The sequence below is a fragment of the Rhizobium beringeri genome, from assembly GCF_004306515.1.
In the GTDB taxonomy this organism is placed as follows: Bacteria; Pseudomonadota; Alphaproteobacteria; order Rhizobiales; family Rhizobiaceae; genus Rhizobium; species Rhizobium beringeri.
Genome location: NZ_SILG01000001.1, coordinates 2,670,066 through 2,725,011 on the forward strand (window position 1 = coordinate 2,670,066; position 54,946 = coordinate 2,725,011).

Consider the following 54,946-nt stretch of genomic DNA (forward strand, 5'->3'; position numbering starts at 1 on the left):
TTCGCGCGCAGCAAGTCAAAAAACGCAGCTTTTGGAGACACTTAGTCACAAAGTGTTTCCGATTCTTACATTAACCACGCGCCGGGCACCCCCTTGTGAACACAATTCTTCGTCGAATTTCCCGCAACCTGCTACCGATTTCGTCATTGTCCGAGGTGGCAGTCACGTCAATGTCCCCTTGTGTTTTTCGGCGCGGGCTCGATATGTTTCCCTGATTGGTCCGAAGACCGCGCCGTTTTTCATCCCACGAAACGGCCGGCTGTTTCGCCAGTTGGTCACCACAGGAGAATTTCATGGTCGACGCGATCAACCCCATCTCCGCCACCGCCCCGTCCGAACCCACTAAGGTCGGCACCAGCACCTCGATCGGCTCCGAACCGGACAATGCCTGGGTCGCCGCACGCCAGTCGCAGATCACGGCCGATCAGCTGGCAGCGAAGAGGGCCGTGGAGAAGGAAGCCGCAAACGATCTCATCCCGCATGCGGATCTGATCGTCGACGACGAGAAGCATCCGCAAAAGCGGCACGGGCATGCGGCAGCGGAAGAAGGGGAAGAGGCCGGCGAACAGGCGGAACTGCCGGTCTTATCAGGCGAAAGCGATCGGATCGGCACCCGCAATTTCGACGACGACACACCCTTCGGCGAGCGCGTCGCCATCATCTGATCAAGAGCGCACCGAAATCGCGCCTTCACATCACATTGATGGCATTCATCTTCAACTTGGCCCCGAGCAGACGATCAGCAACAGCGCTGCCGGATGCTATGAATGCAAGCGCTGCAGCGCTTCACGTGCCAACTCGTCGACCCCTTCCGACTGGTCCGCCTTGCTCGGTTGATCCGCCAGCTTCCGGAGGTCGCCCTCAAGCGCTTCAACAACCTCCATCGACAGCTTTTCGACGATCAGTTGAAAGCAGAAATATTTTTGAGGGGAGTCATCTCCTTGGAGAACGCGCGACACCGGATCAACAATTGGCATTCCGAGTGTGACGAGAAAACGAGCCAGAGGTGGAGCAATAGGCCAGTTGCCGTCCGCGGTCCACGCCAGCAAGTCATCCAGGATCGGAGCGATCGCAGGATAACCAGCGCTCTCGATACTAGAAAGAGCGGCAACGTCGTGCTTGTCACGAGGGACAAGGCTCCTTGCATCGAACACGCCAATCACTCCATCTTGTTGGGCCTCTGCCCACCTCGAAGCTGGGCTTCGATTGCCATTTTGTCGATCACCGACCAGACCTCAACGATCTTGCCGCCGCGAAATTCGTAGATCACGTTCTCGGTGAAGGAAAGGCGCCTGCCGTTCACATCGAGGTCGAGGAATTTTGCCTTCGGCCTGCAATCGAAGTCGAGCCGGCAGGCTATGTATGGCGGATCGCAAAGGAGCATCAGCACCTTGAAATAGAGATCGGGAATCTCATCGAAATCCCGCTCGAGCATGGCGACGTAACCCGACAGCCCGAGCCGCCGGCCGTTATGAACTGCATCGTCGCCGACGAACTGCCCGAGATTGGGCCAGTCCTGCCTGTTCAGGCAGGCGATGTAGCCGCGATATATCTCCGCGAGTTCGGTTTTCGTCACGCGATCGTCCCTGGCTTGAGTTCTGTGACAAAGATAGCGCCGGGATCTGCACTTGCCAGCGGCGAGCGCGCCGCCTCGAGACTTTCAGTTCAGGAGAACTCGCCTGCACGGGGACCAGCAAGCGTCACGCGCCAGCCCGTTCGCGATTGGAAATCCTGAGTGGCCAGAAACGTATAGCCCGTCGTGCGCCAGAGCCGCACGGCGCTGGTCAGATTGTCGAGCACATAATCGCCGCCGTCCGTCCGGGCAATGAGAACGACATGGTTTTGATCATGCGGTCCAATCACCACGGAAAGCGCCAGCCTGTTCGATGGAAAACCGGCTTCGATCAGGTCCTTCATCTTCTGGAGAGCGTAGTCCTCACAGTCGCCACGGCCGGCAACCGGCAGAGACCAAACATCCTTATTTCGGGAAGACGAGCGATCCTCCGCGGGAATGATACGTCCATTTACGGCACGATTGACCTTTTGAAGAAGCGCTGTTCCTGCCTGATCATTCAGCTGTTGCGCCGCCATCCTGCCGCACAGCCATTTGTACTTGGCGCAGGCTGCGGCGAATCCCACGGGGGCGCCGATGCTTCGCGTCACAGGAAGCGATGATCCCGCAACAGCTTGAAAATGCAGAAGAATGAATAAAAAGGCAGCGAGCGAAAATAGGCGCTTCATAGCCGATTCCTTTTATTTGTTGCGAGACGATAACATAGGCAGAATAAAAATTTAGTAAAATTTTATACTTGCGAATTTAACTGTATTAGATGAATGAGACAGATTAACCATCATCTATTCTTCGTGTTAATTGATTGTTAGTGTAGTAGTCCTCCCCATTAACATTTAGTTAACCCTGGGAGATGGATTGAAATGATCAGCAGAGCAGCGAAATTCAGCATCGCCGTTGCTTCCCTTCTGGCAAGCAGCAGCTTGGCAACGGCAGCCCCGGCAGTCGTTAATTGCAAGGCCGCAGTTCGCGGTACACTCGAATACAGGCTGTGCATGCCGACCAGAGCAATTCAGTCCGATAGCAGGTTCAATCCGAACGATAGCGATCGCGGCAGCCAAAACATTGGCGGCGGCAAGAAGACATCCAGCACCGGCTCCGTCGCCAGCAATGGGAATGATGGTAATGGTAACGGCACCGGCAATGGTAACGGCACCGGCAATGGTAACGGCACCGGCAATGGCAATGGCACCGGCAATGGCAATGGCAATGGCGACGGCAGCGGCAGCGGCAATGGCAATGGCGACGGCAACGGCAACGGCGACAATGGCGGAAAGGACGATCACGGCGGCAAGGGCCATGATCATCACGGCGGCGGCAAGGGCGGGAAAGATCACGGGCACGGCAAGGACGGTCCGGGCCACGGTGGAAAAGACAATCACGGCGGCAAGGACCGCGATCATCACGGCCACGACAAGGGCGGAAAAGATCACGATCACGGCAAGAGTGGCAATGAAGGCCCCGGCAAGGGCGGTAATGACGGTCACGGCAAGGGCGGCAATGACGGCCCAGGCAAGGGTGGTAACGACGGCCCAGGCAAGGGTGGTAACGACGGTCCAGGCAAGGGTGGTAACGACGGTCCAGGCAAGGGCGGTAACGACGGTCCAGGCAAGGGCGGTAACGACGGTCCAGGCAAGGGCGGCAATGACGGCCCCGGTAACGGCGGCAACGACGGTCCCGGCAAGGGCGGCAATGACGGCCCCGGTAACGGCGGCAACGACGGTCCCGGCAAGGGCGGCAATGACGGCCCCGGTAACGGCGGCAACGACGGTCCCGGCAAGGGCGGCAATGACGGCCCGGGTAAGGGCGGAAACGACGGCCCAGGCAACGGCGGCAACGATGGTCCCGGCAACGGCGGCAACGACGGCCCGGGTAAGGGCGGAAACGACGGCCCAGGCAACGGCGGCAACGATGGTCCCGGCAACGGCGGCAACGACGGTCCCGGCAACGGCGGTAACGACGGTCCCGGCAAGGGCGGCAATGACGGCCCAGGCAAGGGCGGCAACGACGGTGCCGGCAAGGGCGGCAAGGGCGGTTCTGAATCTAAGCCAGACTAACCCGATCGGTGAGAGGCGAGGCCGGGTTACCGGCCTCACCTTTTTGATCGCCGCTTTGTGCATCAATCGGCGTCTAATACCGTCGGGACCCGGCGGGCTCGGCCATCGCAATAGCTCGTCAGGCGGATAACATCGCTTTGCCAGCGAGCTCCTCGGCAGATCATGCCAGTCCGATCACAGTTTTCCGTTCCACCATCGGAGCCCAACAAGGTCGGCACCAGCACCTCAATCGCGTCGAATCCGACAATGCCTGGGTCGCAGCCCGCCAATCGCACATCACCGCTGACCAGGCTGGCACCCCAAAAGACCGCAGAGCAGCAAAAGGCGGAACAACCAAATCGGCACCCGCGACTTTTATGACGACACGCCTTTCGGTGAGCGCGAGGCGATCGTCTGGCGAATGCGAGCGAAGCTTACGCCGCACAGGCCTCGCACAACCCACGGATCTCGATCGTCGTCTTCTCGGGCTTGAACTTCTGCCCGCGCACCCACTCCATCAGCCGGTGGTCGACCTCGTGGTCGTGGAACTCCATCACCTGGCCGCAGCTTTCGCAGATGGCGAAGGCGACGATGCCGTGGCTGTGGCAGTCGTCGCCCGGATGAGCGCAGGCGACGAAGGAGTTGATGCTTTCGAGCCGGTGCACGACGCCGTATTCAAGCAGCTTCTCCAGTGCACGGTAGACCTGCAGGGGCGCACGAAAGCCGTGGTCACGCAGCTTGTCGAGGATGGTGTAGGCGCTGAGCGGCCCTTCGGCCTTTTCGAGCACGTCGAAGACCAGCGACTGGTTCTTGGTCAATTGCGGTGTCGTCATGAGCCTTGTCCTTGCATGACAGCGCGGTGGCGCCTGACCGGAAGCAGGCTGAGCATGAAGAGGATCAGCGCCGCGACCACGATCGAGGGGCCGGAGGGCGTGTCGTAGGTGAGCGAGCCGAACAGCCCGCCGACGACGGCGACCGCCCCGATCAGCGAGGCGAGCACCGCCATGATCTCCGGCGTCGGCGAGAAGCGCCGCGCCGCAGCCGCCGGAATGATCAGCAACGAGGTGATCAGCATGATGCCGACGATCTTCATGGCAATGGCGATGACCACGGCCATCAGCAGCATGAAGAACAGCCGCGCCCGCTCCGGTTTCAGCCCCTCGGCCTCGGCGAGCTCGGCATTGACGGTCGCAGCCAAGAGCGGCCGCCACAGCCAGACCATTGCCAGAAGCACGAAGAGCCCCCCGCCCCAGATCAGCGCGATGTCGGCCGTGGAAACGGCAAGGATATCGCCGAACAGGAAGGCGATGAGATCGATCCGCACCCAGCTCATGAAGGCGACCATGACGAGACCGATCGCCAGTGTGGCATGCGAGAGAATGCCGAGCAGCGCATCGGCCGACAGCGCCTGGCGCTTCTGCAGGAAGAGCAGCAGCACTGACACGAGGGCGGCGACGGCAAAGACCGCCAGTGTCAGGTTGAGTTCGAAGAGCAGCGACAGTGCGACGCCGAGCAGCGCCGAATGGGCGATCGTATCGCCGAAATAGGCCATGCGCCGCCAGATGATAAAGCAGCCGAGCGGCCCCGTCGTCAGCGCCAGGCCGACGCCGGCAAGGATGGCGCGCACGAAGAAATCGTCAAGCATGGCGCTCTCCCGCTGCATGCGCGTGCGGATGGGCATGGTCGGCATGATCGTGACCATGTTCATGACCGTCATGCCCATGGTCATGCGCATGATGGCCGTCATCGGGGTGGCAATGATCGGTCACCGTGCCGTCGGCATGTTGCACGCGGCCGTCCGGCAGGTGCGTATGATCGTGGTGATGGCTATAGACGGCAAGCGTCTGCGCCGCCCGGCTGCCGAACAGCTGCACATATTCCGGGCTGCGGCTGACGGCTTCGGGCGTGCCGCGGCAGCAGACATGGCCGTTGAGGCAGATGACCGTGTCGGTCTCGGCCATGACCACGTGGAGATCGTGCGAGATCAGCAGGATGCCGCAGCCAGTCGCATTGCGGATCGACTTGATGAGGTCGTAGAGGGCGATCTCCCCGGAAAAGTCGACCCCCTGCACCGGCTCGTCAAGCACCAGCAGATCGGGCTTGCGGGCTATCGCCCGGGCCATCAGCGCCCGCTGGAACTCCCCGCCGGAAAGGTGCTGGACCTCGGCATCGAGCATATGGGCGATGCCGGCGGATTCGAGCGCCGAAAGCATATCGCGCTCCGGCAGTGGTCCTGTCAGCGTCATCAGCCGGCGCACCGAAAGCGGCAGCGTCCAGTCGATCGACAGCTTCTGCGGGACATAGCCGACCTTGAGGCCGGCCTTGCGCTCCACCCTGCCCTCATCAGGCTTCAACACACCGATCGCCGCCTTGGCGCTGGTCGATTTGCCCGAGCCGTTCGGCCCGATCAGCGTGACGATCTCGCCGCGCGCGACGGAAAAATCGACACCCCGCACCAGCCAGCGGCCATTGCGCAGAATGCCGACATCTTCAAGCGAAACCAGCGGTTCGGCCCTGATACCAGCGGGGGTCTTTGCGGGAGAAAGCATCAAATTTTCCGAAAGTGCTGTTGCGTCCTGCTATTGCACACGTTATAGCATAACGCAATTGATGTAATAACATAACAATTGTAATTCAAGTGGAGCATATTGATGAAACGTGCCTTGGGGCCTGCCCTTAAAATCCTGGCCCTCAGAATGCCGACCCTCGCAATCCCGGCCCTGGCGATCCCCGCTCTGCTCTTTGCCAGCACCATGCAGGCAGCCGATGCGCCTGTCGTCGTCACCTCGATCAAACCGATCCATTCGCTGGTCTCGGCGATCATGCAGGGTGTCGGCGAACCCGAGTTGATCGTCGATGGCGCCGCCTCCCCGCATACCTACAATCTGAAGCCATCGAATGCCCGCGCCCTGCAGGAAGCCAAGGTGATCTTCTGGGTCGGCCCCGGCCTTGAGGCCTTCCTGGAAAAGCCGCTGCAGGCGCTGGGCCGGGATGCCAGCATCGCGGCCCTCGACGACGCGCCCGGCCTTGTCAAGCTGCCCTTCCGCGAAGGCGGCGCCTTCGAGCCGCATGATGACGCCCCGGAGCACGAAAGTGCTTCCGGTCAGCATCAGGCTGACGCCGCACATAATGCTGATCCCGGGCACGACAGTGACCACGACCACGGCACATTCGACACGCATCTCTGGCTCGACCCGATGAACGCCAAGGCCATGGCGGCCATGATCACCACCACTTTGGTCGCCGCCGATCCTGCCAATGCACTGACCTATCAGGGCAACGCCAAGGCACTGGACGACAGGCTGGATGCGCTCGATGCCGAGATCAAGGGTGTCGTCGCTCCCGTCAAGGGCAAGCCCTTTATCGTCTTCCACGACGCCTACCAGTACTTCGAGCACCGCTACGGCATCCGCGTCGCCGGCTCGATCACCGTCAGCCCGGAAACCATTCCCGGCGCCGAGCGTGTTTCGGAAATCCACCGCAAGGTCGGTGAACTCGGCGCCACCTGCGTCTTTGCCGAACCGCAGTTCGAGCCGCGCCTCGTCAATGTGGTCATCGAAGGCACGCGCGCCAAGTCAGGCGTGCTCGATCCCGAAGCGGCAACACTGAAGGCCGGCCCCGATCTCTACTTCACCCTCATGCGCGGCATCGCCAACAGTATGAAGGACTGCCTCTCCAGCGCATGACCCTCATGCGCCGCTCCGCGCGTCCTGCCGGACACGCGACGCTCCGGAGAGCTGAGGCGAAAAGAGGCGGACAACCCCGTTCCGCCTTTTTTCGGCATATCAAATGTAATGATATAACATTAAGAGTGATCTTTTGAGGTTCCCATGGACAACAGACTTCCCGTCACGGTGCTTTCAGGCTTCCTCGGCGCCGGCAAGACGACACTGCTCAACCATGTGCTGACCAATCGCGAAGGCTTACGCGTCGCGGTTATCGTCAACGACATGAGCGAGGTGAATATCGATGCCGCCCTGGTGCGTGACGGCGGCGCCAACCTCTCCCGCACCGAGGAGCAGTTGGTCGAGATGACCAATGGCTGCATTTGCTGCACGCTGCGCGACGATCTGCTGAAGGAGGTGCGCCAGCTCGCCGATCAGGGCCGCTTCGATTACCTCTTGATCGAATCGACCGGCATCGCCGAGCCCCTGCCCGTCGCCACCACCTTCGAATTTCGCGACGAGAATGGCCAAAGCCTTTCCGACGTCGCAAGGCTCGACACTATGGTGACGGTCGTCGACGCCGCCAATCTGCTTGCCGATTATGCCTCGACCGATTTCCTCGCCGACCGCGGTGAAACGGCAGGCGACGGCGACAACAGAACCATCGTCGACCTGCTGGTCGAGCAGATCGAATTCGCCGATGTCGTGGTGCTGAACAAGATCGGCACGGCAGCCAAGGAGGAGCGCGACGCCGCGCGCAAGATCGTCACCGGCCTCAACCCGGATGCACGGCTGATCGAGGTGGATTTCGGCAAGGTCGCCCTGAAAGACGTGCTCGGCACCGGCCGCTTCGATATCGACAAGGCCGAGAATCATCCGCTCTGGTACAAGGAACTGCACGGCTTCCGCGACCACGTGCCGGAGACCGAGGAATACGGCATCCGCTCCTTCGTCTATCGCGAGAAGCGGCCCTTCCATCCGGCAAAGCTGCAGGCCTTCCTCGATCGGACATGGCCAGGCGTGGTGCGCGCCAAGGGCTTCTTCTGGCTGGCGACACGCCCGCACCATGTCGGCGAGATCAGCCAGGCGGGCGCGATCGTGCGCACCGGCAAGATGGGCCTCTGGTGGGCGGCAGTACCGCGCGAACAATGGCCCGAGGAACCGGCCTTCATGCGCGCCATCGGCCCCTATCTCGACCCTGTCTGGGGCGACCGCCGCCAGGAAATCGTCTTCATCGGCGCCGATCCGATGGACGAAGCTTGGATCAGAAAGGAACTCGACGCCTGTCTTGTCAGCACGGATGCCTTCGCGCCCGAGCGCTGGCGCGACCTGCCGGACCCCTTCGCCAGCTGGAACAGGCAGGTGGCATGAAGGCGATAGCCATCCGACCCTACCGCTGCGTCTGTACGGAATGCGACCCCCTGCCGCCGATCGAAGGGCTTCATCCCGAAACCGTCGAGGCAACAGGCGAACGGCGCGATCGGCAACGGCGATCCGACAGCCCTTTCCGGAGGCTTGCCGAACGCATTATTCCCGTCAGGAAGCCCTCCTGACGAGAGATTCGCTTGCCGGAAAACGAAAAGGGCGGACGAAGCCGCCCCTCTCCCGTCTATCTGCCTATCAACGGCCGGCAATAATGCTGGAGATGACGCCGCTGGTGACGCCGATCAGCAGGTAGTCATTATCGGCCCGCACCCAGCGATAACCGCGGGGCGGAGGCGCCAGCCGGTAGCGGCGGTAGTCGTTGACATCGGAGAACCGGCGACGTTCGCTGGCGTTGACGCGGTATCCCTTCTTCCAATGCGACCGGACGACCACTTTCTTCTGCACGACGACGTGGGGACGGCGATGATCGTCGGCGCTGGCCTGGGAAACAACCATCGGGGAAAGAAGGAAGGAGGCGGAAAGAAGAGCTGCAAAAATCTTTTTCATGTGGGGTTCCTCGTGTTGGGCACGTGACCAAACTAGGGCCGAAAAGATGAACCGAAACTGAAATAAAAATTAAACTTTTGTAATGGAATCCAATAGCTACGGGTCGAAGCTTATATTTTAGATTAAACTTATACACGGTGATCGAGGTTTTGGCTTCCTGCTGCTGGCGGCAGGCGGCATGCTCTCGGTTCGATCTAGTCTCGCCCAGAGGTGCTCAGCGATTTGGCATAACGAGATACATAAAAAAACTTGAAACGGGCGCATAATCGAGTTTCGAAGCGACACATCTTGGGAACAGGAGAGTTCAGGATGCCCCCGCGAGGGGACGATCAGATCAACACAACGAAGACCACAATGGAGGAAAACATGCCCGGTATCAGCATGCGCTACATCGTCGACGACGTCGATGCCGCGGTGGAATTCTACACAAGACATCTCGGCTTCTCCGTCGCGCTTCGTCCCGCACCGAGTTTCGCCATCCTGACCAGGGACGGTTTTCGTCTGTTCGTCAGCGGCATGACGGGACCGGGCGGAGCATCTCAAGCAATGCCCGACGGGCGAAAGCCGGAGCCTGGCGGATGGAATCGTATCCAGATCGAGGTCGGAGACCTGGAGGCAAAAGTCACCGCACTGCGCCAAGCCGGTGCGCGCTTCCGCAACGAGATCGTGCAGGGCATTGGCGGCAAGCAGATCCTGCTTGATGATCCGGCTGGGAACCCGATCGAACTCTTCGAAGCGCCCAAGAGGTGAATGGGGCGACGTCGGTCATGCGGTTCACCAAGCGTTTTACGCTTCGCATCGGTGAACCGCACGCATGATCCCGGTCATGCGGTTTGCCACGCATTTTGCGGCCAGCATCGCAAACCGACGCAGTATTTCGATTGCGGCAGCCCGGCTTCGGCATCTCTCGCCCCAGGACTAGCCGGAACGCCTTGCCACCGGTGTGCGAGCGTGTAGTTTCGGATTCCCATCAATTCGAAGGCAGGGAAAACATGTCCGATTCCGCCGGCGGGCTCTCCGACTATGTTGGGATACTTGCCGTGTTTCTTCTCGTCGCCGCCAATGGCTTCTTCGTTGCCGCCGAATTCGCCCTGGTGTCGGTCAGGCGTAGCCGCGTCGCCGAACTCGCTGCGGCAGGCCGCATGAACGCCTCGGCACTTCAGCGCGCCGTCGACAATCTCGACTCCAACCTTGCAGCCACCCAGCTCGGCATCACCATCTCGTCGCTCGCCCTCGGCTGGGTCGGCGAACCGGCACTTGCCCACCTTATCGAGCCGCTGCTGTCCTGGCTGCCCGGGCAATGGGCGACAACAGGCGCACATACCGTCGCCATCGTCATTGCCTTCGTCATCATCACGGCGCTGCACATCGTGCTCGGCGAGCTCGCGCCGAAAAGCCTGGCGCTTCAGCGCAGCGAAGCCACCTCGCTTGCCGTGGTGCGTCCGCTCGGGTTCTTCCTTGTGCTGTTCAAGCCGGCGATCTTTGCCCTGAACGGCATGGGCAACCTGGTGCTGCGGGGTGTGGGTCTTCGCGCCGGAACCGGCGAATCGTCGTTCCATTCGCCGCAGGAGCTCAAGCTGCTGGTCGCCGAGAGCCAGGAGGCCGGCCTTCTCAACCAGGTGCAGCAGCAGCTCGTCGAGCGGGTGTTCAACATCGGCGACAGGCCGATCTCCGACATCATGACCCCGCGTCTCGATATCGAATGGTTTGATGCCGACGACAGCGAGGCCGAGATCCTGAAGACCATCCGCGAATGCAGCCACGAACAATTGCTGGTCGCCCGCGGCTCGATCGACGAGCCGATCGGCATGGTGTTGAAGAAGGACCTTCTCGACCAGGTTCTCGACGGCGGCAAGGTCCGTCCGATGGAGGTGATCAAGCAGCCGCTGGTGCTGCATGAGGGCACCTCGGTCGTCCGCGTGCTCGACAGTTTCAAGGCCTCACCCGTTCGCCTCGCCATCGTCATCGACGAATATGGCAGCCTCGAAGGCATCGTTACCCAGACCGACCTGCTCGAAGCCATCGCCGGCGACCTGCCGGGATCCAATGAAGAGCCCGACATCGTCGTCAGGGAAGACGGGTCGCTCCTGATCGATGCGATGATGCCGGCCTTCGACGCCTTCGAACGGCTGGGCCTGCGCGATCGTCCGGATGCCGATTTCCATACGCTGGCGGGCTTCGCGCTGCATCAGCTCCAGCACATCCCCGAAGCCGGCGAAACCTTCGTCTTCGACAACTGGCGCTTCGAAGTGCTCGACATGGACGGCATGCGCATCGACAAGATGCTCGCGACGCGCATTCCCGCGGATGGGTCGGAGGCCTAGCCGACTGCCAGCGTCCAGATCATCCCTGCGGCTGCGCAGGCTAGCAGCGTCGCGATCACGGAGGCCTTGAAGCGGAAGATCGCGACGGCAGCAGCGGCAGACAACGCCATTGCCGCCGGCACAGCCGATTGCAGCACGGGGATATCGAGCCGCAAGCCTCCAAGGCGGACGGTCGCAACCTCGGCAAACAGCGTGTGCAGGGCAAACCAGATAGCGAGGTTGAGGATGACCCCGACCACCGCCGCCGTTATGGCCGACATCGCGCCCGCGAGCGCGATGTTGCCGCGCAATTTTTCGATGAACGGCGCGCCGAGGAAGATCCAGAGGAAACAGGGCACGAAGGTCACCCAGCTCGTCAGGATCGCTGCAAGGGTTGCAGCAAGCATCGGGTTCAGCGCTTCCGGATCGCGGTAGGCGCCCATGAAGCCGACGAACTGGACGACCATGATCAGCGGCCCCGGCGTCGTCTCGGCCATGCCGAGACCATCCAGCATCTCGCCGGGTTTCAGCCAGCCGAAATGCTGCACGGCCTCTTGCGCGACATAGGCAAGCACGGCATAGGCCCCGCCGAAGGTGACGACCGCCATCTTGCTGAAGAACAGGCCGATCTCGGTAAAGACATTGTCAGCGCCGAAGGTTGCGTAGAGCGCCGCGAGTGGAGCGAGCCAAAGGGCGATCAGCACGGCCGAGATACGCAGCGACCAGGCGAGATTCGGGCGCGCATGCGCCGGTATGCCCTCGCCGAGCGCCGACTCGGCATCCGACAGCACCGCGCCGCTTCCGGCCTTGTGGCCGCCGCCAGTCTGGAAGGCGGCAAGCCCGAACCTGCCGCCGAGGAAGCCCGCAATGCCGGCGGCGAGCACGATCAGCGGGAACGGGACATGGAGAAAGAAGATGGCGATGAAGGCCGCGGCAGCGATACCGATCATGACGCGATTCTTGAGCGCGCGGCCGCCGATGCGGATGACGGCCTGCACGACGACGGCGAGCACAGCTGCCTTCAGCCCGAAGAACAGGCCGGCGACGATGCCGACGTTGCCATAGGCGGCGTAGATATAGCTGAGACCGAGGATTGACAGGAAACCCGGCAAGACGAACAGCAGGCCGGCGACGAGACCGCCCACTGTGCGGTGCATCAGCCAGCCGATATAGATGGCGAGCTGTTGCGCCTCGGGTCCGGGAAGTAGCATGCAATAGTTCAGCGCATGCAGGAAACGGTGTTCACCGATCCAACGTTTCTCATCGACGATGATCCGGTGCATGACGGCGATCTGGCCGGCGGGGCCGCCGAAACTCAGGGCGGCAACGCGCAGCCACACCCTGAAGGCCTCGCCAAACGAGACACCGTGATGATGTCCCTCTCCCGCATCTTCCTCCGCCATTTTGCCGCCACGCGCATTATCCGTCATCTCGACCATCTCATGCCCTCTTTTTTGGCGCGGGCCAATTGTGGGTTTGCTCGGTCGCATCGCGGCACCAGCGGAAAAAAGCGTCGTAGAGAAGCATCCCGGCCTCGAGCTGCTCCAGATCGTCGGAATACATCCTGGAGAGGCCGAGCGATGCCGCAAGCAGGCCCGCCGCCTCAGGCGCGAGATCGAGCCTTGCGGTATCTGCCGCTCTGACAATCAGCGCCAGGCGCAGAAGCGGTTCCGATGCCAATCCGAACTCTTCGATCATGACATCGAAAGTGCAGAATTCGCCGCGATGGCTCCAGAACACATCTTCGATATCGAAGGGCGTCGCCGCGAAGCGCTCGCCGACGGCCAAGACCTCGGGCGCCGGCACGAACAGGAACACGGCGTTCGGATCGACAAAGCGCCGGATAAGCCAGGGACAGGCGATGCGATCGATCTTCGGCCGCGCCCGCGTCACCCAGACCGTGCGTCCCTCCATGTCGCGACGCGGCAGCTTTTCCTCGGGCACGGTCGGTCCGCCTGCGATCCAGGCTTCAAAGCCACCTTCGAGGCTTTCCGCGCCGATCCCGGCATGGCGGAGATAGGCGGCAACACCATGACTGAGCTTGCCGCCTCTCTGGCAGACCACGACGACGGCTTCGGCATCGACACTGCCAACCCAGGACGCGACGTCGGCATGGTCGCGCCGGATCGAGCCCGGCACCAAGCGCGGATCGAGCGCGAAGTCCTCCTCAGTGCGAACGTCGATAGTGCAAGGCGCACCGGGGGTTCCGATGAGGCGGCTGAGCTTGTCGGGAGAAATTTCGAGAAATGACGGCATGACGCGTCCCTCCGTTGATCGGTTTTACTGGACGCGATTCTTCAGCATGACGCCTCGTGGGGTGATCGCGACCCCATGCAGAAATCATGCGCAAACAGACCCCGTCGTGTCAAGCGCGCGCTTGCATCGAACGGGCACGCACAATGTTGATGTCGAGACGGAATTTACTTCCGTGGGAGGCCCTTCGCCTCGGGAAGCCGAGCGGCATTGGTTGCCGATTCTGGCCGGCGGCAGCCGCAAATCCCTGATAACAACCGCTTCCCTGCACCCATATGGAACAAAAAGCCCGCTTCGCCATTATTGTTTCACCGAAAGAGGAGAAAGTACCATGACGTACGACCCCAATAATGCCAACGACCCGAACCGCCCGCTGAACCCAAATCTGGATCTGCGCACCACGCCGAGTGCGCGCAGCAATAATACGTGGGTTGTCTGGGTTGCTGCATTGGCCGTGATCGCTGTCGCTGCATTCGCCTATTCGCAGTGGAGCACCCCCGGCACATCGCCGGACACGACAGCCTCCACGACCCAATCCGAGCCGGCGCCGGCCAAGCCGATCGCTCCGACCGACAACAGCGCAACGCCCGCACCGGCACCAGCACCGGCCACTCCGCCGGCTGCCCCTGCCCAGCAGTAACGCCTGCTCGGCCAAAAGAAGCCGGCCCGGTACCGGCTTCCTTTCTGCTGCGAGCTCTTGAAGATGTTTAAGTAAACCCTATTTAAGGGATGTTGAATCTGTCTCTGACGGCTGACCACGGAGGTACTGGCAGCCGTTATCGAGACCGGTCGAGGAAGGTCGGTGCGAATTTCGCCCGGCCTTTTTTCTTGACATCGTCATCCATGCCGAACAGCCGTATTGGCAACGCCTGGATCGGGATATTATTTGGGAATCCTGTTATAGAAGGACTGCGGATCGTAGACGCACTCGTAGTCGAGTAGGCAAAGCTTGCCATTGGCATCCCTCACCCGTGCGGTGTCGTACTTGTCGCCGAGATTGCACCTGGCCGGCGGATAACGGAAGCTGCGGCCGCCAAAGCCCATCCGCACAAAAACCGCCTTGTCCTTGCGGATGATTTGCGCAAGCTCTTCGCAACTGTGATCCCTGGCATTGACCTCCACCGCCTCGACGGCAAGCGCTGCGGACGGAAACAGCAGTGCGACGGCCAGAACAACGCTTTTCATGGAAACTCCTGAATGTGAGAGAGCGAAGTTAGGGCATCGCACCCGATGCCGCCAGTCCGGAAACCCTCCGAACTGTACGCCTGAGCACAGCCGCATGCACTTCCCGCTCGCTGCCTGTCTCAACCGGAAGCGCCGAGAGCGCCGTGCGTCCTTTCGGACACAAAGCACGATGCGCTAGGGAAAATTATAAGGCGACGCGGGGTCAAAGACGCAGGCATAATCAAGGATGCACTGCTTTCCACCTCCATCGCGCAAACTGGTTGTGGTGCGCTTATCGCCCATGCTGCATTGGGCGGGCGGATAACGGAAGCTGCGACCGCCGAAACCGACGCGGACAAAGACCTTTTTGTTCTGGCGGATGATCTGCGTAAGCTCGCTGCAGCTATGCTCGCTCGCTTTGACGTTCATGACGCCTGCGCCAAAGGCCGGTAACGGCAGAGACAAGGCAACGATTAGAATGACGCCTCTCATGGGACCCTCCCAGTGTGTGTGAGGGAAACTAGAGCGCGCAGATCACTGAGGCCAGCCCTTTGGGCAAGGCTAGCGATGCCGCCTGCTTCCAGCTGGCCGGAAAATCCGGCCTGAATTCGAATACATCAATCTTTTCAAGAGATTTGGTGGGTGATGTAGGGCTCGAACCTACGACCCGCTGATTAAGAGTCAGCTGCTCTACCAACTGAGCTAATCACCCGTTCGCGCTTGGCTGCGCGGTGTGACGGGGCGTATAAACAGGATCGGCAGGCTTGTCCAGCGCATAGGCGAAATTTCTTTGGTTAATCGCGAAGATTTTTCGGCATGGCTGAAATGCAGCGCATAACCCCGAAAATCGGAATCGATTTTCGGAAAGGATTATGCGCCGATTCAAAGTGATAGAGCGTCCTTAGCGCGGCCTATCCGACGCGCGGCGGTCTGGTGAAATCAAAGGTCGAGCGTGCCGCTGGCCAGCCGCACTGCCTGGCCACCGATCCGCGCGTTGGAGATCGCTCCGCCGTCGACATCGATATGCAGATGGATGAAGGACGGCCGGCCCATCTCGACGCCCTGCTCGATCATGATCGGGTGATGCCCGTCCGTCAGCCGGTCGAAATGGTGGATCGCGCCGGAGAGTGCCGCCGCCGCCGAGCCGGTGGCCGGATCTTCGACGATGCCCATGCCGCTTGCGAACATGCGCGCATGGAACTTTGCCACGTGGTTGACGCCGCCGCGGCAGTACACATAAGCCGAGGCAAGCGCGCCATCGACGAAGGGCACGATCTTTTCCCAGAGCTGCGGATCGAATTCCACCCGCTGCGTGGCTCCGACATCGTGTACCGGAATGAGCAGAAAGGGAACGCCGGCGCTCCAGATCGACGGGACGTGATTTTCGAAGCCGATCTCGGTCACCTTCAGCGATAGCGCATCGGCGATGCCGAGCTTGTCGAGCGGCATGATGGCCGGCTGCGATTTGCGCGGCAGGTCGAATTCGGCAAAGCTCGCCTCGCCCTCCCTCAGCCGCACCGCGCAACGCACCGGCCCGACATTTTCCTCGAGCACCGTGACGAGATCGCGCGTCGCAGCACCGTGCGCCCGTTCGGCCAGCGCCACCGCCGTGCCGACCGTGGGATGGCCGGCAAACGGCAGCTCGCGCCCAGGCGTGAATATCCTCAGACGCGCCGCATAGGCCGGGTTGGTTGAAGGCTGCACGAAGACCGTCTCCGAGAGATTGATCTCCCGGGTGATCGCCTGCATTGCCTCGTCGCTGAGATTGTCTCCGTCGAAGATCACCGCCAGCGGGTTGCCCGCAAGCTTTCGATCGGTGAACACGTCATAGACGCTGTAGCTTCGCGCCACATCGGCCTCCCTGAATCGTCATCGCGCCGCCAACCTGCCCGACCGGACGAGCGAGTGCAAGGCGCTAAAACGCGTCACGTCAACCGGGTTCACATGTCGCGCTTTCGATCTTTACGTCATGCATGTCGTTATCCCAAAACGCTACATGGCTTTGGGCGGCATAGATCAACGCCGCTCGGCCTTGCCGAAATACCAGTCGATCACGGGCAGCATGGCGATATTATAGGGGTGCGCCGAGTGATCGGCCGAGCGGATCGCCGCCGCACCCGCGATCTCCTTGTCCTCGGCGACGAGCATGTGGCTCTCGATCCGTTCGACCATCTCGTCCGCCGTCATATCGAAGCGGAAAAGCCGCAACAGCGTCACCGTTCGGTTGGCATGACTGGCAAAGAGCCCTTGCCCCGCCACCGAACGGCCAAGATCCAACCCGGTTTCTTCATGGACCTCTCGGCGCATGTTCGCCTCGATGTCGCAACGCCCGTTGACGATATCCTCCGGTTCCAGCGAGCCGGCGGCGAAATAGACTTGGCCGGGATTGGCGGTATGGGCGCCCATACGGATAGCCACCAGCGCGCCGTCTGAGGTTTCGAGCACCGGATAGGCGAAGATGTGAACGCCGCCCTGACGCTGCGGCTGTCGGCGCCACCACATGAAGGCGGAAAAGGGAATGACGTGGCCCTCGCCCGCAATCCCGTTTTCACTGAGCGAGAGCCGTTGCTGAAACACCATGCCCCCGTCGAACAGCGCCGGATTGGCGGCGGTCTCCCGCGCCCAGTTCTCGCGGATCGCTACTTCCTCGGCGGCGACCAAAGGATGGGGACCGGGCAGGATGCGCAGATCCACGCCGGCAATGGGGAAGACCGTGGCCTCCGGCGGCCAGCCGGCGAAATCATCGGAAAAATTGCGGTTGGTGAAATTTGCGTTCAAATTCGCATTCATGGGAGATCCAGTGTCATGACGACGGGGCAGTGATCGGACGCCTTCGGCCTGTCCCAGCCGGTGCGCGGATAACGCTCCACCTCCTGCCCCGGCGGGAAGATGGTGCGGTAAGGCTGGCCACTGCGGATGATTTCCGGCAGGCGGCCGACATTGTGGGCGGCGAGTGCTGGCGAGAGCCAGAGATAATCGAGTTGGCACAGCCATTGCTCCTGCGGCCCGCGCGCGTGATAGAGCGTCCAGCGGTCGAGGGCCGTGCGGCGGCGCACCACATTTTCGGCAAAGCCATCGCGGCTGAAAACGTCGAGTGCGCTTTCGGCCTCATCCTGATGCTCGAAACGATAGCCGGCGCCTCGGCGGCCGATGACATCGACGCGCTCCTGATAATCGTTCATGTCGCCACAGATAGCGTAGCTCTTCGTGCCGGCCTGATCCGCCCCGAAGCGATCCTCGATGATGCGGCGAACGGCGCGCGCCTCGGCGCGGCGGATCGGCATGGTCGATTGCCGCCCGTCCAGTCCGTCGCGCGGATTACCCATGGACTTGAAATGCACGACGTAGAGCGAAAAAGGCCGGCCGCCGATCAGAAGATCGAGCTCCAGGCAATCGCGCTTGAAGATCTTGTCGTCGATGCGGTTGGTGAGCGCCAGCTCCTCGTCGAAAAGATCGAGATCGCGATAGGTCGTCATCGCATGGCTTTTGATGTCCCTGAGCTCGATTTTCTGGCCGTCGCGCGTTTCCTCGCGCATCAGGACGGCAACATCGATGCCGCGGCTGTCATTGCCTTCGACAAGGTATTTCTGCCGGTAACCATTTCCGACCATCCGGAAGAGATAGCCGTATTCGAAGGCCTGAAGGGCAGCCATGTTGTCGATTTCCTGCAGGCAGAGGATATCGGCATCCGCGTCGGCAATCGCAAGCGCCGTCATCTGCCTGGTGTCGTCGGTCGCCGCGATCACGCGGGCCTGCTCGAGTTGCTGATAGACGCCCTCGCTCGACACCTGGAAAAGCTTGATGACGCGGTCCTGGCGCAGCTGGTTGCGGAAGCCGGTGAAATCGAAACGGGTCAGGAGATTTTCGACATTGAAGGTGGCGAGGCGAAGCGACATGGGAAGGATCCGGTTGCGGGAAGTACCTTAACCAGCAGAAGCCGCAGGAAAAGATGGCGGGGCCAAGAAATATGCGGACAACCATCCCTCTTGCAGCCCCGGAAGCGATTGCCTGTGACTTAGGCCGCTGACATTCTCCCGCAAGCCCCGAATAATTCGTCCCGGACGACATTCACCAGTTCCGGCGCGGGGGCATTTCATGAAGCGGATTTCTGCATCGCTTGCGATTGTGACTGTCCTCGCCGGCGCCGGCCCGGCACTTGCTGACAGCTATGGTGCCATCGCCTATTCGCCATCAAAAGGCGCTCTCGGCTGGTCCTATGCCTATGACAATCGCGGCGACGCCGAAACCGTTGCCCGGCGCAATTGCGACAGCAGCGCCAATGACTGCCGGATCGCCATCTGGTTCCGCAATGGCTGCGGCGCGGTGGCCGTCGGCCATCGCGGCGGCTGGGGCTCCGGCTGGGGTTACGACAACCGTGAGGCCCAGCGCCAGGCAATCCGCAGCTGCAGAAAACAAACCGGCAGCTGCCGCGCCATCCGCTGGCAGTGTTCGGAGAACGAATGATTCTGGCTGAGTGCGGCGCCTCAAAGCCGCCACGCCGCGCGCACCGATAGTCTGAGGCTGTCACCCGTTCGGACGGGAAAGCGGGAATGGGCCCGCAGCACCTGACTATCGGTGAGGATCAGCTTCAGCGCGTAACGCTCGCCCTCGAAGAGAACGGACTCGACCGTCGCCGCGATCCCCTCGCCGGCGACGATATTCTCGCCGGAGACCAAGACATCCTCCGGCCGGACGAGGACATCCACCCTGTCGCCGCTGGCTGCCCCGGCAGCAGCACCGGCAAACATCGGCTCCAGCGCAAGCCAGTCGAGCGCCCTGCCATCGCCGAAGGGACGCGGCAGCGTCACGATCGCGCCTCGCCCGATCAGCCCGCCAACGATGCGGCCTTCCGGCCGGGCATAGATTTCAGCGGGCGGGGCCACCTGCAGCAGCCGACCCTCCGACATGACCGCGACGTCGGTCGCAAGCGCCATCGCCTCACTCTGGTCGTGGGTGACGTAGATCATCGTCGCGCCCGAACGCTGGTGGAATTCGCGGAAGGTTTCCTCCATCTCCTGTTTCAGATGTCGGTCGAGATTGGCAAGCGGCTCGTCGAGCAGCACCACGTCGGGCGATGTCACTAGGCAGCGGGCGAGCGCCACGCGCTGGCGCTGACCGCCGGAGAGATCGGCCGGCCGCCGCTCGGCATAATCGGCAAGCCGCACGGTGGAAAGCGCGTCGCGCACCTGCGCCCGGTAGGCTTCGCCCGAAATGCCACGCACCTTGAGGGGATAGCCGACATTGTCGGCAACGCTCATATGCGGCCACAGCGCGTAGGACTGAAAGACCATCGCCATGTTGCGCTTCTCCGGCGGCAACGACTGCGCGGCATCGGCAAGCAGCCGCTCGCCGAGATGGATCGAGCCGTCGCTCGGCGTCTCGAAGCCGGCGATCATGCGCAGCACCGTCGTCTTGCCGCAGCCGGAAGGCCCGAGCAGGGCCAGGAAGCCACCCTCGCGCACATCGAGCGAAAAGCCGCTGACAGCGGCCCGCCCGCTGCCAAAATCCTTGCCGAGCTGGTTGAGGATCAGCCTCGCCACGGGACCACTCCTTTCGGCAGTCGTTTGGCCAGAAGCTCGAGCAGCAGCATCAGCACGACGACCATCAGAACGACGAGCACCGAGAGCGCCGACGCAAGGTCGGAACTGCCGCTGTCGTCGAGATTGTAGATGGCGACGCCGAGCGTCTGGGTGCCAGCCGACCAGAGCAGTGCGGAGATCGTCAGCTCGTTGCAGGCGATCAGGAAGACCAGGATGACCGAGGCGCCGGCTGCCGGCGCAATCAGCGGCACGATGATATCGGCAAGCCGGCGGAAAAAGCCGGCGCCGGAAAGCCGCGCCGCCTCCTCGAGCGCCGGATCGAGCTGATGGAAGGCGCTGACCACCGGCTTCAGGCTGACGGCGAAGAACGAGGAGAAATAGGCGATCAGGATGATCCAGATCGTGCCGTAAAGCGAGACGTGCAGGATCGGGATGGGTGCAGCGAACACCAGGATGAAGGAAACGGCCATGACGATGCCGGGCAGCGAATAGGGTACTTCGATCAGGCTGGAAACGATGCGGGAAACCACATCCTTGCGCCGCGTCAGCGCATAGGCCGCAAGCACTGTCACCACAAGGAGACAAAGCGCAGTGGCACCGGCAAGCGACAGCGAATTGATAAAGGCCGTGCGCGTCACCGCCTGCCGGAACAGGATCTTCTCAAAGGCATGCAGCGACATCGTCTTGAAGGTGAGCGGCACGCCATAGGCCGGCACCAGCGCACCGGCAAGGAGCGCGAAGAACGGCGCGGCCAGCATGAAGAACAGGATCGCCCAGACGAGCGGCGTGAAGGCAAACCGCCAGGCGCCGAGTTCGAAGGCGGCACTTGCCCCGGATAATCCGATGACGCGGTAGTCCCGACCGCGCAGCGCCCGGTCCTGGATCATCAGGCCTACGACCGAGATGACGGCGATGATCGCCGAGAGCACGGCGACGTCGCCGAAGGTCCGGCTGGTGAAGGCGGAAAACTTGGTGAAGATCAACGTCGGCAGCGTGAAGATCGAGGCCGGAATGCCGAGAATGGCGGGAATGCCGAAATTGCCGGTGCAGGAGACGAAGGAGATCGCTGCTCCCGCGATGACACCGGGCAGCGACAGCGGCAGGATGATGTCGCGAAACACCCGCAGGCTGGAGGCGCCGGAAAGCCGTGCTGCCTCGACGCCGTCGCGTGGCAGCGTCATCAGCCCGGCCCGAAGCGCCAGGTAGACCAGCGGCGCATGCTGCACGCCATAAAGCAGCGCGATGCCGCCCACCGAATAGAGCGGCTGCGGCGAGCCGAGCGGCGGGGCGATATGCAGCGCCTTCAACAGCGGGCTGGAGGGGCCGGACATCTGCACCCAGGCCAATGCCGTCACCTGCGGTGGGATCATCATCGGCAGCACGAAGAAGAAGCTGAGCGGCCCCTTGGCGCGGATATCGGTCAGCGTCAGCAGGAAGGCGAAGAGGCAGCCGATGACAAGCGAGATCACCGTGCCCAGAATGGCGGTGATGACGGTGTAATAGGTCGCCGACCACAGCGAGGCTTCGCCGAGAACCGTCATCACGCCGCCATTGGCAAAGGCCGCTATCCCGACCATGGCGAGGCGGGCGAGCGGCAGCACGCTGAGGATCAGGACGACGATGACGACAAAAGGAAACAGCCAGGCGGGCTGGCTGTTTCCGGTTTTGATGTATCCGTGCATGAAAGGATCAGTTCGAGCCGTAGATGCCCGAGAAGGTCTTGAGATCCTGGTCGGTATTCTTCAGAGCGTCGGCGGCCTTGATCGGCAGAACCTTGATGGTGTCGCGCGCGGGGAAACCTTCCGGCAGCTTCATGCCGTTGCGGGCCGGGATGTAGCCGAGCTTCAGGAAGCCTTCCTGGCCCTTTTCGGAGAGCACGTAATCGACGAACTTCTTGGCGGCATCGGCATTCTTCGTGCTGGCGAGGATGCCGACCGGCTCGGTGACGGCCGAAACGCCTTCGCTCGGGAACACGAATTCGACGGGCGCGCCCTTGGCCTTCTCGCGGATCGGCAGGTAGTCAACGACCATGCCATAGGCCTTTTCGCCCGAGGCGACCGACTTCAGCACGGCGCCGTTGCCGCCGGCAGCGATCGCGCCGTTTTCGGCAAGCGACTTGTAGAAGTCCCAGCCGAGGCCGGGAACGGCGGCGAGCGTCTGGGCGTGGATGAGGGCCGCACCCGAGGCAAGCGGGCTCGGCATCGTGACGAGGCCCTTGGCTTCCGGCTTGGTCAGGTCCTTCCAGCTCGCAGGCTTCATCGCGGCCGAGGTGTTATACATGATGCCGGTGGTGATCAGCTTGGTCGAGTAGTAATAGCCGTCGGCGTCATAGAGGGCGGCGTCGTACTCAGCAGCTTCCGGCGACTTGTAGGCCAAGAGCTTGCCGTCTTCCTTGAGGCGCTCCAGCGTCACCACGTCGGCGATGAGGAGAACGTCGGCGACCGGGTTGCCGGCCTGGATCTCGGCCTGGAGTTTCGCCATGATCTTCGGTGTTCCGTCGCGCACCCAGTCGACCTTGATATCGGGATTGGCGGCCATGAAGCCGTCGACCGTCGCCTGTGCGTCTTCGTTCGGCTGGCTGGTGTAGAGAACGAGGTTTGCGGCCGAAGCCGGAATGGCAAACAGGCTCGCAGCGACAAGTGCTGCGGCGGAAACGATCGTTTTCATGGGAAGGATCCTCGATTTCGATACCCCTCCCTTATTAGGGGTCCTTTACAGAGATGTGACAGCGCACCGCAGCCCACCAGGCCCCGGTTTCACAACCTTCCCTGATGTCCACCGCCTTTGCCGACAATCGGGCCGATCGCCCTTTCCCCCAATCTCGCCGGCGTTGTCGTCAACCCTGTGAAAGAGCCGATCATCTGGTATCCTCGCGCGCAAGCGATCTCACACAGGCGTGAACACCCGGCGATTTGCCATCGCCTGGCTTTGCGCTACGTCACTCACGTTTCGATGAAGGAGGAATTTCAATGGAATATCGTCTGCTCGGCCGTTCAGGCCTGAAGATTTCGACTTTGACCATGGGCACGATGACCTTCGGTGGCGTCGGCTGGGCAAAGACAGTCGGCGATCTCGGCGTTTCCGAGGCCCGCAAGATGATCGATATGTGCATCGATGCCGGCATCAACCTGATCGACACCGCCAATGCCTATTCCGACGGCGAATGCGAAAACATCATCGGCGATGTACTCTCCGGCAAGCGGCCGCAGGGTGTGCTGCTCGCCACCAAGGCCCGCTTTCGCATGGGCGACGGCCCGAACGACCAGGGCCTGTCGCGCTACCACCTCATCCGCGAATGCGAGGCGAGCCTCAAGCGCCTGAAGACCGATGTCATCGACCTTTACCAGGTGCATGAATGGGACGGCCAGACGCCGCTGGAAGAGACGATGGAAGCACTCGACAGCCTGATCAGGCAGGGCAAGGTGCGTTACGTCGGCTGCTCGAACTATTCCGGCTGGCACATCATGAAGGCGCTCGGCATCGCCAACGAGCATAGGTACCAGCGCTTCGTCAGCCAGCAGATCCACTATACGCTGGAAGCCCGCGACGCCGAATACGAGTTGCTGCCGATCTCGATCGACCAGGGCCTCGGCGTGCTGGTCTGGAGCCCGCTGGCCGGTGGCCTGCTGTCCGGCAAGCATCGTCGCAACCAGGCAGCCCCCGAAGGCACACGCCAGTTCGCCGGCTGGACCGAGCCGCCGATCCGCGATGAGAACCGCCTTTGGAACATCGTCGAGACATTGGTCGCGATCGGCGAAGAGCGCGGCGTCTCGGCGGCACAGGTGGCGCTCGCCTGGCTGATCGGCCGCAAGGCGGTGACCTCGGTCATCATCGGCGGCCGCACCGAAGCCCAGTTCCGCGACAACATCGCCGCCGCCGAGCTGAAACTCACGGCCGAGGAGCGCAAGCGCCTCGACGCGGTCAGCCTGCCGCCGGTGATCTATCCCTATTGGCACCAGTTGAACACGGTTAGCGACAGGCTTGGTGAAGCCGATCTCGAGCTTTTCGGTCCGCATCTCCAGCAATAGGCGATAATGGATCAAGCATTGCACGGCGAAAGACAGGCGTCATAAAAGATGCACTTTCGCCGTGTTATCGTCAAACCCCGCCACCGCCGCGAGGTTCTCCATGCTGAAGAATTACAAGGTCCTGAAGGGTACGGCGAGCGCCCTTGCCCTCGACGACGACAACGATCCCCATATCGAAATCCGCATCGAGGCGAACGGCGTCAGCTACCGCATCGCGCTCAACGTCCGCTCCAAGGAATCGCCGCACGACCTGCTCTACGCCAATGTCGTCGATTTCAAGCATCCGGCGCTGACGGAGGCGCTCGAAGCTCTGCCGATGGGCCTGACCGACATCCGCAAGGACCGTCCGGAGCTCGCAATCGATTATGTCCGCGGCGGGTTGATCGAGCGCGAGGACATGAATGTCGCGCCCTTCCAGCTCTCCGGGCCGAAGAACGACCTGCGTGACTTCATCGAGCCGATCGTCCAGGAAGGCATTGTCGATTCCGACGTGCATTTCTACGCCTTCGGCGAGGCCTGGGGGCCTGAGAACAACAAGCCCGACCAATATTTTCGTTTCGAGCCGGGCAACGGCATTCACGACATCCATATGAACCAGGGCGACGGCGGCAGCTTCAAGGCCACCAACGGGCCGAACCAGGACGGCGCCCTGCTCGTCCATTTCAACGATACCGACGAATGGGCGGCGATCTTTCTCTGCTTCCAGTCGCAGAATTGGAACACCGATGCGGCGACCGGCCATCCGGTTTCCGACAGTCGCGGCGGCCAGGGCCGCGGCGAAGGCACACGCCGGCCGCAGCCGATCGTAGCCTCGTCGCTGCGCATCGTCGCCGCGCTGATCAACCCGGTGAACGGCGAAGGCGGCACCGAGGCCGAAACGGTGACGGTCATCAACCGCTCCGACATGCAGGCATCGCTCGAAGGCTGGAAGCTGGAGGACGAAAACGGCAGGACCCAGACGCTGTCGGGATCGCTGAGCGCGGGCGAGCTGCGCACCATAGCGCTCGATGCCGCAGCCGGCGGCCCGCAGCTTGCCAACAGGGGCGGCGACATCATCCTGCGCAATGCCGACGGCGCCGTGGCCGACCGGGTCGGCTATGGCAAGAGCGAGACGGCGAACGAAGGCTGGACGACGATCTTCTGATCGGCGCCACCCCTCGCCAGCCTGGATCAGCCGCCGATTTCGGCCGAGATCAGCGCGCCCAAGCGGCCGATGCCGTCCTCGATCATCTGCTCGTTGGCGCAGGAGAAGCTGACGCGGAAGGTGTTGGCGCCGGAACCATCGGCGAAGAAAGCCTTGCCGGGCACAAAGGCGACCTTGGCGGTTTCGAGTGATTTCGCCAGCAGTTTGGCGCCGTCCATGCCCTCCGGCAGCGTGATCCAGATGAACATGCCGCCTTCCGGCTTCGTCCAGCTGATGCCTTCAGGCATGTATTTTTCGAGTGCGGCCAGCATGCAGTCGCGGCGTTGGCTGTAGGCGGTTTTGATCTTGGCGACCTGCGCATCGAAGCCGCGCTCGGCGACATCTGATATCGCCATCTGGTTGATCGTCGAAGAATGCAGGTCGGCCGCCTGCTTCATCAGCACCAGCTTGCGTATGACGGGCGCATTGGCGACGATGAAGCCGACGCGAAGGCCGGGCGCCAGCGTCTTCGAGAAGCTGCCGCAATAGATCGTGCGCGTATCGTTGATGTGGCCCTTCTCGGCGATTTCGAGCGCCAGGATCGGCGGGATCGGATCGCCGTCGTAACGCAGCGACTGGTAGGCCGCATCCTCGATGACGGCGATGTCGAGATCTTCCGCCAGCGCCAGGACCTTCTTGCGGCCGTCAAGATCGACGGTCTCGCCGGTCGGATTGGAGAAGTCGGCGGAGAGATAGGCGAACTTCACTTTGCCGCCGGCAGCGGAAGCGGCCGCGCGGTAGGACTCGGGCGTCCGGTTGCCGTTCGGCGTCAGTTGGTCGTAGGCCGGTTCATAGGCGTTGAAGGCCTGCAGAGCGCCCAGATAGGTCGGCCATGTCACGAGCGCGGTGTCGTTTGGTGACAGGAAGAGCTTGCCGAGATAATCGAGGCCCTGCTGCGAACCGGAGACGATGAAGACATTGTCGAGTTCGCAAGGAATGCCGAGAGCGGCCATCTGCCCGACCAGCCATTCGCGCAGCGGCTTGTAGCCTTCGCTGACCGAATATTGCAGCGCCGAGTTGACGGCGGCGCCGTCGAAAACATCGGCATAGGCCTGCTTGAATTCCCGATCCGGAAAGAGCGCCGGATCCGGAATGCCGCCAGCAAAGGAGATGATGTCGGGCCGGTCGAGAAGCTTCAAGAGCTCGCGGATCTCGGATGCGCGCATGCGCGACGAGCGCGACGCAAACATGGTGTCCCAGTTCAGCATGGGGTTTCCTCGTATTTTCTATATCGCCGACAAACCATGCGGCGGAAATTATGTCAATAATACTGACCTATTTTCTTGTCATGGTGACAAGTTGGAGATCTTATATTCCAAAGCCTTGGTGCGAGATTAGCGAACGTCTTTCCCGATAAGGATGAAATTTCCCGAACCAACCGAATCCTTTTGAGGACCGCTGATGTCGGGATTTCACTTGATGTAGAGGCCCATCCAATATCGAAGGCGCTCGATCCCGAATTTGCTGCTCGACGTCAGCTGCATCGAGCGATTATTCCTCTGGTCAAAGCCGAAACCGGCTGATTCAGACCTTTCCAAGACCAGCTCGGCGGCAGTAGTGTCGCCGCCACTATTCAATTTACTATCAAGGTGCCAGCAATGACCGTGACGTCGGCCTCTCCTGAAATCAAAATCGAACTCCACAAGTCTCCCGTCTCGGACGCCGATCGCATCCAGGCACTGGAGACGCCCGGCTTCGGCAAGGTCTTCACGGATCATATGGTCCTGGCACGATGGACCGCCGACAAGGGCTGGCACGATGCGAAGGTTACGCCGAGGCGGCCCCTGGAGCTCGATCCTGCGAGCGCCGTGCTGCACTACGCTCAGGAAATCTTCGAGGGCATGAAAGCCTACAAGGCAGACGATGGCCGGATTCTGCTCTTTCGGCCTGAAGAGAACGCACGCCGCTTCGCGCAGTCGGCGACCCGCATGGCGATGCCTCCTGTGCCCGAAGAACTCTTCCTGAAGGCGGTCGAAGAACTGGTCCGCGTTGACAAGGCCTGGATTCCGTCCGGCGACGCCAGCCTGTACCTTCGCCCCTTCATGTTCGCTAATGAGGCGTTTCTCGGCGTTCGTCCGGCTCTGGAATATGTCTTCTGCATCATCGCCTCTCCGGTCGGCGCCTACTTCAAGGGCGGCGCGAAGGCCGTCTCCCTTTGGGTCGAGACCGAATACACCCGTGCAGCCAGCGGCGGCACTGGCGCTGCAAAATGCGGCGGAAACTACGCAGCCAGCCTCGTGGCGCAAGCCGAGGCGTCGAAGAAGGGTTGCGATCAGGTCGTCTTCCTGGACGCCGCAGAGCATCGCTGGGTCGAAGAACTCGGCGGCATGAACGTCTTCTTCGTGATGAACGATGGATCAGTGGTGACCCCGCCCCTTGGCGGCACGATCCTGCCAGGCATCACCCGAGCCTCCGTGATCGTGCTCGCCGAAGAAAGGGGCTTGCGCGTCGAGCAGCGTCCCTACTCATTCGCCGAATGGCAAGACGACGCCGCCAGTGGCAGGCTCGTCGAAGCGTTCGCTTGCGGCACGGCCGCAGTCCTGGCGGGCATCGGCCTGGTTCGACATGGCGGCGGCGAGTTTCTGGTCGGAGACGGACAGACCGGCAAGTTGACCAGCGAACTGCGCCAGCAGCTCGTCAGTCTGCAGAAGGGCGTAACGAACGATGAGCACGGCTGGACGCGCCTCATCCCGACCTGAATTCCGGACGTTCCACGCGAACGGCGGCGTCAACACCGACATGGTGGGCGCCGCTCTCCGCCTCGCCCGCAAAGCCGTCGGGCTGGCGGTATATTCCGCTTGAGCTTTCCAAATGGCTGGCACGCGAAAAAGACGAGGAAGCCGTCGACAGCTTCATCGCTTATACTGCGACATATATGGTTGTTTTGCTCGACACGACGCTTGCCCGCCGTGCTGCCGAAATATCGGCAACTCATAAACTCGCCACCGCCGATGCGATCATTTATGCGACCGCGGAACGCCATGATGCCGATATCCTGACCTGCGACGCCCATTTCAAGGATCTCGAACGCGTCATCCATATCGATAAAAAGACTTATCCGCATGTGACCCAAGCCCTCGACGGCAGAGCACAACGCTTCTATCACAAACTGGGAAATGATAATCTGGCATCTGGAATGGCTGAAAACCGGCATGTGCAGGCGGCACCGAATCCAATGGCGAAAATGACGATCTCGCTTCCGGATAATCTGGCGGAATACGTCGAGAATCGTGTCGCAAGCGGCAGATACAGCAGTGCCGGCGCATTCCTGGCGGAGCTCATTCTGAAGGATCAGCTCCATCACAAGCTTGACGACGAAGAACTGCGCAACATCCTGAGGCAGGCTGAGGAAAGCGGCCCAAGCGATCGACGCATTCCGGACATCCTGTCGGAAACGAAGGCGAAGCTGCGTGACAACAACCTATAGGCTGACCCGAGCCGCGGACGCCGTGCTATCAGGCATCGACGAATATGCTTGCATCAACTTCGGCGAGGCGCAGGCAGACGCCTATCTTCTCGACTGGGACAGGATTTTCGTGCTTCTTTCCCACGCTCCCTCCATGGGAGAAGAGTGCGACGAACTCGGCGCTGGCCTTCGCCGCCTCCTCCACATGCGCCACGTCGCCTTCTACCGGGTGACATCGGAAGGCATTGTCGTCATTGACATCGTCGACGCGGACCGGCTTCCCGAAAGACATCTTCAATCCAACCGACGCCCGCGATCGGCCGAACAGCATGCCTCTTGACCGCACCTCCGCCTTCTATGAGGAAAATGCCGAGACATATGCCAACCGGGCGCGCAGCCTGCCAAAGCAGCGGCTCGATGCCTTCCTCGCCGGACTTGCGCCGGGTGCGGCAATCCTCGAACTCGGCTGCGGCGGCGGGCAGGACAGCGCCTACATGCTGTCGAAGGGTTTCGACGTGACGCCGACGGATGGCTCTGCCGAGCTTGCAAGACAGGCAGAAATGCTGATCGGCAGGCCGGTCAGGGTCATGCTCTTCCAAGAGCTCGACGCCGACAGCGCCTTCGACGGCGTCTGGGCGCAGGCAAGCCTTCTCCACGTCTCGAGGCCAGAGCTGCCCGATGTCTTCGCCCGCATCCGGCGCGCCTTGAGGACAGGCGGCATCATTCATGCGACCTTCAAGGCAGGCGATGCGGAAGGCCATGACGGCTTCGGGCGTTATTACAACTATCCCTCCGCCGAATGGCTGTCGAAGCTATTGACGAAAGTCGGCTGGCGGAATATCGCCATCAGCGAAAGCGACGGCGGCGGCTATGACGGCAAGCCGACCCACTGGCTGACCGTGAGCGCAGAACGGTAAAGGCCGGAGCTTTTCGCCCCGGCCTCCAACCGTAGAATCTTGAAACCGCTTAGTTGACCGACTTGTCGACCAGCTTGTTCTTGCCAATCCAGGGCATCATGCCGCGCAGCTTGGCGCCGACTTCCTCGATCTGATGGCTGTCGTTCAGGCGGCGGATGCCCTTGAAGCGCGAACCGCCAGCGCGGTATTCCTGCATCCAATCGGAAGTGAACTTGCCGGTCTGGATGTCCTTGAGGACGCGCTTCATCTCGGCCTTGGTCTCGGCGGTGATGATACGCGGACCGGAGACATATTCGCCCCACTCGGCCGTATTCGAGATCGAGTAGTTCATGTTGGCGATGCCGCCTTCATAGATCAGGTCGACGATCAGCTTCACTTCGTGCAGGCACTCGAAATAGGCCATCTCAGGCGCATAGCCGGCCTCGACCAACGTTTCGAAACCAGCGCGGATGAGCTCGACGAGACCGCCGCAGAGAACGACCTGCTCGCCGAAAAGGTCGGTTTCGCATTCTTCGCGGAAGTTGGTTTCGATAATGCCCGAACGACCGCCGCCAACGCCGCAGGCGTAGGAGAGAGCGAGTTCAAGCGCATTGCCGGAAGCGTTCTGGTGAACGGCAACGAGGCAGGGAACGCCGCCACCCTTCTGGTATTCGCCGCGAACCGTGTGGCCCGGGCCCTTCGGCGCGATCATGACGACGTCGACCGTCGCCTTCGGCTCGATCAGGCCGAAATGCACGTTGAGGCCGTGGGCAAAGGCGATCGCAGCGCCATCGCGGATATTCGCAGCGATTTCCGACTTGTAGATGTCGGCCTGCAGTTCGTCTGGCGTTGCCATCATCATCAGGTCGGCCCAGCCAGCGGCTTCGGAAACCGTCATGACCTTGAAGCCGTCGGCTTCGGCCTTCTTGACGGTCGGCGAACCGGCCTTGAGCGCGATGACGACGTTCTGGGCGCCGCTGTCCTTGAGGTTCAGTGCATGGGCACGGCCCTGCGAACCGTAGCCGATGACGGCGACCTTCTTGGCCTTGATGAGGTTGAGATCGGCATCACGATCGTAATAGACGCGCATTTGAAGTTCCTTCCCTTTGCTTGTCTTGTTGACTGTCATTAAAGCGGAATCAGCCGAGAACCGGCATCTCCGCCAGAACCTTGTCCGTGCCATAGAGCCTGAGGAAGGCGGTGACCGCCCTCTCCGCCTGGCGCGCGGTATCCTTGAGGCCTGGCTCGCCGAGCAGCATGCGCACATGCAGGTCGGAGACGATCAGGCCGTAAAGCGTGTGATAAGCCTCGTCGGCATCGGAAAAACGCAGGAGCCCTGCCCTCTTCCCGGCATCGATCAGCGCCATGGCGCGCCGGTCGATCTGGCGACGGCCGCGCTCGAGCAGCAGCTTGCCGAGCTTCGAGCCGTCGCGGTTCGACTGGCCGATCGCCAGCCGGTTCAGCGCCAGCGAGACGTCGCCGGCGAGCACTTCCAGCAGGTCACGCGCAAAAATGACGACATGGTCGTGCAGGCTCGCTGCCGTCAGCCGCTCGCCATTGCGCTCGAAGGTGCGCACCTTGCTGGCCTGATAGGCAATCATCGCCGACAGCAGACCGTCGCGATCGCCGAACCACTTGTAGAGGCTTTCCTTCGAGCAATTGGCGGCACGCGCGACGCCCGAAGTCGTCAGCGCCTTCTCACCGCCATCGACAAGCAGCCGCAGCGCCTGCTCCAGAACGGCGTTCTGGCGCGGCGAAAATTCGCTCGGCTCTGCGGTATCGACGGACACGATCATGGCTCCCATATACGTACCGTACGGTACGGTTCGTGAGGTTTATGCGATAAACCGATCAGGTCGTCAAGAAGTCCAGATAGATTTTTTTAATACGGGAAACCGCGATGAAACACCAGAATTGGATAGGCGCGAATCCTCGGCGATCGCATAAAGTCGCGCTATAGCATTTGCCCGGAGGCTTCGATGTCACGCCTGTCTGCAGCTCTTCTCCTGCTCGGAGCAATTCTCCTTGGCGGCTCAAGCGCTCTCGCGCAGTCCGACAGCGACGTCTATAACCGCATCGAGGAACTACACGGCGATGCCGCAAGCTTCGACCGGCCGCTGCGCCAACTTGTTCGGGCGATGCGCTCAGGCGACGCCGAGACCATCGCCGGCCTTGCCGAATACCCGCTGACGGTCAAGGCCAACGGCGAGACCTACCACGTCGAGAACGCTGAGGATTTCATCGACAATTTCGACGATCTCGTGACGCCCGAGACGCGCCGCGCCATCGGACGCCAGCAATACGAGGATCTCTTCGTCAACAGCGACGGCGTCATGCTGGCCGGCGGCGCCGTCTGGATGGGCGCGGTCTGCGACGACACCGCCTGCGAAGCGAGCCATTGGGCGATCATCGCGATCAACAACTGATATCTGTCGAGGGGAAAAGGCAATGAGATACCGGATAGCCGCCGCGGTCATGACCGCAGCTCTTGTCGTCGCAGCCAATGCGCGGGCCGCCGAGACCCGCTGCGGCTGGATCGAGAATCCGACGCCCGCCAACTGGTGGCTGGAGGACGCGGAGAACACCTGGACGATCATGACCCAGGGCGACGATGCCGGCGAGGTGGAAGGCATGGAGCTGATCTCCGACATCTCCGAACATGATTATGTCAGAACCAACGGCAATTACGGCTATGCCTGCGCCTGCATGAGTGTGGAAACCGACGGCAAGGACCGCATCACCCGCATCCTCTCCTTCCGCCAGCTAAAGCTCGCCAAATGCCGTGCCGACAAGGCGCTGAAATTCCCCGGTTGACCAAGTCATCGCCCGAATACCGGATGGCGGCCGCAATCATCGCCCCGTCGTCCGGGGGCAGTTGATCCGCGAAGAGTCGCAGCCTATGACGCCCTAGCGCAACCAGCAGAGATCAAGAGAGGCTCCGCTGGCATCCTCTTGTCGATCGCGTAAAGCTTTGCGAAACCCGCATCTTCGACCAGCGTCAGGCCCGCCGGCATCAAGGTGCCGACATAGCGGTCGGGGATATCGGCATTGGCGACGAGGACGAAATCGAAACGCCTGCGCCAATCCGACAGATAGGGCGTAAAACCCTTATATTCGTCCATCATTGCCGGGCATGAAAGCACGCCAATCGACACTAGATTGCCCTCAGGAACTGCGATTTCCGACCATGGCGGCAGAACGGAGAGCGGCTGCTTGCCTTTTGCGGTGAAGGTTGTCGGCACGAAGGCATGCGAGAAGGGCACAGCAAGCGTCGGCAAGTGGCGGAAAGTATCCTCGCCCCAGACAAAAAAATGCCGGCTGGAGTGGGCAAGGTCGTCCATCGTCTCAGGTTCATGGCCCAGAGGCAGTACGGCTGCACCAGGCGGCACTTTTTTGAGCGCGGTCTCGATGGCGGCAACATCCTTCTGCGCCAACCACCAGTTCCAGCCGATCCAGCCGGTGCGGCCGAAGACCGCGAGGTTGACGACAAGCGCCAACAACAGCGCCTGCCGGCGCGTCAGATTGGCGAAAGGACATACCATCGCCATGCCGACGAGCGCTGCCATGATCGGAAAGCGCCAGCTGATCCACCCAGTACCGAGCATGTGACGAGGCGAGACGCAGGACAGGAACAGCAAGCCGCAAGCAGCGACAGCAAGCCCCGCATGCACGCGGATGTCGCCCGCGCGTACGGCGCGCGTGCAGATAAGGATCAGCGGCAGAACCAGCACTACATCCACCAGCGGGATGTAAGTCGTGATCGCTGAGAGCAGATTGATGGCGATAAGAGCGACGCCGTCATTCCAGATAAGGGTGAGGCCGTTGCCGTCTGCGTTGGGTAAAGCCGGTGTACGGAGATAGAAGGCGACCGGCGGCAGGACGCAGGCGCCCGTCGCCAGTGCCAACCGGCCGGCGAGCCTTACCAACCCCGCCTTCGACCGCAGTATATCGAAACGCCAAGAAAATTCGAGGCCGCAGACGATCGCCATATAGAAGCCGAGCGAGAAGATGTGCATCACCGTCAGCAGCAGCGCGGCGACAAGCCGCCAGGCAAAAACCACGGCGGGACTTCGACGCTGCAGCCGAAGATCGGCGCAAGCGAAGAACAAGGCCATGCCGAGGCCAATCTGAAAGTTGATGAAACCGCCGATCATGGTGGCGCACCAGCCGAGCGACAGAATGGCGATCTGCCAGTAGTGTCGGCCGCCGAACAGCGCACGGTGCAGGCCGATCGCGCCGAGCGGCGGCAGCACGATCGCAAGAAAAAGCAAAGCCCGCGCCAGCCTGTCGGCGCCGACGAGCGGACCTACCCAGGTCGCCAGAAGGTCGATCCCGACATTGGTGAAGGTGCGGCTCCAGTCAACTGCATAGATCTCAGGAAAGGGCTGTTCGCCGATCCCGCCCGAAAGGAGCCAGATACGGGCATAGTGATTGGCGTAATCGAGAACCGGTGGAAAGGGAAACAGGAGGACCAAAGCCGCGGCAAGTCCGACGAATGCGACGATCGCAACGGTGGAATCCTGCCTGGCGATCGATTCCTCAGGCCCGGCTGCGGCCACAGCAGGCGCGGCAATTCGGTCCATTATCCGATCCGGCTGTTCTTTTGCGAGCGCGGCGGCTGTTTGGATGCAAAGGCCGCATCCAGCGCCGTGCGCCTGTCGCTGGCGCTCATCTCCGAGAAAGCGATCGACAGTTCTGCGCGTTCACTGCCGCGCACGATCGTCTCGACCATGAACATCGGCCGCTTCTTGCTCTCCTGTACCAGACGGCCGAGATACTCCCCGATGATGCCGATGCAGATCAACTGGATGGCGCTGAAGGCGCTGACCGCGGCCATGATCGACGACCAGCCGGTGACCGTTTCGCCTTCGAGCCAACGAACGAAGGTGTAGACAAGCAAGGCGATCGCGACGCCGGCGCTCATCATGCCAAGCCATGTGCTGATGCGCAGTGGCGTCGTTGAAAAGCTGGTGATCGCATCCAGCGCGAAATTGATCATCTTGCGCAGCGGATATTTCGTCGTGCCGGCAAAACGGGCGTCGCGCTCGTAGGGAAGCGCCACCTGCCTGCCGCCGATCCAGCTGACCATGCCACGGATAAAGCGATCGCGCTCCGGCATCGCCAGCAGGATATCGACGACGCGCCGGCGCATCAGCCGAAAATCACCGGTATCACGGGGGATGGTCACGGAAGCGAGCTTGGACAAAGCGCGATAGAAAAGCGAAGCGGAGGCGAGTTTGAACCAGGTTTCGCCCTGGCGGCGCGTGCGCTGGCCGTAAACGACGTCGGCGCCGCGCTCCATGATCGGCATCATCATCAAAAGCAGCTCAGGCGGATCCTGAAGATCGGCATCGATCAAAAGCACGCGCTCGCCCCGCGACGCGGAAAGACCCGCCGTCGATGCCAGCTGGTGGCCGTGATTGCGTAGAAGACGAATACCGAGCACCTGCGGCACGTCAGCCGCCAGATTGGAAATGACCTCCCAGGTGCGGTCGGACGAGCCGTCGTCGACGAGAATGAGCTCGAAGGCGTCGCCGGCAACGCTATGAGCGGCGGCGGCGGCGCGGCGGCAGAACTCGCGCAGGCCCTCTTCCTCGTTATGACAAGGCGCGACGATGGAAAGAAATGGTAGTTGCGTCATGCTGACGTCGGTGCCTGCTTGATGGTGGCGCCAGACTAGCGACGAAAGGTCAAACATCCTTTAACGATGGGATACCTGTCGCAGCGCCACCTCTCTCAGCCAGCGGGCCGTCGCTTTAATTCGACCGATCACACGACAAACTCGACAATACATGGCTTCCAGACGTGCGCTGCTCTATTCCGCCGCCATGACGTCGCGGGCGCCATCGACATCGCGGGCCGGCGAGGCGCCGTAGAGGCGGCTGTATTCGCGGCTGAACTGCGACGGGCTTTGATAACCGACGCGGTGGCCGGCCGTGCCCGCATCGAGGCGCTCCACGAGCATCAGACGGCGCGCCTCATGCAGGCGAAGCTGCTTCTGATACTGCACCGGCGTCATCGCCGTGACCGACTTGAAGTGATGATGGAAAGACGACACGCTCATGCTGACGCGATCGGCAAGGTCTTCGATGCGCAGTGGCCGCGCGAAATTCTCCTTCAGCCATGCGACGGCGCGCGCAACCCTGTTGCTGTGGCTGTCTGCGGTGGCGATGTTGATCAGCCGCGCGCCATCCGGCCCGGTCAGCACTCGGTAGAGGATTTCCTGTTCGATCAACGGCGCCATGGCAGGAATGTCGCCTGGACGATCGAGCAAGCGCAGCAGGCGGATGGCAGCATCCAGGAGCTCCGGCGGAGCGACATTCACCGCCATCCCGCGCTGCCCGTCGGTATCGGCGGCCGGGCGCGGAATATCGATGCGGCTGAGCAACTCCAGCAACTTTTCGGAATCGATTGCCAGCCCCAGGCAGAGATGCGGAACCTCAGGGCTCGCCTCCGTGACGCGCCAGGCGACCGGCAGATCGAGCGAGGTCAGCAGATAGTCGCCAGTCCCGTAGCTGATAAGTTCCGCGCCGAGGCGCAGGCTCTTGGCCCCCTGCAGGACAAAGGCAAAACAGGGCCGGTAGCTGCTGTGCAGCGGATCGCTGGGCTTGGACCGACGGCTGATGTGAAGATTGCCGATATCAGTCGCGAACTCGCCGTCACCGGTCGCGAAGCGCATCGCGATATCGACAATTTCCTGATAGGGGCTGAAGGGCAAGGTCATGCGGCAACTCTTTCTGTCAACTGTCTGACGCCGGCGATACCGCTCTTATCTAGAGTGCCTTCGCCATTTCGCAAACAGGCTGGCGCCTCACTTTTGCAGGATCGTGCAAAAAGCTGAGAGGATCGCTCTAACCCTCTGCCGCCGTTCCGGGCAATAGTCCACCATCTCTTTCAACCCCCACCCACAATCGAAAAGGATGGTTCCCATGCCTATTGCAAGAGGCTACGCCGCGACCGACGCTTCCAAGCCGCTGACCCCTTTCACCTTCGAACGCCGCGATCCGAACCCCGATGACGTGGTGATCGACATCAAGTTTGCCGGCATCTGCCATTCGGACATCCACACTGTCCGCAACGAATGGAAGAACGCCGTCTATCCGATCGTGCCGGGCCATGAGATCGCCGGCATCGTCTCGGCCGTCGGTTCTGATGTGACGAAATTCAAGGTCGGCGATCGCGTCGGCGTCGGCTGCTTCGTCGATTCCTGCATCGGCTGCGCCGAGCGCGACCTCGATCGGGAACAGTATATGCCGGGGCTCGCCGGCACCTACAATGACTTCGAAGCCGACCGCAAGACACGGACCCAGGGCGGCTATTCCGACTCGATCGTCGTCAGGGAAGGCTATGTCATGTCCATTCCGGACAATCTGCCGCTCGATGCCTCGGCGCCGCTGCTCTGCGCCGGCATCACGCTCTACTCGCCGCTGCGCCACTGGAATGCCGGCCCCGGCAAGAAGGTCGCGATCGTTGGCATGGGCGGCCTCGGCCATATGGGCGTCAAGCTCGGCGCCGCCATGGGCGCCGATATCACCGTTCTCTCCCAGAGCCTTTCCAAGAAGGAAGATGGGCAGAAGCTCGGCGCCAAGGAATATTACGCCACCAACGACCCGGAAACCTTCACGAAACTCGCCGGCACTTTCGATCTGATCATCTGCACCGTCAGCGCCGAGATCGACTGGAATGCCTATCTCGGCCTCCTGAAAGTGGATGGTTCCTTCGTGGTGGTCGGCGCGCCGGAAAACCCAATCCCGGTGCATGCGTTCTCGATTATCCCCGGCCGCAAGAGCATTTCGGGCTCGATGATCGGCTCGATCAAGGAAACCCAGGAAATGCTCGACTTCTGCGGCAAGCACAACATTGTCTCCGAGATCGAGAAGATCAACATCCAGCAGGTCAACGAAGCTTATGAACGCGTCCTGAAAAGCGACGTCCGCTACCGCTTCGTCATCGACATCGCCTCGCTGGCAGCCTGAGAAATAAAAGGCGGCTCCTTGGGCCGCCTTTTTCAATGTCGGGGCGATTTCAACTGTGGCGGTGCTGTCAAAATCCCCGCCGTTGGGCGCGCCCGCACCGTCTGCCACCCACGATCACATGCGACACTCAGGATTTCACGACATGCCTCCGGCATGTCGATGCAGGCGCAGCAGGTATTCGACGCCGTTGAACGGATCAGGGCCTGATCGCCGGCGCGAGCGCGGCGGGCCGGCCATCGGGGCGTAATGGTCGAAGCAGCTTTCCATGGTCCCCACCCCACTCGTCAGGCCCGGCAATTGCTGCTGAATGCTCTGGATCATCGCAGACACCATCGTGCCTTCCAGCCGGGCCACGCCGTCGGTGATCGCGGATTCTGTCGTCGACGCGACAGATTTCGCGAGCAAGGTCAGCATCCCGCTCAAGTTCTCGACGGGAGCTTCGATATGGAAGCGGTCGATCGGCTCGCAGAGGACGGTCTGTGCGGCCGATAGCGCCGTTGCCAGCACCCATGGCGTCAACTGCCGGAAATCGGCGGCGGTGCTTGTGGGCGAGCTGTGCCGGGCTGCCGTCATCGCCACGTGGCAATCGATGACCTGCCAGCCGAAAATCCCCTGCTTCAGCGTTTCGAACACGGTCTCCTCGACCGCTCGATAGAAGGCTACAGGCATCTGGCCGACATCCACTTCGAGCGCAAAGCTGTTGCCCGCCCCGGGAGGGCGCGGCTCGATGCGCAGGCCGACTGTTGCCAGGAAGGGATTGGGCTCCTTGAAGAGGATCTGCAGGCCGGCCCCCGTCTCGACTGGCCTCTCGACCAGGATGACAGTGCTTTCCTCGAACCTTGCCTCAAGGCCGAAATCCATCAGCAGGGTCGATTGGATAACCTCCTTCTGCACCTCGCCGTAGAGCGACACGAAGACTTCGTCCGCCTCCTCGTTCCTTCGCAGATTGATCAATGGATCCTGTTCGGCCATCTGGTTCAGCGCCAGCCAGAGCGCCGCCTTGTCGGAAGGCCGCCGGGCAAGAACCCGGGTTTCGAGCGTAGGCGGCGCGAAGTGGCCCCGCCGGCTGGCGGGATCTCCGCCCACCGCATCCCCGATGCGGGCGCCGGCAAGGCCGCTGACGCGCGCAATCTGCCCGGCGCGGAGGCTCTCGGCGCCATGAACCCGACCGGCCTCGAACACATGGATCGCGGTCACCCGTTCCGGGCCTCTGGGCAGGTCCAGATATTGCCGGAGCCGCACCGTGCCCGAGGACAGGTAGACGTAGGAGAGCTTTTCCCCGCCCCAGCCGCGTTCGATCTTGAAGATCTTGCCCGCGACCGAACCATTCGGATTGGGGCGCCGCTCGGGCAAGATCGTCGCAATGGCCGATGCCAGGGCGGGGATGCCGACGCCGGTCATCGCGGCTCCCGCGAAAACGGGATGCACCAGGCCCCTCGCCACTTGATCGGCCAGGCAGCGCCCGAGCCTTTCCTCTGTCAGCCAATCAGGAGCGACTACATAGTCATCGAGCAGTGCCTCGTCGTTTTCCCCCAGCGTCTCGCAGAGCGCCGAAAGGAGCGGCTCGTCTCCCGGAGCCAACGGCTCCACCTTGGCAAGCCTGCTGCCGGCATCGACGACGGAAGACATGGCGATGGGGCGGACCGCCAGTAGCGCGGCAAGGGCCTCAACAACCTCCTGATATCGGGCGCCGAGACGATCGACCTTGTTGACGAAGAAGATGAAGGGAACGCCAAGCCGCCGCAGCGCTCGCACCAGCACCCGCGTCTGGGCCTGCACGCCTTCGACCGCCGAAACGACGACGACCGCGGCATCCAGCAATCCGAGCACCCGCTCGACCTCGGCGATGAAATCTGGGTGACCGGGTGTGTCGATGAGATTGACGATCCTGTCGCCGATCGTGAACGACACCACCGCGGCTCTGATCGTGATGCCGCGTTGCCGTTCGAGCTCGAGAGTGTCCGTCTGTGTATTACCGGTATCGACGCTGCCAAGCTTGTCGATGACGCCGGCGTCAAAAAGCAGTCTTTCGGTAAGGCTAGTCTTGCCTGCATCCACATGGGCGAGGATGCCCAGATTCAAAGTGCGCATGAACCACCAACTTCTCAGAATTTCGAATGTGATTTTCGTGAGAAGTGAATCGGCGCATTGGAACCTCTACCCGCTAATAGCTACGGTCGGATGCGTAACCTCCGGTGGTTTTCGGAAGGCGCGAGCCAAACCCTAAAAGCCTATCCGAAGATATGTCAAGCTTGGCCATATCGCTACTTCGAGGCTCAGCCTCCGGAGGACGGGAGAAGAGCTACTCCTCCTCCCGCATCGTTTCCCTCTGGGTGATCAGCCGGGCGCTGTGCTGGCCGCTCAGATAGATCCACAACCAGCTCCAGGCGACGGAGAAGCGCGAGCGGGTGCCGATCAGGAAGTAGATATGGGCAAGACCCCAGATCCACCAGGCGATCCAGCCCTTCAGCTTGATCCGGCCGAAATCAATGATCGCAGCACTCTTGCCGATCGTCGCCAGGCTGCCCTGATGCCAGTAGCGGAAAGGCGCCGGCGCCGGTTTGCCTGACATGCGGGCGCGGATCACCTTGGCGACGTAACCGCCCTGCTGCTTGGCGGCAGGCGCAATGCCCGGCACTGGCTTGCCGTCCTCGCGCATGACGGAGGCGGTATCGCCGACGACGAAGACGTCGGGCAGGCCAGGCGCGCTCAGATCCTTCTCGACCACGACGCGCCCTGCCCGGTCGGCGGCAACACCAAGCCACCGCGCCGCCGGCGAGGCGGTGACGCCGGCTGCCCAGACGATCGTCCGGCTGGCAACGAAGGTCTCGCCGATCTTCACGCCGTCGGCGTTGCATTCGGTCACCGGCTTGCCGAGATGGATCTCGACCCCGAGTTTCTCCAGCGCCTTCTGCGCATAGGCCGAAAGCTCTTCGGCGAAGGTCGGCAGCACCCGCGGGCCAGCCTCGACCAGCACGACGCGGGTCTTGCGCGTATCGATGTTGCGGAATTCCTTGGGCAGCGTGAAATGCGCAAGCTCGGCAATGATGCCGGCCAGCTCGACACCGGTCGGCCCGGCCCCGACGATGGTGAAGGTCAAAAGCGCATCGCGCACGGCGGGATCGCTCTCCATCTCCGCCTTCTCGAAGGCAAGCAGCACGCGCCGGCGGATCGTCGTCGCATCCTCCAGCGTCTTCAGGCCGGGCGCCACCGGCTCCCATTCGTCATGGCCGAAATAGGCATGCGTCGCTCCGGTCGCCAACACCAGCGTATCATAACCAAGAGTCATGCCGTTGCGTAAGGAAACAGTCTTCGCGCCACTGTCGACGCCCGTGACCTCGCCGAGCAGCACCGTCACGTCAGGCCGGTCGGCATAGAGGCGGCGGATCGGCCAGGCGATCTCGGAGGTGGAGAGAATGGTGGTCGCCACCTGATAGAGCAGCGGCTGGAAGAGATGGTGATTGCGCCGGTCGACCAGCGTGATCCTGGCGCCGGCACCCTTCAACCCGTTGACGAGCTGCAGCCCGCCGAAACCGCCGCCGACAACGACGACATGATGATCGCTCATGACCTACCCCTTTGCGCCATTTCGCTCAAAGCCAATGTGGCCTTCGCCGCGAAGGTTGCAACTGTCGTTTCGGCATACCTCCCCTGCATCCCGGTCGGTGGAACTGGCTCAATCGGCATATCCGACGGGGATTGCCGTGCCGCCCTTCAGAAGCTCCATCGAGATCGAGGCCGAGACGTCGAAGAGCTCGATCTTCCGCACGATCTGCTTGTAGATCACATCGTAGTGCTCGACGCGCGGCAGCACGATCTTCAGGATATAGTCGTGATTGCCGGTCAGCCGGTGCGCTTCGACGATCTCGGGAATGTCGCTGATGATCCGGCGGAAGGTCTCCGTCCATTCGTCGGAATGATGCGCCGTCTTGACCAGCGCGAAGACCGTGGTCGGCACGCCCATCTTGTCTCGGTCGAGCACGACGATGCGCCGGGCGATATGGCCGCTCTCTTCCAGCCGCTGGATGCGCCGCGAACAGGCCGACACCGAAAGCGCCACGCGCTCGGCAAGATCGGTCACGGATATGCCCGCATCCTTTTGCAATATATCGAGAATACGCCTGTCGCGATCATCCAGCATGTGTCAAACGTAAGCCTTTCGCCTCTTTTTTGCATGGTTTTGCCAAACGACGCAAAATCATACCACATATCTCACACAAGAGACAAACAACGCAAACACGCCGCGCCGGGATTGCGGCATCATTTTCGAAAGTTCAGAAGCATGGAGAGCATGAAGAAATGGAAACGATCGGCCTTATCGGCGGCATGAGTTTCGAAAGTTCGGCGGTCTATTACCGTGTCGTCAACGAGATGGTGCGTGACCGCAAGGGTGGCCTCGCCTCGGCCGAACTCATCCTGCATTCTGTCAATTTCGAGGAGATCGTCGCGCTTCAGAAGGCCGGCGACTGGGATATGGCCGCCCGTCGCCTCGCCGACGTGGCTCTGCGCCTGCAGATCGCCGGCGCCGGCTGCATCCTCATCTGCACCAACACCATGCATCTGATTGCCGACAAGGTCGCAGAGAAGATCTCTGTGCCACTGATCCACATCATCGACGAGACGGCGAAATCGTTGCATGCGGCCGGCCGGAAGCGCCCGCTGCTGCTCGCCACTCGCTACACGATGGAGCACGGCTTCTACAGCGACCGCATGAAGAGCCTCGGTGTTGATATCATGGTGCCAGATGCTAGCGACCGCACGACCGTGCACGATATCATCTTCAACGAACTCTGCGCCGGCAAGGTGCTCGACAGCTCTCGCGACAAGCTCATGGCGGTGATTGCACGCGCCATCGACAACGGCGCCGACAGCATCATCCTCGGCTGTACCGAAATTTGTCTGATCCTCGATCCCGACCATTTGCCGCTGCCGGGCTTCGACACCACAGCGATCCATGCGCGGGCGGCGGTCGATTTCGCGCTCGGTGCAGACGAGACCGCGGAAGAGGAAGCGGCCTGACATCACCGAGTTAGTTGACTCAGTCCATTAAATGCAGGACAAGATCTCCATCTGGAGATTCTGGTCAGCTTGTTGACAAACCTCGTTCTTGACTCGGCGTCATCCTCGGCCTCGTGCCGAGGATCTGCTGCACCCGCTGCAGATGCTCGGGACAAGCCCGAGCATGACGAGAGAGTAGTTGGCCGACTTAATCAGCGGTCTGACAAGATCTCCATTTGGAGATCATCATGTCTAACCTATCGCTCATCGAAACCGCCCGCGATTTCAACCGCTTCTATACGAACTTCCTCGGCCTCTTGAACAAGGCCTATCTCGACACGCCCTTCACGCTGACCGATGCCCGCATCCTCTTCGAGATCGGCTCGCATGAGGGCATCAGCGCTGTAGCGCTTGTCCGCGACCTGCAGCTCGACCCGGCCTATCTCAGCCGCATCCTAAAGCGTTTTCGCGCCGAAGGGCTGATCGAAACCAGCCCCGATCCGGCAGATCTTCGCAGCCAGGTCATCATTGTCACCGATCAGGGACGAGAGACGTTCGAGGAACTCGGCCGACGCTCCAATGCGCAGATCGCTGCCCGTTTCGATCGCTTGGCGACTGGCGAGCCGGAGGCCGCCGTCTCCGCCATGCACACGATCCGCGCGCTGCTCGACCCGGCGGCGAAGCCCGCGCCGGCCATCATCCGCGCCCACCGCGCCGGCGATATCGGCTGGATCGTTCAGAGCCAGGGCCGCTTCTACGCAGAAGAATATGGCTGGGATCTGCGCTTCGAGGCGCTGGTCGCCGAGGTCGCCGGAAAATTCCTCGCCAATTTCGATCCGGCCAAAGAATATTGCTGGATCGCCGCACGCGGCGGCATCAATGTCGGTTCGGTCCTCGTCACCAATGGCGGCGACGGCATCGCCAAGCTCCGCCTGCTCTATGTCGACAAATCAGCGCGCGGTCTCGGGCTCGGCAAATCGCTGGTCGATGAATGCATCCGCTTTTCCCGGCAGAAGGGCTACCGCGAACTCTCGCTCTGGACCAACGACATGCTGGAGACCGCCAGAGCCATCTACGTCAAGGCGGGCTTCCGGCTTGTCTCCGAGGAGAGACATCGCATGTTCGGTCCCGAGGCAAACGGCCAGAACTGGGTGCTCGATCTCTGAATTTGCTGCGCAGGAGAAATTTCACTTGATTTGGAAACGATCATTCCCTAATTAGGCGCCATGACCGTTGCCACTCTCACACCAGAAGCAAAGACCCGCAGCCGTGGCCGTCCGCGCGAGTTCGATATGGATGCAGCACTCGATGCAGCGCTGCGCGTCTTTTCCGAACGCGGCTACCATGCCGCCTCCATCAGCGAATTGACCGAAGCAATGGGCCTTGCTTCGGGGAGCATCTACAAGGCATTCAAGGATAAGCGCGGCATCTTTCTCGCTGCTTTCACCCACTATCGAAAACTCGGCCGACGGCGGCTGGAAGCGATGATCGCGTCTGCTAAGACCGGTCGCGAAAAGGTCTTCCAGATGGTGATGTATTATACCGAGCTCTCCTATGGCGAAGCCGGCCGCAAAGGCTGTCTCGTCGTTGGTGGCGCCAACGACTTCGCCCTGCTTGACGAGGAAGCCGCTGCCCACGTTGTGACTGCCTTTGCCGCGGACGAAAAGCTGATGGCCGATCTCATCCGCACCGGCCAGGCAGACGGCACCATTCCGAAGACAGTAGACCCGGATGCCGCTGCCCTCGCCTTCCTCTGCTTTACCAAAGGCCTGCGCGTCATCGGCAAAACAGGACGCAGCAGGGAAGAGATGATGTCCGCGACCGAGGCCGCGATGAAGCTCGTGACCTGAACCACACCGTGGACGAGAGAAATACCGGCATTCGGTCAAGGATCGGGTGGCCGCAGCCAGCATTTTTGCATTCAATCCTTTCAATCTTTGAATACCGGAGTTTCTGATGAGCGTTTCAGCCACCACGCCGGATGAGGCCATTCCCAGGGCGCTATCCCCCTGGCTAACCTTCCTTTTCGCCGCCGCCTGCGGGCTGGTGGCCGCCAATCTCTATTACGGCCAGCCGCTGGCCGGCCCGATCAGTGCCGATCTCGGCTTCACGCCTGCCGCCACCGGTCTGATCGTCACGCTGACGCAGATCGGCTACGGCCTCGGCCTGCTGCTGATCGTGCCGCTCGGCGACCTCACCGAAAACCGCCGTCTGGTGTTGACGCTGATCGCCGTCTCCGCAGTCGCGCTCATCGGCGCGGCGTTGTCGTCGACGCCCACGACCTTCCTCGTCGCCTCGCTCTCTATCGGTCTTTCATCGGTCGCAGTTCAAGTCCTGGTTCCCTTCGCTGCCAACATGGCGCCGGATGCAACGCGCGGCCAGGTCGTCGGCAACGTCATGAGCGGCCTGCTCTGCGGCATCATGCTCGCCCGCCCCTTCGCAAGCTTCGTCGCCGAGGCCTCCTCCTGGCACGTGGTCTATTACGTCACAGCAGCGCTCATGCTCGTGCTCGCCGTCGTCTTGCGCATCAACCTGCCGGTTCGCGTACCGAAGACGAAGCTGCGCTATGGCGAGCTGCTCGCCTCCATGGGCCATCTGGCGCTGACCTCGCGCGTGCTGCAGCGCCGGGCGCTCTATCAGGCCGGCATGTTCGGCGCCTTCAGCCTGTTCTGGACGACGACGCCGCTGCTGCTCGCAAGCCCGACCTTCGGCCTGACGCAGAACGGCATCGCCCTCTTCGCGCTTGCCGGTGCTGCCGGCGCCGTCGCCTCGCCCATCGCCGGCCGGCTTGCTGACCGCGGCATGACGAAGATCGCCTCGACGCTTGCCATGCTGCTCGGCATGGCCGCCTTCCTGATCGGCCATTTCGCCAACGATGGCTCGCTTGGCGCTTTGCTGCTCTTGACGGCAGCGGCGATCCTTCTCGATTTCGGCGTGACGACCAATCTCGTCTGCGGCCAGCGCGCCATCTATGCGTTAAACCCGGAACACCGCAGCCGGCTCAACGGCCTCTTCATGGCAACCTTCTTTGCGGGCGGCGCGCTCGGCTCGGCGCTCGGCGGCTGGGCCTATGCGACCGGCGGCTGGACCATGACGGCCTGGATCGGCTTCTGCTTCCCGGCGCTGGCCTTCCTGCTGTTCCTGACGGAAGGGCGCGGCGAGTAGAGGAAAGCGGCCTATTTGTCGGCGGAATCAAAATGCGAACGGGCGGCGCGAACGGCATCATGGTTCGCTTCCGCCCAGTTCAGCAGCTGCGACAGCGGCTTGTAGAGCGAACGTCCAAGTTCGGTCATCGAATATTCGACGCTCGGCGGCTTGGTCGGGAATACCTCGCGGTCGATATAACCATCCCTCTGCAGGTCGCGCAGCGTCTGCGTCAGCATGCGCTGCGAAATATCGGGGATCATCCGCCGCAGCTCGCCGAAGCGATAAGGCCGATCCGCCAGCACTTCGAGCAGCAACGTCGACCATTTGCCGCCGATCTGCTGCATCATGTCCCTGACCGGGCAATTGCCGAAATCGAGGCCGGCGAGATCGATCTCGCGCCGCGCCCCCGGCACCCTGTTCTTCAGACTGACGACCGCACCACTCATCTGCTGGTTCCCTTTTGGTAACGTAGAGCTGAAAAACTGCCTCCTTTACACAGCCTAGTCAATTCCTATTCTAGTGTTACTCTCTTTTCGAGACTACCTGCACAACACAGAAGGAAACGACGTATGAGCGAAATCATCCTGGTCACCGGCGCTGCGGGGCAGCTCGGCCAGCGTGTCATCCATCACCTCATCGAGACCTACAAGGTTGCCCCCGGCAACATCGTCGCGGCGACGCGCAGCCCAGAAAAGCTCTCCGAACTCGAAAAGAAGGGCGTCGTCACCCGCAAGGCCGATTTCGATGACGCGGCAGGCCTGGAGCAGGCTTTCGCCGGCGTCGCTCGCCTGCTGATCATCAGCACCGACGCACTGGATACTCCCGGCAAGCGCCTCGCCCAGCACAAGGGCGCCGTCGCGGCGGCCGTGAAAGCTGGCGTCAAGCACATCGCCTATACCTCGATGCCGGCGCCGGACGATTCGCTCGTCACCTTCGCGCCCGATCATCTCGGCAGCGAAAACGCCATCAAGGCAAGCGGAATCGCCCATACGATCATCCGCGACGCCTGGTATCACGACAATTACCTGCACGGCATGCCGCACAACCTGCAGGGCGGCAAGTGGTATAGCGCCACGGGTGAAGGCAAGATCTCGACCATCTCGCGTGACGACTGCGCCCTGGCGATCGCCGCAGCACTTGCCTCCGGCACATCCGAGAGCGCCACCTATACGCTGACCGGCGCGCAATCGCTGAACAACCGGCAGATCGCCGCCATCGTCTCCGATGTCGCCGGCAAGCCGCTCGAGGTCGTCGACGTCAATGATGAGCAGCTCGGCCAAGGTATGCGCGGCGCCGGCCTTCCCGGTTTCGTCGCCGACATGCTGGTTTCTGCCGACGCCAACACCCGCGCCGGCAAGTTCGACATCGTCACCGAAGACTTCACCAAGCTGACCGGCAAACAGCCGCAGTCGCTGAAGGACTTCTTCGTCGAACATAAAGCGGCCCTGACCGCCTGAGGCGGGATAAGGCCGCCTGGAAAGCTCGCCTCGCACATCAGGGGCGGGCTTTCTTCAATGATCAGATCGTCTGACCGCAGGCCCGGCAAAAGCGCCGCACCGTTTCCGCCATGCCGTATTCCAGCGCATCGGCGGTCAGCCCATGGCCGATCGAAACCTCGGCAAGAGCGGGAATGCGCTTCACCAGATCAGGCAGGTTTTCCACTGACAGATCATGGCCGGCATTGACGGCGAGGCCGATTGCGACGGCTGCATCCGCCGTCCGTCCAAGCGCTTCAAGGATCGGGCCTGCCCGCTCCGGCGCATCGAAGCAACCGCCATAGGGGCCAGTATAGAGTTCAATCCGATCGGCGCCGACCGCCTTGGCGATCTCAACCGCCCGTGCGTCCCCGTCACCATCGGCAAACAGCGACACCCGGCATCCCATCGTCTTCAGCCGCGCGACGGCATCGGTCAGGAACGCCTGGTGCTTGCGGAAATCCCAGCCGTGATCGGAGGTCGCCTGGGCGGGATCGTCAGGCACCAGCGTCACCTGCTCGGGTGCCGCGCCGGCGCAGAGTTCGAAGAATTCCTCTGTGGGATAGCCCTCGATATTGAACTCGGCCTTGGGGAATTCGTCGTCGATCAGGTTGCGGATCACAGGCAGGTCGGAAAAGCGGATGTGCCGCTGGTCGGGGCGTGGATGCACCGTCAGCCCGCTCGCACCGGATTTCAGCGCGATACGCCCGAGCGCTTCGACGCTCGGCCAGGGCAGGTCGCGCCGGTTGCGCAGCATGGCGACGGCGTTGAGGTTCACGGAGAGCTTGGCGGGCATGGCGAGATCCATCGGTCACGGAAATGGGAGGCCTGCTTTTAAGCCAAGTGCTCCGCGATGGCCAACGAGATTCACAAATGGATGCGATGCCAATCGCTGATGGGCACCGAAATTACGCTGAGCATTTGCCGCACGCGTACCGCAGATAGTAAATCCCGTCACCTTTAAAGAGGACCGCGAGATCCCGCAGTGCAGCACATGTTTTTGTGCAAGACACCCAAGAACCCGGCAAAATATGCCGGTAAAGTTGCTATCCCATTTAAAAGAGATTATTTTTAGCACTTATAAAAAAGATCGTTCACGAATAACGTGGACATCGTATCGCGTAGAGTACGCCGCGTACTGCTTCTTTCCCACTGAGAAGAACGCCTAGAGGAAACCCCACTCGCCGCGCATGGGAAGCAACTGGCAAAACCGCATGAGGTGCAACAACATGCCCCAGGAGGGTTCATGCCAGACGGTTCCAAACGCCTGTTTGCCGCCGCCGGTATCGCTTCGGAGGCCCGATCGAAATATCGGTTCCTGCCTTCGGCCGCGCTACCGCCGGATCTACCGGACGGTCCGGTGCCCATTGCCGACATGGCAAACGCATTCGGCGTCACACACAGGACACTGCATTTCTATGAAGAGAAAGGGTTGATTTCAGCCAACCGCATCGGCCTGATGCGGGTCTACGGCCAGGACGATGTGATGCGCATGGCCGTCATCACAGTCTGCCGCGATACAGGCATGCCGATCGCCGTCATCCAGGAACTGATGGACGAACTCCGCAACGCTGATTCGCAGGAAACGGCCGAGGCGATGTTCCGCGAGGCCTTGCAGGTGCGCAAGCGCGAACTGACGGCGGAGATGTCGACGCTGCACCGCCAGCTCCAGCAGGTCGGCGACCTCTTGGATTTCGACGGCAGCGTCGAGGCGCCGCCGCTGAACGACAATCAGGACAGTGCAAGCCTGACCGCACAGGAGCGGCGTTGCCTGGAACTGATGGCGGAGGGTTATTCCACCCAACGCATCGCCCGGGCGCTCGACCTGAAGCATGACGAAACCCGTGACCTGGAGGCCGGAATCATCCTGAAATTCCGCGCCAACAACCGCTTCCAGGCCATCGCCAAGGCAGTTCTGCTCGGCATCGTACAGGCATGAATCACGCCCCCTGACGGCCGCCACCGTCTCCTCTTTCTTCTGTCCGATCAGCAGATGCGATCTGGTCGCGGGTGCGCCGGGATCCATGGATGTAATCGGGTCAGCGGACGATCGTCAGCGTCTCCGCCGCGCGCGTGATCGCAGTGTAGAGCCAGCGTTCCCGGGTATCGCGAAACGCCCAGCTCTCGTCGAAGAGCACGACGTCGTTCCATTGCGAACCCTGCGCCTTGTGAACGGTGAGCGCATAGCCGTAGTCGAACTCGTCATAGCGCTTGCGGGTGTTCCAGGGGATCTCGCCCTCGACATCCTCGAAGGCCTGTTTCAGCAGCTTGATCTTGGCAGCCCCGCGGTCCATGTCGTCGTCTTCGGGGCGGACGAGCAGATTGATGCCGGGCTTCGTCGTTTCCTTGGATGAGGTCATGACCTGCCAGAGCGAACCGTTGAGCAGGCCCTTGGCTGGATCATTCCTGAGGCAGACGAGCTTGTCGCCGGTCTGGGGATAATCGGCATTGAAGCCTTTCAGCTCGCGCAGGCGCTGATTATAGCGCCGACGCGTCCTATTGGTGCCGACGAGCACCTGATCGGCGTCGAGGACCAGTTGCTGCGTCACCTCGTTCTTCGAGATCACCTTGGCCGTGCCGTAGTCCCCGTACATCACCTCATTGCCTTCGCGCACCTGCATGGCAAGCTTGATGATCGGATTGTCGCGCGCCTGTCGGTGGATATCGGTGAGCAGGTAGTCCGGCTCCTGATTGGTGAAGTAGCCGCCGCCTGTCACCGGCGGCAGCTGGCCGGGATCCCCGAGCACCAGGATCGGCGTGCCGAAGCTCATCAGATCCTTGCCAAGTGCTTCGTCGACCATCGAGCATTCGTCGACGATGATCAGCGCCGCCTTCGCGACCGGGCTTTGCCGGTTGATCGAAAACATCGGCGCGATCGAGGTCTTGCCTGTTTCCTCGTCTTCCACCGCCTCCTCGCCGCGCGGCCGATAGATCAGCGAATGGATCGTCCGGGCGTTGGAGGCGCCGCGCGAGCGCAGCACCTGCGCCGCCTTGCCGGTAAAGGCGGCAAACAGCACGTCGCCGTCGACATTCTCGGCGAAATGCTTGGCAAGCGTCGTCTTCCCCGTCCCGGCATAGCCAAACAGACGAAAGAGCGGCGAGCGCCCTTCCTTCAGCCATTTCGAAACAGCCTTCAGGGCTTCGTCTTGTTGCGGCGCAAATTGCATGATCGCAGGACTTGGCAGGATTCGCCGCCTTTAGGCAAGGCGGAAACTGGCGAGGCAAGGCCAATGACGGCAAATCCGCCGGGCAATAAACCCGCTGCTGCTTCCGCCGTGCACGATAAGCCGCCCGGCCGACGATCATCCCTCCCACCGCCGGTCCGCGCTGCTCGCGCACAATGACGGGTCCTGCCCGATGGCATCGGTCAGAAAGTCCAGAACCGTTTTGACGCGCAGCGGTATGTTTCTTCGTGAGGGATAGACGACATAGATCGGCAGCCGGGTCGGTTGAAAGTCGTTCATGACAGGGATCAGCCGGCCGGCGACGATATCCGGCACGGCGACGATGTGGGAGAGCACCGCCAGGCCTGCGCCGGCAAGGGCCGCCCGGTGAATGGCGACGGCGTTGCACGCGGTCAGCCGCGGCGAGATCCTGACGGACATGTCTTCCGAGCCGTTCGAGAACGACCACGAACAGGCATCGCCGGCTCTGCTGTAACACAGGCATTCATGGTCCTTGATGTCCTTCGGCGTCCGCGGAGGCGCCTTGCGGGCGAGATAGGCGGGCGAGGCGACGAGGAATGCCGTCGTCCAGCCGATCCGCCGGCAAACGAGACTGCTGTCTGCGACGGAACCCAGACGCACCTCGAGGTCCAGTCGCTCTTCGATCATGTCGGAGCTTTGCTCCCTGAACATCAGTTCCACCGAGAGTTTCGGATGGGCGGCGAGAAGATCGCCCAACCGCTCGCTGAGATAGAGGCCGAGCGGCGCCGGAACGCTCAACCTGACCTTTCCGGAGGCCATGGCACCATCCGATCCGGCGGCATCGCCGAGTTCCTCCACCGCCTCGAGAATTCTCATCGCCATCGGCAGCATCCGTTCGCCCTCCGCCGTCAGCGACAGGCCGCTCGTCGTGCGATGCAGCAGGCGGGTGGCGAAATGGCCCTCGAGCGCTGCGACCTGCCGCGAGACCGCCGGCTGCGTCACGTCGAGATCATGCGCCGCCGCCGAGAACGAGCCCGTCTCCACGACGCGCAGAAACGTCCGCAATGCCGATACGATATCCATCCCCGCCCCCTCATACTTTTGCGCATAGGCCTTATGCAGCCAGACTAAGCGAGAATGGCTTTACAGTCCAGTAATTAAGGATATTTTCTATCCATAAGGATATTTAATGTCCTTAATAAGAGGAGAGATGATATGACCCAGCGACTGAACTACGCCCAGCAGTCCCCCGACCTTTTCAAGAAATTCATGGAATTCAGCATGGCGCTGAAGAGCAGCGTGATCGACGAGAAGCTGCAGGCGCTCGTCGAGGTCCGCGCTTCGCAGATCAATGGATGCGGCTTTTGCCTGGACATGCACGTGAAGCAGGCCAAGATCCTCGGCGAAACCGAGCTCCGGCTTTATCACGTCGCCATCTGGCGGGAATCGACCCTGTTCATCCCCCGCGAGCGCGCAGCGCTTGCCTGGACGGAAGCCCTGACGAAGCTGCCCGAAGGCGGCATTCCCGATGAGATTTATGAACGGGTTCGCGGCCAGCTTTCCGAGAAGGAAATCTCGGACCTGACCTTTGTCGTCATGGCCATCAATGCCTGGAACCGCGTTAACGTCGGCTTCAAGACCGTACCCGGTGCTGCCGACAAGGCTTACGGCCTCGACAAATCAGGCCTGAACTAAAGCTTCGAATTCACCGCATCATTCAACTTTAGCGCTGCCGCATCCCGGCAGCGAATGGAGATCTGCTATGAAAATCGTTGTCATCGGCGGAACCGGCCTCATCGGTTCGAAGACTGTCGAACGCCTGCGCAAGCGCGGACATGACGTGATTGCCGCATCGCCGAACTCCGGCGTCAACACAATCACCGGAGAAGGACTGGCAGAGGCGCTCTTCGGCGCCGAAGTCGTACTCGACCTCGCCAATTCGCCGTCCTTCGAGGACAAGGCCGTCCTCGAATTCTTCGAGACCTCGGGTCGCAACCTTCTCGCCGCCGAGAAACTCGCCGGCGTCAGGCACCATATCGCCCTTTCCGTGGTCGGCACGGAGCGTCTGCAGGAAAGCGGCTATTTCCGCGGCAAACTCGCTCAGGAAAAGCTGATCAAGGCATCGGGCATTCCCTATACCATTGTGCATTCGACGCAGTTCATGGAATTCCTCGGCGGCATCGCCCAATCGGGGACGGTCGGCCAGACGGTCCGCCTGTCGCCGGCCTATGTGCAGCCGATCGTTTCCGACGACGTCGCCGATGTCATGGCGGATGTGGCTCTCGCACCGCCCGCCAATGCGACGATCGAGATATCAGGTCCGGAACGGGCGCGTCTCAGCGAACTCGTCGGCCGATATTTGAAGGCCATGAAAGATCCGCGCACCGTCGAGGCCGATGCCGAGGCCAAATATTTCGGCGCGAGACTCAACGATCAGTCGCTTGTTTCCGACAACAACCCGCGGCTCGGCTCGATCACCTTCGAGCAATGGTTCGCCAAGTCCGCCCAGCCGAAGTGATCTACCAGGGTGCGGTGCGCGCCCTGCTCACCACGATCAACCATGGAGATTCCGATGATCAGAATATCATTTCTCGCCGCCGCTCTTGCTTGCCTGGCATTCACTGGCGCTGCCGCCGAGGACGAAAACAAGGCTGCGAAGGTCACACTCGTCTATGAGCACGAACTTCCGAACGTACCGGGCAGGAGCATCAAGGGCGTGCTGGTCGAGTACGGCCCAGGCGGCTTCTCCGAAGGCCACACTCATCCCGATACGGCCTTCATCTACGCCACCGTGCTCGAAGGAGCGATCCGCAGCCAGGTTAATGACGGCCCGGTCAAAGTCTATCATGCCGGAGAGAGCTTCTCCGAAATGCCGGGCGACCGCCATGGTGTCAGCGCCAACGGTAGCAAGACGAAGCCAGCCCGCCTGCTCGCCGTCTTCGTCGTCGATACCAAGCAGAAAGAGCTGACCTATCCGCTCAAGAAGTGATGATCCGCATTACAGCGCCGCGCGTCTTTCAGACGCGCAAAGGACGCTGTAACACTTTCAACCCTCGCATCGTGCTTTCCGAAAATCGGTTCCGATTTTCGGGCCGATGCGATACCGCCTGCGCAGGCCTGATGCTTGCGCGGGCGGTCGAGATGCTGAATCATGGGCGGCTCGCCCGATTCCGGAGACAGAGAGATGATTGACGACGCGCTCTTCGGTAAACCGCTGATATCCCTCATTACGATAGGTTTGGCCGGTATCGTCGTCTGGCATCTTCTCTCCCGCCAACGGCCGACGACGCGACTGGTGGTGCAAATCCTCTTCTTTGCGGCAATGACGTTGATCCTCGTCGTCAGCGGCATCGAACCGCACCGGTTTCAAGGATATGCGTCCGAAGATCCGCAGGCCCTGCTCGTCATCGTCGCGAAATCGCTCTGGTGGATCCATCTGGCATGGGCCGTCATCGGTTTCATCAGGCTGTATCTGGTACTGGAGGGCAGTCCGCGAGAAGCCCGGCTGCTCCAGGATCTCGTCATCGGCGTCGTCTATATCGGCACGGCCCTATCGGTTATGGCCTTCGTCTTCGGTGTGCCGATCGGCACCCTCGTCGCGACCTCGGGCGTGGTCGCCATCATTCTCGGATTGGCGCTCCAGAATACACTGGCTGACGTCTTCTCCGGCATCGCGCTGACACTCGGCCGGCCATACATCATCGGCGACTGGATCCTTCTCAGCGACGGCACGGAGGGGCGCGTCGTCGAAAGCAACTGGCGCGCGACGCACATCCTGACCAGCGCAAACAATGTCGTCGTTCTGCCGAACAGTTTTCTGGCAAAGCTCGGCCTGACGAACGTAAGCCGGCCGGACGAGAGCCATCTCCTGGTCCTCACCATCCGCATCGCCCCGACGCGGATGCCGACATCGGTCCGGCACGTCATGGCAACGGCGCTTGCGAGCTGCAATTCGATCGTGCGCGAGCCGCCGCCGGTCGTGGCACTCAAGGGGCTGGATGCCACGGCGCTGGAGGTCGAGCTGCAGTTCCGGGTGACGAGCCCGAGCCAACGGGTGACGGCACGAAGCGAGGTGCTCGATCTCGTCTATCGCCATTGCAAATCCGCCGGCCTGCTACTGGCCATTCCGCCCTCGGCGACGGTGCTAACCGCCGATCTGCCGACGGAAGAAACCGCCAAGCCGCCAAGCGTAACGCCGCTTGCACTGATCGAGGCCATTCCGGTCTTT

At 61.7% G+C, this 54,946-nt stretch carries 58 protein-coding genes, 1 tRNA gene and 1 pseudogene (1 of these 60 running past the window's edge); 28 read left to right on the forward strand and 32 right to left on the reverse strand.

What is annotated here, in order from left to right:
- The first annotated feature begins 293 nt into the window (after nt 1-293).
- Nucleotides 294-665, forward strand: a complete 372-nt coding sequence (locus ELH03_RS13530; protein WP_130659094.1) for a hypothetical protein — start codon at nt 294-296, stop codon at nt 663-665.
- 96 nt (nt 666-761) lie between these two features.
- On the opposite strand, the gene ELH03_RS13535 is transcribed toward ELH03_RS13530, so the two are convergent.
- The 7 genes from ELH03_RS13535 to ELH03_RS13570 form a co-directional block, all read right to left on the reverse strand.
- Nucleotides 762-1,154, reverse strand: coding sequence for a DUF5071 domain-containing protein (locus ELH03_RS13535; protein ID WP_245504878.1), 393 nt, complete (start codon nt 1,152-1,154; stop codon nt 762-764).
- A gap of 5 nt (nt 1,155-1,159) precedes the next feature.
- On the reverse strand, nt 1,160-1,576 hold the full coding sequence (locus tag ELH03_RS13540) for an ester cyclase (RefSeq protein ID WP_130766415.1): 417 nt from the start codon (nt 1,574-1,576) through the stop codon (nt 1,160-1,162).
- Nucleotides 1,577-1,665: 89 nt separating this feature from the next.
- Nucleotides 1,666-2,241: a transglutaminase-like cysteine peptidase gene (locus tag ELH03_RS13545; protein WP_128401564.1), complete on the reverse strand. Its 576-nt coding sequence runs from the start codon at nt 2,239-2,241 to the stop codon at nt 1,666-1,668.
- 165 nt (nt 2,242-2,406) lie between these two features.
- The gene (locus ELH03_RS37415) at nt 2,407-3,666 is read right to left on the reverse strand and encodes a hypothetical protein (RefSeq protein WP_165447336.1); all 1,260 of its coding nucleotides are present in this window, start codon (nt 3,664-3,666) and stop codon (nt 2,407-2,409) included.
- A 374-nt stretch (nt 3,667-4,040) separates the two neighbouring features.
- Nucleotides 4,041-4,439 (reverse strand): Fur family transcriptional regulator, encoded by a 399-nt coding sequence (locus ELH03_RS13560; protein WP_018074265.1) that lies wholly within the window; start codon nt 4,437-4,439, stop codon nt 4,041-4,043.
- Nucleotides 4,436-5,251, reverse strand: a complete 816-nt coding sequence (gene znuB / locus ELH03_RS13565) for a zinc ABC transporter permease subunit ZnuB (RefSeq protein ID WP_128401645.1) — start codon at nt 5,249-5,251, stop codon at nt 4,436-4,438. The genes ELH03_RS13560 and znuB overlap by 4 nt, the downstream gene beginning before the upstream one ends.
- Nucleotides 5,244-6,155, reverse strand: coding sequence for an ATP-binding cassette domain-containing protein (locus ELH03_RS13570; RefSeq protein WP_130659100.1), 912 nt, complete (start codon nt 6,153-6,155; stop codon nt 5,244-5,246). Before ELH03_RS13570 ends, znuB begins: the two co-directional genes overlap by 8 nt.
- A 102-nt stretch (nt 6,156-6,257) precedes the next feature.
- Here ELH03_RS13570 and ELH03_RS13575 point away from each other — a divergent pair, with 102 nt between their 5' ends.
- From ELH03_RS13575 to ELH03_RS37940, 3 genes are all read left to right on the forward strand, one after another.
- Complete coding sequence (locus ELH03_RS13575) at nt 6,258-7,292, forward strand: zinc ABC transporter substrate-binding protein (protein ID WP_130766417.1); 1,035 nt, start codon at nt 6,258-6,260, stop codon at nt 7,290-7,292.
- 144 nt (nt 7,293-7,436) lie between these two features.
- Nucleotides 7,437-8,642: a zinc metallochaperone GTPase ZigA gene (zigA, locus tag ELH03_RS13580; RefSeq protein WP_130766418.1), complete on the forward strand. Its 1,206-nt coding sequence runs from the start codon at nt 7,437-7,439 to the stop codon at nt 8,640-8,642.
- Nucleotides 8,639-8,824, forward strand: coding sequence for a hypothetical protein (locus tag ELH03_RS37940; protein ID WP_128401569.1), 186 nt, complete (start codon nt 8,639-8,641; stop codon nt 8,822-8,824). Before zigA ends, ELH03_RS37940 begins: the two co-directional genes overlap by 4 nt.
- A 67-nt stretch (nt 8,825-8,891) precedes the next feature.
- On the opposite strand, the gene ELH03_RS13590 is transcribed toward ELH03_RS37940, so the two are convergent.
- The gene (locus ELH03_RS13590; protein WP_128401570.1) at nt 8,892-9,203 is read right to left on the reverse strand and encodes an RcnB family protein; all 312 of its coding nucleotides are present in this window, start codon (nt 9,201-9,203) and stop codon (nt 8,892-8,894) included.
- 366 nt (nt 9,204-9,569) lie between these two features.
- On the opposite strand from ELH03_RS13590, the gene ELH03_RS13595 reads away from it, so the two are divergent.
- Entirely contained in the window at nt 9,570-9,953 is a 384-nt protein-coding gene (locus ELH03_RS13595; protein WP_012758163.1) for a VOC family protein, read from the forward strand.
- A gap of 242 nt (nt 9,954-10,195) precedes the next feature.
- Nucleotides 10,196-11,527 (forward strand): hemolysin family protein, encoded by a 1,332-nt coding sequence (locus ELH03_RS13600; protein ID WP_128401571.1) that lies wholly within the window; start codon nt 10,196-10,198, stop codon nt 11,525-11,527.
- Here the strand turns inward: ELH03_RS13600 and chrA are convergent.
- The gene (chrA, locus tag ELH03_RS13605) at nt 11,524-12,945 is read right to left on the reverse strand and encodes a chromate efflux transporter (RefSeq protein ID WP_128401572.1); all 1,422 of its coding nucleotides are present in this window, start codon (nt 12,943-12,945) and stop codon (nt 11,524-11,526) included. The two genes, ELH03_RS13600 and chrA, sit on opposite strands and share 4 nt — an antisense overlap.
- 1 nt (nt 12,946) lies before the next feature.
- On the reverse strand, nt 12,947-13,762 hold the full coding sequence (locus ELH03_RS13610) for a chromate resistance protein ChrB domain-containing protein (RefSeq protein WP_130806685.1): 816 nt from the start codon (nt 13,760-13,762) through the stop codon (nt 12,947-12,949).
- Between the two features lie 328 nt (nt 13,763-14,090).
- Here ELH03_RS13610 and ELH03_RS13615 point away from each other — a divergent pair, with 328 nt between their 5' ends.
- The gene (locus ELH03_RS13615) at nt 14,091-14,399 is read left to right on the forward strand and encodes a hypothetical protein (RefSeq protein WP_128401574.1); all 309 of its coding nucleotides are present in this window, start codon (nt 14,091-14,093) and stop codon (nt 14,397-14,399) included.
- A gap of 242 nt (nt 14,400-14,641) precedes the next feature.
- Here ELH03_RS13615 and ELH03_RS13620 read toward each other — a convergent pair whose 3' ends face one another.
- The 6 genes from ELH03_RS13620 to ELH03_RS13645 all read right to left on the reverse strand — a co-directional run bounded on the left by ELH03_RS13620 (nt 14,642) and on the right by ELH03_RS13645 (nt 18,819).
- Complete coding sequence (locus ELH03_RS13620; RefSeq protein WP_128410975.1) at nt 14,642-14,944, reverse strand: hypothetical protein; 303 nt, start codon at nt 14,942-14,944, stop codon at nt 14,642-14,644.
- Between the two features lie 174 nt (nt 14,945-15,118).
- Nucleotides 15,119-15,415: a hypothetical protein gene (locus ELH03_RS13625; protein ID WP_130766419.1), complete on the reverse strand. Its 297-nt coding sequence runs from the start codon at nt 15,413-15,415 to the stop codon at nt 15,119-15,121.
- A 144-nt stretch (nt 15,416-15,559) separates the two neighbouring features.
- A tRNA-Lys gene (locus ELH03_RS13630) sits at nt 15,560-15,635 on the reverse strand.
- A 227-nt stretch (nt 15,636-15,862) separates the two neighbouring features.
- A complete protein-coding gene (locus ELH03_RS13635; protein ID WP_128401576.1) occupies nt 15,863-16,774 on the reverse strand; it encodes a PhzF family phenazine biosynthesis protein in 912 nt (303 codons plus the stop codon).
- Nucleotides 16,775-16,939: 165 nt separating this feature from the next.
- Entirely contained in the window at nt 16,940-17,713 is a 774-nt protein-coding gene (locus tag ELH03_RS13640; RefSeq protein WP_130766420.1) for an NUDIX hydrolase, read from the reverse strand.
- Nucleotides 17,710-18,819 carry an endonuclease/exonuclease/phosphatase family protein gene (locus tag ELH03_RS13645; RefSeq protein WP_128401578.1) on the reverse strand — a complete coding sequence of 370 codons (1,110 nt, stop codon included), beginning with the start codon at nt 18,817-18,819 and terminating at the stop codon, nt 17,710-17,712. Before ELH03_RS13645 ends, ELH03_RS13640 begins: the two co-directional genes overlap by 4 nt.
- A 199-nt stretch (nt 18,820-19,018) precedes the next feature.
- On the opposite strand from ELH03_RS13645, the gene ELH03_RS13650 reads away from it, so the two are divergent.
- A complete protein-coding gene (locus ELH03_RS13650; RefSeq protein WP_128401579.1) occupies nt 19,019-19,387 on the forward strand; it encodes a DUF4189 domain-containing protein in 369 nt (122 codons plus the stop codon).
- A gap of 20 nt (nt 19,388-19,407) precedes the next feature.
- Here ELH03_RS13650 and ELH03_RS13655 read toward each other — a convergent pair whose 3' ends face one another.
- The 3 genes from ELH03_RS13655 to ELH03_RS13665 are packed head-to-tail and all read right to left on the reverse strand — an operon-like array spanning nt 19,408 to nt 23,130.
- Nucleotides 19,408-20,463: an ABC transporter ATP-binding protein gene (locus ELH03_RS13655; protein ID WP_130766421.1), complete on the reverse strand. Its 1,056-nt coding sequence runs from the start codon at nt 20,461-20,463 to the stop codon at nt 19,408-19,410.
- A complete protein-coding gene (locus tag ELH03_RS13660; protein WP_130766422.1) occupies nt 20,451-22,145 on the reverse strand; it encodes an ABC transporter permease in 1,695 nt (564 codons plus the stop codon). Before ELH03_RS13660 ends, ELH03_RS13655 begins: the two co-directional genes overlap by 13 nt.
- A 7-nt stretch (nt 22,146-22,152) precedes the next feature.
- A complete protein-coding gene (locus ELH03_RS13665; RefSeq protein WP_112906606.1) occupies nt 22,153-23,130 on the reverse strand; it encodes an ABC transporter substrate-binding protein in 978 nt (325 codons plus the stop codon).
- 302 nt (nt 23,131-23,432) lie between these two features.
- Between ELH03_RS13665 and ELH03_RS13670 the strand changes: the two genes are divergently transcribed.
- Both ELH03_RS13670 and ELH03_RS13675 read left to right on the forward strand, forming a co-directional pair.
- Nucleotides 23,433-24,491 (forward strand): aldo/keto reductase, encoded by a 1,059-nt coding sequence (locus ELH03_RS13670; protein ID WP_128401582.1) that lies wholly within the window; start codon nt 23,433-23,435, stop codon nt 24,489-24,491.
- A gap of 100 nt (nt 24,492-24,591) precedes the next feature.
- Entirely contained in the window at nt 24,592-25,635 is a 1,044-nt protein-coding gene (locus ELH03_RS13675; protein WP_128401583.1) for a DUF2278 family protein, read from the forward strand.
- A gap of 26 nt (nt 25,636-25,661) precedes the next feature.
- On the opposite strand, the gene ELH03_RS13680 is transcribed toward ELH03_RS13675, so the two are convergent.
- Nucleotides 25,662-26,882: an aminotransferase-like domain-containing protein gene (locus ELH03_RS13680; protein ID WP_130766423.1), complete on the reverse strand. Its 1,221-nt coding sequence runs from the start codon at nt 26,880-26,882 to the stop codon at nt 25,662-25,664.
- A 390-nt stretch (nt 26,883-27,272) separates the two neighbouring features.
- On the opposite strand from ELH03_RS13680, the gene ELH03_RS13685 reads away from it, so the two are divergent.
- From ELH03_RS13685 to ELH03_RS13705, 5 genes and pseudogenes are all read left to right on the forward strand, one after another.
- Nucleotides 27,273-28,373 (forward strand): branched-chain amino acid aminotransferase, encoded by a 1,101-nt coding sequence (locus tag ELH03_RS13685; RefSeq protein WP_128410977.1) that lies wholly within the window; start codon nt 27,273-27,275, stop codon nt 28,371-28,373.
- A 92-nt stretch (nt 28,374-28,465) separates the two neighbouring features.
- A pseudogene (locus ELH03_RS37945) lies at nt 28,466-28,726 on the forward strand (type II toxin-antitoxin system VapC family toxin); the annotation flags it as partial.
- Nucleotides 28,727-28,849: 123 nt separating this feature from the next.
- Nucleotides 28,850-29,101: a ribbon-helix-helix domain-containing protein gene (locus ELH03_RS13695; RefSeq protein WP_003560816.1), complete on the forward strand. Its 252-nt coding sequence runs from the start codon at nt 28,850-28,852 to the stop codon at nt 29,099-29,101.
- On the forward strand, nt 29,085-29,420 hold the full coding sequence (locus ELH03_RS13700; protein WP_128401585.1) for a type II toxin-antitoxin system RelE/ParE family toxin: 336 nt from the start codon (nt 29,085-29,087) through the stop codon (nt 29,418-29,420). Before ELH03_RS13695 ends, ELH03_RS13700 begins: the two co-directional genes overlap by 17 nt.
- Nucleotides 29,410-29,997, forward strand: a complete 588-nt coding sequence (locus ELH03_RS13705) for a class I SAM-dependent methyltransferase (RefSeq protein WP_128410978.1) — start codon at nt 29,410-29,412, stop codon at nt 29,995-29,997. The genes ELH03_RS13700 and ELH03_RS13705 overlap by 11 nt, the downstream gene beginning before the upstream one ends.
- A gap of 49 nt (nt 29,998-30,046) precedes the next feature.
- Here the strand turns inward: ELH03_RS13705 and ilvC are convergent, their stop codons facing one another.
- Nucleotides 30,047-31,066: a ketol-acid reductoisomerase gene (gene ilvC / locus ELH03_RS13710; RefSeq protein WP_128401587.1), complete on the reverse strand. Its 1,020-nt coding sequence runs from the start codon at nt 31,064-31,066 to the stop codon at nt 30,047-30,049.
- 49 nt (nt 31,067-31,115) lie between these two features.
- Nucleotides 31,116-31,781: a TetR/AcrR family transcriptional regulator gene (locus ELH03_RS13715; RefSeq protein ID WP_197727754.1), complete on the reverse strand. Its 666-nt coding sequence runs from the start codon at nt 31,779-31,781 to the stop codon at nt 31,116-31,118.
- Between the two features lie 174 nt (nt 31,782-31,955).
- Between ELH03_RS13715 and ELH03_RS13720 the strand changes: the two genes are divergently transcribed.
- Complete coding sequence (locus tag ELH03_RS13720) at nt 31,956-32,402, forward strand: hypothetical protein (protein ID WP_128401588.1); 447 nt, start codon at nt 31,956-31,958, stop codon at nt 32,400-32,402.
- A gap of 22 nt (nt 32,403-32,424) precedes the next feature.
- Entirely contained in the window at nt 32,425-32,790 is a 366-nt protein-coding gene (locus ELH03_RS13725; protein ID WP_128401589.1) for a DUF4087 domain-containing protein, read from the forward strand.
- 83 nt (nt 32,791-32,873) lie between these two features.
- Here the strand turns inward: ELH03_RS13725 and ELH03_RS13730 are convergent, their stop codons facing one another.
- The 3 genes from ELH03_RS13730 to ELH03_RS13740 form a co-directional block, all read right to left on the reverse strand.
- Nucleotides 32,874-34,559 carry a hypothetical protein gene (locus ELH03_RS13730; protein ID WP_128401590.1) on the reverse strand — a complete coding sequence of 562 codons (1,686 nt, stop codon included), beginning with the start codon at nt 34,557-34,559 and terminating at the stop codon, nt 32,874-32,876.
- On the reverse strand, nt 34,559-35,617 hold the full coding sequence (locus tag ELH03_RS13735; RefSeq protein ID WP_128401591.1) for a glycosyltransferase family 2 protein: 1,059 nt from the start codon (nt 35,615-35,617) through the stop codon (nt 34,559-34,561). The genes ELH03_RS13730 and ELH03_RS13735 overlap by 1 nt, the downstream gene beginning before the upstream one ends.
- Nucleotides 35,618-35,791: 174 nt before the next feature.
- A complete protein-coding gene (locus tag ELH03_RS13740) occupies nt 35,792-36,700 on the reverse strand; it encodes an AraC family transcriptional regulator (protein ID WP_128401592.1) in 909 nt (302 codons plus the stop codon).
- A 205-nt stretch (nt 36,701-36,905) separates the two neighbouring features.
- Between ELH03_RS13740 and ELH03_RS13745 the strand changes: the two genes are divergently transcribed.
- Complete coding sequence (locus tag ELH03_RS13745; RefSeq protein WP_128401593.1) at nt 36,906-37,952, forward strand: NAD(P)-dependent alcohol dehydrogenase; 1,047 nt, start codon at nt 36,906-36,908, stop codon at nt 37,950-37,952.
- A gap of 135 nt (nt 37,953-38,087) precedes the next feature.
- Here the strand turns inward: ELH03_RS13745 and ELH03_RS13750 are convergent, their stop codons facing one another.
- From ELH03_RS13750 to ELH03_RS13760, 3 genes are all read right to left on the reverse strand, one after another.
- Nucleotides 38,088-40,043: an elongation factor G gene (locus ELH03_RS13750; RefSeq protein ID WP_128401594.1), complete on the reverse strand. Its 1,956-nt coding sequence runs from the start codon at nt 40,041-40,043 to the stop codon at nt 38,088-38,090.
- 211 nt (nt 40,044-40,254) lie between these two features.
- Complete coding sequence (locus tag ELH03_RS13755) at nt 40,255-41,520, reverse strand: NAD(P)/FAD-dependent oxidoreductase (protein WP_128401595.1); 1,266 nt, start codon at nt 41,518-41,520, stop codon at nt 40,255-40,257.
- Nucleotides 41,521-41,628: 108 nt separating this feature from the next.
- Nucleotides 41,629-42,093 carry an Lrp/AsnC family transcriptional regulator gene (locus ELH03_RS13760; RefSeq protein ID WP_128410981.1) on the reverse strand — a complete coding sequence of 155 codons (465 nt, stop codon included), beginning with the start codon at nt 42,091-42,093 and terminating at the stop codon, nt 41,629-41,631.
- Nucleotides 42,094-42,251: 158 nt separating this feature from the next.
- On the opposite strand from ELH03_RS13760, the gene ELH03_RS13765 reads away from it, so the two are divergent.
- The 4 genes from ELH03_RS13765 to ELH03_RS13780 all read left to right on the forward strand — a co-directional run bounded on the left by ELH03_RS13765 (nt 42,252) and on the right by ELH03_RS13780 (nt 46,115).
- Nucleotides 42,252-42,971, forward strand: a complete 720-nt coding sequence (locus tag ELH03_RS13765; RefSeq protein ID WP_128401597.1) for an aspartate/glutamate racemase family protein — start codon at nt 42,252-42,254, stop codon at nt 42,969-42,971.
- A 227-nt stretch (nt 42,972-43,198) separates the two neighbouring features.
- Nucleotides 43,199-44,116 carry a bifunctional helix-turn-helix transcriptional regulator/GNAT family N-acetyltransferase gene (locus ELH03_RS13770; protein ID WP_128401598.1) on the forward strand — a complete coding sequence of 306 codons (918 nt, stop codon included), beginning with the start codon at nt 43,199-43,201 and terminating at the stop codon, nt 44,114-44,116.
- Nucleotides 44,117-44,176: 60 nt separating this feature from the next.
- On the forward strand, nt 44,177-44,800 hold the full coding sequence (locus ELH03_RS13775; RefSeq protein ID WP_128401599.1) for a TetR/AcrR family transcriptional regulator: 624 nt from the start codon (nt 44,177-44,179) through the stop codon (nt 44,798-44,800).
- Nucleotides 44,801-44,906: 106 nt separating this feature from the next.
- Nucleotides 44,907-46,115, forward strand: coding sequence for an MFS transporter (locus ELH03_RS13780; RefSeq protein ID WP_128401600.1), 1,209 nt, complete (start codon nt 44,907-44,909; stop codon nt 46,113-46,115).
- Nucleotides 46,116-46,126: 11 nt separating this feature from the next.
- Here the strand turns inward: ELH03_RS13780 and ELH03_RS13785 are convergent, their stop codons facing one another.
- Nucleotides 46,127-46,543: a winged helix-turn-helix transcriptional regulator gene (locus tag ELH03_RS13785; protein ID WP_128401601.1), complete on the reverse strand. Its 417-nt coding sequence runs from the start codon at nt 46,541-46,543 to the stop codon at nt 46,127-46,129.
- Nucleotides 46,544-46,666: 123 nt separating this feature from the next.
- On the opposite strand from ELH03_RS13785, the gene ELH03_RS13790 reads away from it, so the two are divergent.
- Nucleotides 46,667-47,554: an SDR family oxidoreductase gene (locus ELH03_RS13790; protein ID WP_128401602.1), complete on the forward strand. Its 888-nt coding sequence runs from the start codon at nt 46,667-46,669 to the stop codon at nt 47,552-47,554.
- 61 nt (nt 47,555-47,615) lie between these two features.
- Here the strand turns inward: ELH03_RS13790 and ELH03_RS13795 are convergent, their stop codons facing one another.
- Nucleotides 47,616-48,368, reverse strand: coding sequence for a pyridoxine 5'-phosphate synthase (locus ELH03_RS13795; RefSeq protein WP_130766424.1), 753 nt, complete (start codon nt 48,366-48,368; stop codon nt 47,616-47,618).
- 450 nt (nt 48,369-48,818) lie between these two features.
- Between ELH03_RS13795 and ELH03_RS13800 the strand changes: the two genes are divergently transcribed.
- Nucleotides 48,819-49,511 carry a MerR family transcriptional regulator gene (locus tag ELH03_RS13800; RefSeq protein ID WP_130766425.1) on the forward strand — a complete coding sequence of 231 codons (693 nt, stop codon included), beginning with the start codon at nt 48,819-48,821 and terminating at the stop codon, nt 49,509-49,511.
- Nucleotides 49,512-49,611: 100 nt separating this feature from the next.
- Here the strand turns inward: ELH03_RS13800 and ELH03_RS13805 are convergent, their stop codons facing one another.
- Together ELH03_RS13805 and ELH03_RS13810 are read right to left on the reverse strand one after the other, a co-directional pair.
- Nucleotides 49,612-50,739, reverse strand: a complete 1,128-nt coding sequence (locus tag ELH03_RS13805) for an ATP-dependent DNA helicase (protein WP_018074216.1) — start codon at nt 50,737-50,739, stop codon at nt 49,612-49,614.
- A gap of 135 nt (nt 50,740-50,874) precedes the next feature.
- Nucleotides 50,875-51,801 (reverse strand): LysR family transcriptional regulator, encoded by a 927-nt coding sequence (locus ELH03_RS13810; protein ID WP_128410985.1) that lies wholly within the window; start codon nt 51,799-51,801, stop codon nt 50,875-50,877.
- 132 nt (nt 51,802-51,933) lie between these two features.
- On the opposite strand from ELH03_RS13810, the gene ELH03_RS13815 reads away from it, so the two are divergent.
- The 4 genes from ELH03_RS13815 to ELH03_RS13835 form a co-directional block, all read left to right on the forward strand.
- Nucleotides 51,934-52,413, forward strand: coding sequence for a carboxymuconolactone decarboxylase family protein (locus ELH03_RS13815; RefSeq protein ID WP_128401605.1), 480 nt, complete (start codon nt 51,934-51,936; stop codon nt 52,411-52,413).
- A gap of 67 nt (nt 52,414-52,480) precedes the next feature.
- A complete protein-coding gene (locus ELH03_RS13820) occupies nt 52,481-53,236 on the forward strand; it encodes an SDR family oxidoreductase (protein ID WP_128410987.1) in 756 nt (251 codons plus the stop codon).
- A 54-nt stretch (nt 53,237-53,290) separates the two neighbouring features.
- The gene (locus tag ELH03_RS13825; protein ID WP_130659104.1) at nt 53,291-53,707 is read left to right on the forward strand and encodes a cupin domain-containing protein; all 417 of its coding nucleotides are present in this window, start codon (nt 53,291-53,293) and stop codon (nt 53,705-53,707) included.
- A 195-nt stretch (nt 53,708-53,902) separates the two neighbouring features.
- Nucleotides 53,903-54,946: the 5' portion of a cyclic nucleotide-binding domain-containing protein gene (locus ELH03_RS13835; RefSeq protein WP_128410990.1), read on the forward strand. 438 nt of this gene lie beyond the right edge of the window; 1,044 of the gene's 1,482 nt are visible here — the first part of the coding sequence; its start codon is at nt 53,903-53,905; its stop codon lies beyond the right edge, outside the window.

Bases quoted from the DNA above. Each gene is read 5' to 3' on its own strand.
- ELH03_RS13530 (WP_130659094.1), top strand. From the start codon at position 294: ATGGTCGACGCGATCAACCCCATCTCCGCCACCGCCCCGTCCGAACCC.
- ELH03_RS13545 (WP_128401564.1), bottom strand. From the start codon at position 2,241: ATGAAGCGCCTATTTTCGCTCGCTGCCTTTTTATTCATTCTTCTGCAT.
- ELH03_RS13560 (WP_018074265.1), bottom strand. From the start codon at position 4,439: ATGACGACACCGCAATTGACCAAGAACCAGTCGCTGGTCTTCGACGTG.
- znuB (WP_128401645.1), bottom strand. From the start codon at position 5,251: ATGCTTGACGATTTCTTCGTGCGCGCCATCCTTGCCGGCGTCGGCCTG.
- ELH03_RS13570 (WP_130659100.1), bottom strand. From the start codon at position 6,155: ATGCTTTCTCCCGCAAAGACCCCCGCTGGTATCAGGGCCGAACCGCTG.
- ELH03_RS13575 (WP_130766417.1), top strand. From the start codon at position 6,258: ATGAAACGTGCCTTGGGGCCTGCCCTTAAAATCCTGGCCCTCAGAATG.
- zigA (WP_130766418.1), top strand. From the start codon at position 7,437: ATGGACAACAGACTTCCCGTCACGGTGCTTTCAGGCTTCCTCGGCGCC.
- ELH03_RS37940 (WP_128401569.1), top strand. From the start codon at position 8,639: ATGAAGGCGATAGCCATCCGACCCTACCGCTGCGTCTGTACGGAATGC.
- ELH03_RS13590 (WP_128401570.1), bottom strand. From the start codon at position 9,203: ATGAAAAAGATTTTTGCAGCTCTTCTTTCCGCCTCCTTCCTTCTTTCC.
- ELH03_RS13595 (WP_012758163.1), top strand. From the start codon at position 9,570: ATGCCCGGTATCAGCATGCGCTACATCGTCGACGACGTCGATGCCGCG.
- ELH03_RS13600 (WP_128401571.1), top strand. From the start codon at position 10,196: ATGTCCGATTCCGCCGGCGGGCTCTCCGACTATGTTGGGATACTTGCC.
- chrA (WP_128401572.1), bottom strand. From the start codon at position 12,945: ATGGTCGAGATGACGGATAATGCGCGTGGCGGCAAAATGGCGGAGGAA.
- ELH03_RS13610 (WP_130806685.1), bottom strand. From the start codon at position 13,762: ATGCCGTCATTTCTCGAAATTTCTCCCGACAAGCTCAGCCGCCTCATC.
- ELH03_RS13615 (WP_128401574.1), top strand. From the start codon at position 14,091: ATGACGTACGACCCCAATAATGCCAACGACCCGAACCGCCCGCTGAAC.
- ELH03_RS13620 (WP_128410975.1), bottom strand. From the start codon at position 14,944: ATGAAAAGCGTTGTTCTGGCCGTCGCACTGCTGTTTCCGTCCGCAGCG.
- ELH03_RS13625 (WP_130766419.1), bottom strand. From the start codon at position 15,415: ATGAGAGGCGTCATTCTAATCGTTGCCTTGTCTCTGCCGTTACCGGCC.
- ELH03_RS13640 (WP_130766420.1), bottom strand. From the start codon at position 17,713: ATGAATGCGAATTTGAACGCAAATTTCACCAACCGCAATTTTTCCGAT.
- ELH03_RS13645 (WP_128401578.1), bottom strand. From the start codon at position 18,819: ATGTCGCTTCGCCTCGCCACCTTCAATGTCGAAAATCTCCTGACCCGT.
- ELH03_RS13650 (WP_128401579.1), top strand. From the start codon at position 19,019: ATGAAGCGGATTTCTGCATCGCTTGCGATTGTGACTGTCCTCGCCGGC.
- ELH03_RS13660 (WP_130766422.1), bottom strand. From the start codon at position 22,145: ATGCACGGATACATCAAAACCGGAAACAGCCAGCCCGCCTGGCTGTTT.
- ELH03_RS13665 (WP_112906606.1), bottom strand. From the start codon at position 23,130: ATGAAAACGATCGTTTCCGCCGCAGCACTTGTCGCTGCGAGCCTGTTT.
- ELH03_RS13670 (WP_128401582.1), top strand. From the start codon at position 23,433: ATGGAATATCGTCTGCTCGGCCGTTCAGGCCTGAAGATTTCGACTTTG.
- ELH03_RS13675 (WP_128401583.1), top strand. From the start codon at position 24,592: ATGCTGAAGAATTACAAGGTCCTGAAGGGTACGGCGAGCGCCCTTGCC.
- ELH03_RS13680 (WP_130766423.1), bottom strand. From the start codon at position 26,882: ATGCTGAACTGGGACACCATGTTTGCGTCGCGCTCGTCGCGCATGCGC.
- ELH03_RS13685 (WP_128410977.1), top strand. From the start codon at position 27,273: ATGACCGTGACGTCGGCCTCTCCTGAAATCAAAATCGAACTCCACAAG.
- ELH03_RS13695 (WP_003560816.1), top strand. From the start codon at position 28,850: ATGGCGAAAATGACGATCTCGCTTCCGGATAATCTGGCGGAATACGTC.
- ELH03_RS13705 (WP_128410978.1), top strand. From the start codon at position 29,410: ATGCCTCTTGACCGCACCTCCGCCTTCTATGAGGAAAATGCCGAGACA.
- ilvC (WP_128401587.1), bottom strand. From the start codon at position 31,066: ATGCGCGTCTATTACGATCGTGATGCCGATCTCAACCTCATCAAGGCC.
- ELH03_RS13715 (WP_197727754.1), bottom strand. From the start codon at position 31,781: ATGGGAGCCATGATCGTGTCCGTCGATACCGCAGAGCCGAGCGAATTT.
- ELH03_RS13720 (WP_128401588.1), top strand. From the start codon at position 31,956: ATGTCACGCCTGTCTGCAGCTCTTCTCCTGCTCGGAGCAATTCTCCTT.
- ELH03_RS13725 (WP_128401589.1), top strand. From the start codon at position 32,425: ATGAGATACCGGATAGCCGCCGCGGTCATGACCGCAGCTCTTGTCGTC.
- ELH03_RS13730 (WP_128401590.1), bottom strand. From the start codon at position 34,559: ATGGACCGAATTGCCGCGCCTGCTGTGGCCGCAGCCGGGCCTGAGGAA.
- ELH03_RS13735 (WP_128401591.1), bottom strand. From the start codon at position 35,617: ATGACGCAACTACCATTTCTTTCCATCGTCGCGCCTTGTCATAACGAG.
- ELH03_RS13740 (WP_128401592.1), bottom strand. From the start codon at position 36,700: ATGACCTTGCCCTTCAGCCCCTATCAGGAAATTGTCGATATCGCGATG.
- ELH03_RS13745 (WP_128401593.1), top strand. From the start codon at position 36,906: ATGCCTATTGCAAGAGGCTACGCCGCGACCGACGCTTCCAAGCCGCTG.
- ELH03_RS13750 (WP_128401594.1), bottom strand. From the start codon at position 40,043: ATGCGCACTTTGAATCTGGGCATCCTCGCCCATGTGGATGCAGGCAAG.
- ELH03_RS13755 (WP_128401595.1), bottom strand. From the start codon at position 41,520: ATGAGCGATCATCATGTCGTCGTTGTCGGCGGCGGTTTCGGCGGGCTG.
- ELH03_RS13760 (WP_128410981.1), bottom strand. From the start codon at position 42,093: ATGCTGGATGATCGCGACAGGCGTATTCTCGATATATTGCAAAAGGAT.
- ELH03_RS13765 (WP_128401597.1), top strand. From the start codon at position 42,252: ATGGAAACGATCGGCCTTATCGGCGGCATGAGTTTCGAAAGTTCGGCG.
- ELH03_RS13770 (WP_128401598.1), top strand. From the start codon at position 43,199: ATGTCTAACCTATCGCTCATCGAAACCGCCCGCGATTTCAACCGCTTC.
- ELH03_RS13775 (WP_128401599.1), top strand. From the start codon at position 44,177: ATGACCGTTGCCACTCTCACACCAGAAGCAAAGACCCGCAGCCGTGGC.
- ELH03_RS13780 (WP_128401600.1), top strand. From the start codon at position 44,907: ATGAGCGTTTCAGCCACCACGCCGGATGAGGCCATTCCCAGGGCGCTA.
- ELH03_RS13785 (WP_128401601.1), bottom strand. From the start codon at position 46,543: ATGAGTGGTGCGGTCGTCAGTCTGAAGAACAGGGTGCCGGGGGCGCGG.
- ELH03_RS13790 (WP_128401602.1), top strand. From the start codon at position 46,667: ATGAGCGAAATCATCCTGGTCACCGGCGCTGCGGGGCAGCTCGGCCAG.
- ELH03_RS13795 (WP_130766424.1), bottom strand. From the start codon at position 48,368: ATGCCCGCCAAGCTCTCCGTGAACCTCAACGCCGTCGCCATGCTGCGC.
- ELH03_RS13800 (WP_130766425.1), top strand. From the start codon at position 48,819: ATGCCAGACGGTTCCAAACGCCTGTTTGCCGCCGCCGGTATCGCTTCG.
- ELH03_RS13805 (WP_018074216.1), bottom strand. From the start codon at position 50,739: ATGCAATTTGCGCCGCAACAAGACGAAGCCCTGAAGGCTGTTTCGAAA.
- ELH03_RS13810 (WP_128410985.1), bottom strand. From the start codon at position 51,801: ATGGATATCGTATCGGCATTGCGGACGTTTCTGCGCGTCGTGGAGACG.
- ELH03_RS13815 (WP_128401605.1), top strand. From the start codon at position 51,934: ATGACCCAGCGACTGAACTACGCCCAGCAGTCCCCCGACCTTTTCAAG.
- ELH03_RS13820 (WP_128410987.1), top strand. From the start codon at position 52,481: ATGAAAATCGTTGTCATCGGCGGAACCGGCCTCATCGGTTCGAAGACT.
- ELH03_RS13825 (WP_130659104.1), top strand. From the start codon at position 53,291: ATGATCAGAATATCATTTCTCGCCGCCGCTCTTGCTTGCCTGGCATTC.